The 54,132-nt window shown below is 73.3% G+C and carries 56 protein-coding genes and 2 pseudogenes (2 of these 58 only partly in view); 27 read left to right on the top strand and 31 right to left on the bottom strand.

Annotation, left to right across the window (positions count from 1 at the left end):
- From IF01_RS0116030 to IF01_RS41800, 4 genes are all read left to right on the top strand, one after another.
- On the top strand, nt 1-265 hold the end of the coding sequence (locus IF01_RS0116030; RefSeq protein ID WP_094745563.1) for an ABC transporter ATP-binding protein. 707 nt of this gene lie to the left of the window's left edge; 265 of the gene's 972 nt are visible here — the last part of the coding sequence; the start codon falls outside the window, past its left edge; the stop codon is at nt 263-265.
- Complete coding sequence (locus IF01_RS0116025; protein ID WP_051755419.1) at nt 258-1,085, top strand: ABC transporter ATP-binding protein; 828 nt, start codon at nt 258-260, stop codon at nt 1,083-1,085. Before IF01_RS0116030 ends, IF01_RS0116025 begins: the two co-directional genes overlap by 8 nt.
- A 181-nt stretch (nt 1,086-1,266) precedes the next feature.
- Nucleotides 1,267-2,478, top strand: a complete 1,212-nt coding sequence (locus IF01_RS0116020; protein WP_030394091.1) for an agmatine deiminase family protein — start codon at nt 1,267-1,269, stop codon at nt 2,476-2,478.
- Entirely contained in the window at nt 2,475-3,359 is an 885-nt protein-coding gene (locus tag IF01_RS41800; RefSeq protein WP_051740094.1) for a DUF4436 family protein, read from the top strand. The genes IF01_RS0116020 and IF01_RS41800 overlap by 4 nt, the downstream gene beginning before the upstream one ends.
- A gap of 34 nt (nt 3,360-3,393) precedes the next feature.
- Here the strand turns inward: IF01_RS41800 and IF01_RS0116010 are convergent, their stop codons facing one another.
- Nucleotides 3,394-4,098, bottom strand: a complete 705-nt coding sequence (locus IF01_RS0116010; RefSeq protein WP_030394089.1) for a TetR/AcrR family transcriptional regulator — start codon at nt 4,096-4,098, stop codon at nt 3,394-3,396.
- A 132-nt stretch (nt 4,099-4,230) separates the two neighbouring features.
- On the opposite strand from IF01_RS0116010, the gene IF01_RS0116005 reads away from it, so the two are divergent.
- The gene (locus IF01_RS0116005) at nt 4,231-5,439 is read left to right on the top strand and encodes an agmatine deiminase family protein (protein WP_078879998.1); all 1,209 of its coding nucleotides are present in this window, start codon (nt 4,231-4,233) and stop codon (nt 5,437-5,439) included.
- Between the two features lie 91 nt (nt 5,440-5,530).
- Here the strand turns inward: IF01_RS0116005 and IF01_RS0116000 are convergent, their stop codons facing one another.
- The 3 genes from IF01_RS0116000 to IF01_RS0115990 form a co-directional block, all read right to left on the bottom strand.
- Nucleotides 5,531-6,772, bottom strand: a complete 1,242-nt coding sequence (locus IF01_RS0116000) for an agmatine deiminase family protein (RefSeq protein ID WP_244215520.1) — start codon at nt 6,770-6,772, stop codon at nt 5,531-5,533.
- 124 nt (nt 6,773-6,896) lie between these two features.
- The gene (locus IF01_RS0115995; protein ID WP_051755417.1) at nt 6,897-7,946 is read right to left on the bottom strand and encodes an agmatine deiminase family protein; all 1,050 of its coding nucleotides are present in this window, start codon (nt 7,944-7,946) and stop codon (nt 6,897-6,899) included.
- Nucleotides 7,947-8,237: 291 nt separating this feature from the next.
- Entirely contained in the window at nt 8,238-8,816 is a 579-nt protein-coding gene (locus IF01_RS0115990) for a TetR/AcrR family transcriptional regulator (protein ID WP_030394085.1), read from the bottom strand.
- Nucleotides 8,817-9,055: 239 nt separating this feature from the next.
- Here IF01_RS0115990 and IF01_RS43925 point away from each other — a divergent pair, with 239 nt between their 5' ends.
- Nucleotides 9,056-9,766 (top strand): hypothetical protein, encoded by a 711-nt coding sequence (locus tag IF01_RS43925; RefSeq protein ID WP_199523221.1) that lies wholly within the window; start codon nt 9,056-9,058, stop codon nt 9,764-9,766.
- A 66-nt stretch (nt 9,767-9,832) separates the two neighbouring features.
- Here the strand turns inward: IF01_RS43925 and IF01_RS0115980 are convergent, their stop codons facing one another.
- The 3 genes from IF01_RS0115980 to IF01_RS0115970 all read right to left on the bottom strand — a co-directional run bounded on the left by IF01_RS0115980 (nt 9,833) and on the right by IF01_RS0115970 (nt 12,969).
- Nucleotides 9,833-11,431, bottom strand: a complete 1,599-nt coding sequence (locus IF01_RS0115980; protein WP_030394083.1) for a phytoene desaturase family protein — start codon at nt 11,429-11,431, stop codon at nt 9,833-9,835.
- A gap of 117 nt (nt 11,432-11,548) precedes the next feature.
- Entirely contained in the window at nt 11,549-12,124 is a 576-nt protein-coding gene (locus tag IF01_RS0115975) for a hypothetical protein (protein ID WP_051740097.1), read from the bottom strand.
- Nucleotides 12,125-12,207: 83 nt separating this feature from the next.
- On the bottom strand, nt 12,208-12,969 hold the full coding sequence (locus IF01_RS0115970; protein WP_208624319.1) for a helix-turn-helix domain-containing protein: 762 nt from the start codon (nt 12,967-12,969) through the stop codon (nt 12,208-12,210).
- 187 nt (nt 12,970-13,156) lie between these two features.
- Between IF01_RS0115970 and IF01_RS0115965 the strand changes: the two genes are divergently transcribed.
- Both IF01_RS0115965 and IF01_RS0115960 read left to right on the top strand, forming a co-directional pair.
- Complete coding sequence (locus IF01_RS0115965) at nt 13,157-14,638, top strand: amidase (protein ID WP_051740098.1); 1,482 nt, start codon at nt 13,157-13,159, stop codon at nt 14,636-14,638.
- A gap of 62 nt (nt 14,639-14,700) precedes the next feature.
- Entirely contained in the window at nt 14,701-15,039 is a 339-nt protein-coding gene (locus IF01_RS0115960; protein WP_030394079.1) for a hypothetical protein, read from the top strand.
- On the opposite strand, the gene IF01_RS0115955 is transcribed toward IF01_RS0115960, so the two are convergent.
- Nucleotides 15,023-16,231 (bottom strand): MFS transporter, encoded by a 1,209-nt coding sequence (locus IF01_RS0115955; RefSeq protein ID WP_208624318.1) that lies wholly within the window; start codon nt 16,229-16,231, stop codon nt 15,023-15,025. The genes IF01_RS0115960 and IF01_RS0115955 overlap by 17 nt on opposite strands.
- A gap of 221 nt (nt 16,232-16,452) precedes the next feature.
- On the opposite strand from IF01_RS0115955, the gene IF01_RS0115950 reads away from it, so the two are divergent.
- The 4 genes from IF01_RS0115950 (at nt 16,453) to IF01_RS0115935 (ending at nt 19,040) form a co-directional block, all read left to right on the top strand.
- Nucleotides 16,453-16,968, top strand: a complete 516-nt coding sequence (locus IF01_RS0115950; RefSeq protein WP_051755413.1) for a MarR family winged helix-turn-helix transcriptional regulator — start codon at nt 16,453-16,455, stop codon at nt 16,966-16,968.
- Nucleotides 16,965-17,825, top strand: coding sequence for an ABC transporter ATP-binding protein (locus tag IF01_RS0115945; protein ID WP_030394076.1), 861 nt, complete (start codon nt 16,965-16,967; stop codon nt 17,823-17,825). Before IF01_RS0115950 ends, IF01_RS0115945 begins: the two co-directional genes overlap by 4 nt.
- The gene (locus IF01_RS0115940) at nt 17,785-18,636 is read left to right on the top strand and encodes an ABC transporter permease (protein WP_030394075.1); all 852 of its coding nucleotides are present in this window, start codon (nt 17,785-17,787) and stop codon (nt 18,634-18,636) included. Before IF01_RS0115945 ends, IF01_RS0115940 begins: the two co-directional genes overlap by 41 nt.
- 110 nt (nt 18,637-18,746) lie before the next feature.
- The gene (locus IF01_RS0115935; protein WP_030394074.1) at nt 18,747-19,040 is read left to right on the top strand and encodes a UTRA domain-containing protein; all 294 of its coding nucleotides are present in this window, start codon (nt 18,747-18,749) and stop codon (nt 19,038-19,040) included.
- Nucleotides 19,041-19,224: 184 nt separating this feature from the next.
- Here IF01_RS0115935 and IF01_RS0115930 read toward each other — a convergent pair whose 3' ends face one another.
- From IF01_RS0115930 to IF01_RS0115920, 3 genes are all read right to left on the bottom strand, one after another.
- Nucleotides 19,225-19,656 (bottom strand): ML domain-containing protein, encoded by a 432-nt coding sequence (locus IF01_RS0115930; RefSeq protein WP_157855245.1) that lies wholly within the window; start codon nt 19,654-19,656, stop codon nt 19,225-19,227.
- A gap of 327 nt (nt 19,657-19,983) precedes the next feature.
- Nucleotides 19,984-20,496 (bottom strand): hypothetical protein, encoded by a 513-nt coding sequence (locus IF01_RS49275; RefSeq protein ID WP_037779917.1) that lies wholly within the window; start codon nt 20,494-20,496, stop codon nt 19,984-19,986.
- 529 nt (nt 20,497-21,025) lie between these two features.
- On the bottom strand, nt 21,026-21,262 hold the full coding sequence (locus IF01_RS0115920) for a hypothetical protein (protein ID WP_157855244.1): 237 nt from the start codon (nt 21,260-21,262) through the stop codon (nt 21,026-21,028).
- Nucleotides 21,263-21,686: 424 nt separating this feature from the next.
- Between IF01_RS0115920 and IF01_RS0115915 the strand changes: the two genes are divergently transcribed.
- Nucleotides 21,687-21,920 carry a GntR family transcriptional regulator gene (locus tag IF01_RS0115915; RefSeq protein WP_030394070.1) on the top strand — a complete coding sequence of 78 codons (234 nt, stop codon included), beginning with the start codon at nt 21,687-21,689 and terminating at the stop codon, nt 21,918-21,920.
- Between the two features lie 9 nt (nt 21,921-21,929).
- Here IF01_RS0115915 and IF01_RS0115910 read toward each other — a convergent pair whose 3' ends face one another.
- The 3 genes from IF01_RS0115910 to IF01_RS0115895 all read right to left on the bottom strand — a co-directional run bounded on the left by IF01_RS0115910 (nt 21,930) and on the right by IF01_RS0115895 (nt 24,276).
- The gene (locus IF01_RS0115910) at nt 21,930-22,718 is read right to left on the bottom strand and encodes a phosphotransferase family protein (RefSeq protein WP_030394069.1); all 789 of its coding nucleotides are present in this window, start codon (nt 22,716-22,718) and stop codon (nt 21,930-21,932) included.
- Between the two features lie 291 nt (nt 22,719-23,009).
- Nucleotides 23,010-23,357: a hypothetical protein gene (locus IF01_RS0115900; protein WP_157855243.1), complete on the bottom strand. Its 348-nt coding sequence runs from the start codon at nt 23,355-23,357 to the stop codon at nt 23,010-23,012.
- A 415-nt stretch (nt 23,358-23,772) separates the two neighbouring features.
- A complete protein-coding gene (locus IF01_RS0115895; RefSeq protein WP_063764219.1) occupies nt 23,773-24,276 on the bottom strand; it encodes an NUDIX domain-containing protein in 504 nt (167 codons plus the stop codon).
- A 723-nt stretch (nt 24,277-24,999) separates the two neighbouring features.
- On the opposite strand from IF01_RS0115895, the gene IF01_RS0115890 reads away from it, so the two are divergent.
- The 4 genes and pseudogenes from IF01_RS0115890 to IF01_RS0115880 all read left to right on the top strand — a co-directional run bounded on the left by IF01_RS0115890 (nt 25,000) and on the right by IF01_RS0115880 (nt 27,129).
- On the top strand, nt 25,000-25,833 hold the full coding sequence (locus IF01_RS0115890; protein ID WP_030394066.1) for a helix-turn-helix domain-containing protein: 834 nt from the start codon (nt 25,000-25,002) through the stop codon (nt 25,831-25,833).
- Nucleotides 25,805-26,029, top strand: a complete 225-nt coding sequence (locus IF01_RS45515) for a DUF397 domain-containing protein (protein ID WP_341845489.1) — start codon at nt 25,805-25,807, stop codon at nt 26,027-26,029. The genes IF01_RS0115890 and IF01_RS45515 overlap by 29 nt, the downstream gene beginning before the upstream one ends.
- A 190-nt stretch (nt 26,030-26,219) precedes the next feature.
- A pseudogene (locus IF01_RS46835) lies at nt 26,220-26,465 on the top strand (ABC transporter permease); the annotation flags it as partial.
- Nucleotides 26,466-26,628: 163 nt separating this feature from the next.
- Nucleotides 26,629-27,129, top strand: coding sequence for a hypothetical protein (locus IF01_RS0115880; RefSeq protein ID WP_030394064.1), 501 nt, complete (start codon nt 26,629-26,631; stop codon nt 27,127-27,129).
- Between the two features lie 50 nt (nt 27,130-27,179).
- On the opposite strand, the gene IF01_RS0115875 is transcribed toward IF01_RS0115880, so the two are convergent.
- Nucleotides 27,180-27,791 (bottom strand): TIGR03086 family metal-binding protein, encoded by a 612-nt coding sequence (locus tag IF01_RS0115875; RefSeq protein ID WP_051740103.1) that lies wholly within the window; start codon nt 27,789-27,791, stop codon nt 27,180-27,182.
- A 181-nt stretch (nt 27,792-27,972) separates the two neighbouring features.
- Here IF01_RS0115875 and IF01_RS0115870 point away from each other — a divergent pair, with 181 nt between their 5' ends.
- The 3 genes and pseudogenes from IF01_RS0115870 to IF01_RS0115860 all read left to right on the top strand — a co-directional run bounded on the left by IF01_RS0115870 (nt 27,973) and on the right by IF01_RS0115860 (nt 31,243).
- The gene (locus IF01_RS0115870; protein ID WP_051755405.1) at nt 27,973-29,241 is read left to right on the top strand and encodes a PA0049 C-terminal domain-containing protein; all 1,269 of its coding nucleotides are present in this window, start codon (nt 27,973-27,975) and stop codon (nt 29,239-29,241) included.
- A gap of 245 nt (nt 29,242-29,486) precedes the next feature.
- Nucleotides 29,487-29,672 (top strand): annotated as a pseudogene (locus IF01_RS0115865) (helix-turn-helix domain-containing protein); the annotation flags it as partial.
- Nucleotides 29,673-29,851: 179 nt separating this feature from the next.
- Nucleotides 29,852-31,243 (top strand): amino acid permease, encoded by a 1,392-nt coding sequence (locus IF01_RS0115860; protein ID WP_051755403.1) that lies wholly within the window; start codon nt 29,852-29,854, stop codon nt 31,241-31,243.
- Nucleotides 31,244-31,271: 28 nt separating this feature from the next.
- Here the strand turns inward: IF01_RS0115860 and IF01_RS0115855 are convergent, their stop codons facing one another.
- The 6 genes from IF01_RS0115855 to IF01_RS0115830 form a co-directional block, all read right to left on the bottom strand.
- Nucleotides 31,272-32,642: a HEAT repeat domain-containing protein gene (locus tag IF01_RS0115855; RefSeq protein WP_030394059.1), complete on the bottom strand. Its 1,371-nt coding sequence runs from the start codon at nt 32,640-32,642 to the stop codon at nt 31,272-31,274.
- Nucleotides 32,643-32,725: 83 nt separating this feature from the next.
- A complete protein-coding gene (locus IF01_RS0115850) occupies nt 32,726-33,376 on the bottom strand; it encodes a cysteine hydrolase family protein (protein ID WP_208624317.1) in 651 nt (216 codons plus the stop codon).
- A gap of 49 nt (nt 33,377-33,425) precedes the next feature.
- A complete protein-coding gene (locus tag IF01_RS0115845) occupies nt 33,426-34,418 on the bottom strand; it encodes a GlxA family transcriptional regulator (RefSeq protein ID WP_030394057.1) in 993 nt (330 codons plus the stop codon).
- An 81-nt stretch (nt 34,419-34,499) separates the two neighbouring features.
- The gene (locus IF01_RS0115840; RefSeq protein WP_030394056.1) at nt 34,500-35,195 is read right to left on the bottom strand and encodes a rhomboid-like protein; all 696 of its coding nucleotides are present in this window, start codon (nt 35,193-35,195) and stop codon (nt 34,500-34,502) included.
- An 8-nt stretch (nt 35,196-35,203) separates the two neighbouring features.
- Nucleotides 35,204-35,572, bottom strand: coding sequence for a hypothetical protein (locus tag IF01_RS45505; RefSeq protein ID WP_244215519.1), 369 nt, complete (start codon nt 35,570-35,572; stop codon nt 35,204-35,206).
- A gap of 59 nt (nt 35,573-35,631) precedes the next feature.
- Nucleotides 35,632-36,204: a DUF4291 domain-containing protein gene (locus tag IF01_RS0115830; protein WP_030394054.1), complete on the bottom strand. Its 573-nt coding sequence runs from the start codon at nt 36,202-36,204 to the stop codon at nt 35,632-35,634.
- Nucleotides 36,205-36,466: 262 nt separating this feature from the next.
- Here IF01_RS0115830 and IF01_RS0115825 point away from each other — a divergent pair, with 262 nt between their 5' ends.
- Entirely contained in the window at nt 36,467-36,997 is a 531-nt protein-coding gene (locus IF01_RS0115825) for a universal stress protein (RefSeq protein ID WP_030394053.1), read from the top strand.
- Between the two features lie 48 nt (nt 36,998-37,045).
- On the opposite strand, the gene IF01_RS0115820 is transcribed toward IF01_RS0115825, so the two are convergent.
- Complete coding sequence (locus tag IF01_RS0115820; RefSeq protein WP_030394052.1) at nt 37,046-37,666, bottom strand: L-threonylcarbamoyladenylate synthase; 621 nt, start codon at nt 37,664-37,666, stop codon at nt 37,046-37,048.
- 203 nt (nt 37,667-37,869) lie between these two features.
- Here IF01_RS0115820 and IF01_RS0115815 point away from each other — a divergent pair, with 203 nt between their 5' ends.
- Nucleotides 37,870-39,168 (top strand): cytochrome P450, encoded by a 1,299-nt coding sequence (locus IF01_RS0115815; protein WP_051755400.1) that lies wholly within the window; start codon nt 37,870-37,872, stop codon nt 39,166-39,168.
- A 197-nt stretch (nt 39,169-39,365) separates the two neighbouring features.
- Nucleotides 39,366-40,559 carry an agmatine deiminase family protein gene (locus IF01_RS0115810; RefSeq protein WP_030394050.1) on the top strand — a complete coding sequence of 398 codons (1,194 nt, stop codon included), beginning with the start codon at nt 39,366-39,368 and terminating at the stop codon, nt 40,557-40,559.
- A 37-nt stretch (nt 40,560-40,596) separates the two neighbouring features.
- Here IF01_RS0115810 and tatA read toward each other — a convergent pair whose 3' ends face one another.
- Entirely contained in the window at nt 40,597-40,908 is a 312-nt protein-coding gene (gene tatA, locus IF01_RS0115805) for a Sec-independent protein translocase subunit TatA (protein WP_030394049.1), read from the bottom strand.
- Between the two features lie 266 nt (nt 40,909-41,174).
- On the opposite strand from tatA, the gene IF01_RS0115800 reads away from it, so the two are divergent.
- Complete coding sequence (locus tag IF01_RS0115800) at nt 41,175-42,446, top strand: ATP-binding protein (RefSeq protein ID WP_030394048.1); 1,272 nt, start codon at nt 41,175-41,177, stop codon at nt 42,444-42,446.
- A gap of 36 nt (nt 42,447-42,482) precedes the next feature.
- On the opposite strand, the gene IF01_RS0115795 is transcribed toward IF01_RS0115800, so the two are convergent.
- From IF01_RS0115795 to IF01_RS0115775, 4 genes are all read right to left on the bottom strand, one after another.
- A complete protein-coding gene (locus IF01_RS0115795; RefSeq protein WP_051755397.1) occupies nt 42,483-43,124 on the bottom strand; it encodes a DUF6058 family natural product biosynthesis protein in 642 nt (213 codons plus the stop codon).
- Nucleotides 43,125-43,168: 44 nt separating this feature from the next.
- The gene (locus IF01_RS0115790) at nt 43,169-44,476 is read right to left on the bottom strand and encodes an MFS transporter (RefSeq protein WP_030394046.1); all 1,308 of its coding nucleotides are present in this window, start codon (nt 44,474-44,476) and stop codon (nt 43,169-43,171) included.
- Between the two features lie 161 nt (nt 44,477-44,637).
- The gene (locus tag IF01_RS0115785) at nt 44,638-45,798 is read right to left on the bottom strand and encodes a HesA/MoeB/ThiF family protein (RefSeq protein WP_051755396.1); all 1,161 of its coding nucleotides are present in this window, start codon (nt 45,796-45,798) and stop codon (nt 44,638-44,640) included.
- 271 nt (nt 45,799-46,069) lie between these two features.
- Nucleotides 46,070-48,220, bottom strand: coding sequence for a prolyl oligopeptidase family serine peptidase (locus IF01_RS0115775; protein WP_051755394.1), 2,151 nt, complete (start codon nt 48,218-48,220; stop codon nt 46,070-46,072).
- Between the two features lie 414 nt (nt 48,221-48,634).
- Here IF01_RS0115775 and IF01_RS0115770 point away from each other — a divergent pair, with 414 nt between their 5' ends.
- Nucleotides 48,635-49,351 (top strand): VC0807 family protein, encoded by a 717-nt coding sequence (locus IF01_RS0115770; protein ID WP_030394043.1) that lies wholly within the window; start codon nt 48,635-48,637, stop codon nt 49,349-49,351.
- Nucleotides 49,352-49,479: 128 nt separating this feature from the next.
- On the opposite strand, the gene IF01_RS0115765 is transcribed toward IF01_RS0115770, so the two are convergent.
- Together IF01_RS0115765 and IF01_RS0115760 are read right to left on the bottom strand one after the other, a co-directional pair.
- The gene (locus IF01_RS0115765) at nt 49,480-50,331 is read right to left on the bottom strand and encodes a CbtA family protein (RefSeq protein WP_030394042.1); all 852 of its coding nucleotides are present in this window, start codon (nt 50,329-50,331) and stop codon (nt 49,480-49,482) included.
- A 37-nt stretch (nt 50,332-50,368) separates the two neighbouring features.
- Nucleotides 50,369-50,593, bottom strand: a complete 225-nt coding sequence (locus IF01_RS0115760; protein WP_030394041.1) for a CbtB domain-containing protein — start codon at nt 50,591-50,593, stop codon at nt 50,369-50,371.
- 335 nt (nt 50,594-50,928) lie between these two features.
- Here IF01_RS0115760 and IF01_RS0115755 point away from each other — a divergent pair, with 335 nt between their 5' ends.
- A complete protein-coding gene (locus IF01_RS0115755) occupies nt 50,929-51,585 on the top strand; it encodes a histidine phosphatase family protein (RefSeq protein WP_030394040.1) in 657 nt (218 codons plus the stop codon).
- Between the two features lie 12 nt (nt 51,586-51,597).
- On the opposite strand, the gene IF01_RS0115750 is transcribed toward IF01_RS0115755, so the two are convergent.
- Together IF01_RS0115750 and IF01_RS0115745 are read right to left on the bottom strand one after the other, a co-directional pair.
- The gene (locus IF01_RS0115750; RefSeq protein WP_030394039.1) at nt 51,598-52,155 is read right to left on the bottom strand and encodes a GNAT family N-acetyltransferase; all 558 of its coding nucleotides are present in this window, start codon (nt 52,153-52,155) and stop codon (nt 51,598-51,600) included.
- A gap of 48 nt (nt 52,156-52,203) precedes the next feature.
- On the bottom strand, nt 52,204-53,463 hold the full coding sequence (locus IF01_RS0115745) for a cytochrome P450 family protein (protein WP_030394038.1): 1,260 nt from the start codon (nt 53,461-53,463) through the stop codon (nt 52,204-52,206).
- Nucleotides 53,464-53,816: 353 nt separating this feature from the next.
- Here IF01_RS0115745 and IF01_RS0115740 point away from each other — a divergent pair, with 353 nt between their 5' ends.
- Nucleotides 53,817-54,132, top strand: partial view of an APC family permease gene (locus tag IF01_RS0115740; RefSeq protein WP_233289974.1) — the 5' end (the start) only. Its footprint extends 1,121 nt past the window's final position; only the first 316 of its 1,437 coding nucleotides appear in the window; it begins with the start codon at nt 53,817-53,819; the stop codon falls past the right edge of the window.

Raw genomic sequence — 54,132 nt, 5'->3', positions numbered from 1 at the left:
GTTCGAAGGACCCCGCCACCCCTACACCGCGGCGCTGCTCTCCTCCACCCCGCGGCTGGACGGCCCGACCGGCCGCCTCGCCGCGATCGACGGCCAGCCGCCGGACCTGCGGCAGGAGCTGACCGGCTGCGCGTTCGCCGCCCGCTGCCGGTACGCGACCGACCTCTGCCGGGAGGAGGCCCCCGCGCTGCGCCCGGCCCCCGGGCGCCCCGGGCAGCCGGCCGCCTGCCACCACCCACTCGAAGGGAGCCCCGCCGATGTCTGAGGCAGCCCCGAGGACCGCCGTGCCGGACACCGCTGCTCTGGAGGTCACCGGCCTGTGCCGGACCTTCGGCGCCGTCCGGGCCGTGGACGAGGTCTCCTTCACCCTCCCCGCCGGCGGCTCGCTCGGCATCGTCGGCGAGTCCGGCTCCGGCAAGACCACCACCGCCCGGATCGTGGTCGGCCTCGAACGGGCCGACGCGGGCCGGGTCCTGGTGAAGGGCCGGGCCCGCGCCGGCGGCGCCCGGGGCAGGGCCGAACGCCTCGCCCGCGCCCGCGAGGTCCAGATGGTCTTCCAGGACCCGTACCTCTCGCTGGACCCGCGCACCAGCGTCGAGGCCGCCCTGCGGGAGACCCTGCGGCTGCACTTCCCCGGTGCCGACCACCAGGCCCGGATCAAGGAGCTCCTGGACCAGGTCGGCCTCGGCACCCGGGCGGCCGAGGCGCTGCCCCGGCAGCTCTCCGGCGGCCAGCGCCAGCGCGTCGCCATCGCCCGGGCGCTGGCCGTGCAGCCGGCCGTCCTGGTGCTGGACGAGGCGGTCGCCGCACTGGACGTCTCGGTCCAGGCCCAGGTGCTCAACCTGCTCGCGGACATCCGCGAACGGACCGGCATCGGCTACCTGTTCATCACCCACGACCTCGGCGTGGTCCGCTGCGTCACCGACGAGGTCGTGGTCATGCGGCACGGACGGATCGTCGAGGCCGGCCCCACCGCGACGGTCCTCGACGACCCGCAGCACGCCTACACCCGGCTGCTGCTGGAGTCCGTGCCCCGGCCCGGCTGGGATCCCGACCGGATCGCCGCCGCGCGCCGGGCCCTGTGAGCCCCCCGGCCCGGCAGCCGCTCGGGGTCTGCCGGGCCGGGGTCCCGTCCCGTTCCGGGGGCCGTCGGTGGCGGGTCCGGGATTCACCCCGATGGCGGGTACCTGCCGGGGCCGGTCCTGACCCGGCTTTCAGTAGCGTGCGGGACCGTACCCCCTCAGGCACCTACCGGAACGAGGCCCCATGGCTCACCCGGCCCGCCCGGCTCACCCCGGGCCGTCCCGCCGTTCGCTGCTGCGCTCCGGAACGGCGCTCGCCGCCCTGGCCCTGACCGCCGGCTGCTCCTCCGACGGCGGTGACGAGCAGCCGCCGAGCCCCGCCGGCACCGCCTCGGCCCCGACGCCGTCCGCCTCCGGCAGCCCGGCGGCCGCGGCCGCCCGCTCGATGCCGGCCGAGTCGACCCCGCACACCCGTACCTTCATGGCCTGGCCGGCCCTGGAGGAGGTGTGGGGCGACCAACTGGCCGGCGTCCGGGAGGACATCGCCGGGCTGGCCCGTGCCGTCGCCGGCTTCGAGCCGGTGGTGCTGCTGGCCCGCCCCGACCAGGCCGAGCAGGCCCGGCAGGCCTGCGGCTCCACGGTCGAGGTGCTGGAGTTGATGGTCGACGACCTGTGGGCCCGCGACACCGGCCCGACCTTCGTCACCGGCCCGCAGGGGCTCGCCGGGGTCGACCTGAACTTCAACGGCTGGGGCAACAAGCAGACCCACGCCAACGACAGCCAGGTCGCCCGCAACCTCCTCGACCACTACGGCATCCCGCGGATCCAGGCGCCGATCACCGGCGAGGGCGGCGGCATCGAGGTGGACGGCGAGGGCACCCTGATGGCCACCGAGAGCTCCTGGGTCAACCCCAACCGCAACCCCGGCAAGAGCCGGGACCAGATCGAGGCGGCCTTCAAGGACCTGTTCGGCGTCAGCACCGTGCTGTGGTTCCAGGGCGTCGCCGGTCAGGACATCACGGACTGCCACATCGACGCCCTGGCCCGCTTCGCCGAGCCCGGCACCGTCGTCATCCACCGCCCCGGCCCGGACACCCCGCCGGACATCTGGACCACCGCCTCCGACCAGGCCCTCCAGGTCCTCGGCTCGGCGAAGGACGCCCGGGGCCGCACCCTCAAGGTCGTCGACCTCCCCGAACCCGACATCGACCTGATCCCCGGTGCCGGCAAGGACTTCCTCGCCACCTACCTCAACTACTACGTCTGCAACGGCGGCGTCATCGTGCCGCGCTTCGGCGACCGGGCCGCCGACGACCGGGCCGCCGGCATCATCGGCGACCTCCACCCCGGCCGGAAGGTCTCCCAGGTGTCCATCAACCACATCGCCTCCGGCGGCGGGGGCATCCACTGCGCCACCCAGCAGCAGCCCGTCGCCCCCGGTACCAGCCCGACGTGAGCGGGCGCCGGCTGCGGGACCGCCGCTTCCTCCTCGTCCTGCTGATCCTCGCCGTGCTGTGCTCGGCCGGCATCGCCCTGTACTTCAACGAGCGCAACACCCGTCAGCAGACCCGGGAGCTCTCCCTCCCCACCACCGGCGACTGGGTCGAACTCGACGTCACCTCGCAGGACATCGACGCCGCCGGCGGCGAGATGACGCTCTACGTGGTGCCCGTCCCGCACGGCACCCTGGCCCAGGACCCGGAGTCCGGCACCTTCACCCGCCGGGTCGACATCACCGTCCGCGCCACGACCCGCACCGAGCTGCGGGCCGACCCGGGGGAGGCGGCGACGCCCAAGCCGGTGTCGGCCAACCTCTACAACGGCACCCCGACCGACTACCCCTTCGACCGCTACCGCTTCGAGGTGCTGTTCTCGGCCGCGGACGCCACCGGCGCCGTCCCGGTCGGGGTGGTGTTCGGCGACGCCGACCCGTTCTTCGTCGTCCGCCCGACCGGCACCCCGTACGGGGCGGAGGGCACCGTGTTCGAGGGGCGGGTGAGCAGGGCGCGGAGCACCTTCATCCTGGCCTGGTTCATGATCGCGGCGATGTGGGCGCTGGCGCTGGCGGTGCTGGCCGGGGCGGAGGTGCTCTACCGGGGCCGGCAGGGCATGGTGTGGCCCTCGCTGGGGTGGATGGCGGCGACCCTGTTCGCGCTGATCGGCATGCGCAACGCGGCGCCCGGCGCGCCGCCGATCGGCTCGCTGATCGACTATGTGGCCTTCTTCTGGGCGGAGGGCATCATCGCGGCGTGCCTGGTGGTCACGGTGGTCTCGGGCAGCCGGGTCGAGCACCGCAAACGGGTCGACGCCGTCGAGCCGGCCGGGGCGGGGCCGTGAAGGGTGGGGGCGGGGTCGTGAAGGGTGGTGAGGCTCAGCGGCGCGGGCCGACCGTCGAGGCCAGCGAGTCCAGCAGGGTGCGCAGCACCAGGGCGGCGTCCACCGTGCCGTCCAGCGAGCCGATGGCGGCGATGCCGTCCACGGCGGCGGCGAAGGCCTCGCCGAGCGGGGCCGGATCGGTGTCGCCGCCGCGCTCGTCCACGAGCGCCCGGAACAGCCGGACGAAGCAGGACCGCCACCGCCCGTACTCGGCCTCCAGGGCGACCCGGACCCGCTCGTCGTTGAGGGCGAGCCAGTGCAGGGCGGCGTGCAGGCGGGCGAGGTCGGGGCTCTCGGGGCGGGTGAGCAGGGTCAGCACCCGTTCGGCCCGCTCGGCGTAGCCGCCGGGGTCGGCCACGGCCTCCTCCAGCGGGGCGATCCACTCGGGCCTGATGTCCGCGACCACGGCCACGATCAGGTCGCTGCGGTCGGCGAAGTGGTAGTGGCACATCCCGTGCGAGACCCCGGACAGCGCGGCCACGTTGCGGGTGGTGAACCGGCCCGCCTCGCCGCCCGCGAGCAGGATCCGGGCCGCCGCGATGAGCCGGGCCCGGGTCTGCTCGCCCTTGGCGGACGTCCGGGCGCGGCCGGCGCCGGCCGTCCGGGGGGCGGTGGCCGCGGCCCTGGTGGCGGTCGTGCCCTTCGTGTCGGCCGCGTCCTGAGTGGTGGCCGGGTCCGCGCCCGTCGCCTGTGTCGCCATGGCGGTCACTGTAACGACTGCCGGGCCCGGGGGAGGGGCCAAAGCTGCGCAAAGTATTGACCGAGCGCTTGGTCAGTTCTACCTTTTCGGTCAACTGCTCGACGAGCAGGGCACCTTGACACGGAGGCAGTGATGAACGACCGCTCCAGATCCGACAGAGCGACCGGCGGACCGACCGACGCGAGCACCGCCGACAGCCTCGACCGCCGCCGGTTCCTGGCCGTCGCGGGCCTGGCCGCCGCCGGCACCGCGCTCACCGTGGCGACCGGAGGGCCGGCCGCGGCCGCAACCGCCGGCCGCCGCAGCACCGAGGCGGGCCGGGCCGCCGCGGCCGCCGGCTTCCGGGTGCCGATCGACACCCTGCGCCACACCCGCACCTGGATGGCCTGGCCGGACAGCACCGGCATCTGGCGCAGCAAGCTCGCCGGCGTCCAGTCGGACATCGCGCTGATCGCCAGGACCATCGCGAAGTACGAGCCGGTGACCATGTGCGCCAACCCGGCCAGCGTCGCCAAGGCCCGCTCGATGTGCGGCTCGGCGGTCACCGTGATCGGGGACATCCCGGTCGACGACTGCTGGATGCGGGACACCGGTCCGGTCTTCCGCACCGACGGCGCCGGCGGCCTCGACACCATCGGCCTCAACTTCAACGGCTGGGGCAACCACCAGACCCACGCCAACGACTCGCTGGTCGCCGGACGGGTCGCCGCCTACCTGGGCCTGCCGTTCACCGCCGCCGGGCTGGTCGCCGAGGGCGGCGCGGTGGAGGCCGACGGGGCCGGCACCCTGATGGCCACCCGGAGCAGCATCCTCAACTCCAACCGCAACCCCGGCAAGTCCCAGGCCCAGGTCGAGAGCGCGCTGTGCGCCGCGTTCGGCGCCTCCAAGGTGATCTGGTTCGCGGGCATCGCCGGCCAGGACATCACCGACGACCACGTGGACGCCACCTCCCGCTACCTCGGCGGCACCACGGGCGTGGTCCAGATGCCGCTGTCGGGCGACACCGACGCCTGGTCCCAGGACGCGCGCCAGCAGTACCAGATCCTCTCGGCCGCCACCAACGCCCAGGGGTCGCGGTACACGGTCAGCCAGATCCAGGGGCCCAACTACAACCTCATCCGCTCCACCGACCCGAACTTCGTCGGCTCCTACGCCAACTACTACCTGTGCAACAACGCGGTGATCTCCGCCCAGTTCGGTGACACCCGGGCCGACAGCGCGGCGAAGGCCACCCTGGCCCGCCTGTTCCCCGGCCGCACCGTCGAGCAGCTCAACATCGACCGCCTCGGGGCGGGCGGCGGCGGGATCCACTGCGTCACCCAGCAGCAGCCCGCCGTGTGAACCGGCGGGGCCGGGTCCGGTGGGGCGGACCCGGCCTCGGAGGTACCGCCGGCCCAGGAGCGGGTGTCGGCCCAGGAGCGGTGCCGGCCGGTCAGCCGATGGCGGGGATGTCGTGGGTGGCGCAGTGGATCCCGCCCCCGCCGCCGGCGATCCCGTCGATCTTCACGGGGACGATCTCGCGGGTGGGGAAGTACTTCTTCATCACCTGCTGGGCGTGCTCGTCGGCCTTCTGGTCCCCGAACCTGGGCAGGTAGACGCCCTTGGTGCCGATGTAGAAGTTCATGTAGGAGGAGACGAAGGCATCGCCGCGCCCGGTGATCCGGTCCGGGTCGGGCTGCTGCAGCTCCACCACCTCCAGCTTCCGTCCGCGCGCGTCGGTGGCGTTCTTGAGCACGGAGCGGGCCTGGTCGGCGGAGCGGGACCACACGTCCGCAGGGGTGCCGGGGAACGCCTTGTCGAGCACGACGACCCCCGGCGCGACGAAGCGGACCAGGCAGTCCACGTGGGCGTCGGTGATGTCCTTGCCCTTGACCCCGGCCAGCCAGATCACCTTGGTGACCCCGAGCGCCTTCTTGAGCTCGGCCTCGACCTGGTCGCGGCTCATCCCGGGATTGCGGTTGGCGTTGACGATCGAGCTCTCGGTGACCAGCAGCGTGCCCTCGCCGTCGGTCTCGAAGGAGCCGCCCTCGGCGACCAGCCGGGTCTCGATCCGCTCGACGCCGTACTTGGACAGGACGGCGCGGGCCACCTTGGCGTCGTTGGCGTGCTGCTGCTTGCGGCCCCAGCCGTTGAAGTTGAAGTCGACGCCCTTGACCTTGCCGCCCTCCTCGACGAACACCGGCACGGTGTCCCGGGCCCACAGGTCGTCGACGGTGACCGGGACGACCTCGACGGCCGCGCCGCAGGCCTTCTGCGCGGCGTCCTTCTGGTCGGGGCGGGCCATCAGGACGACCGGCTCGCGGGCCGCGATCGCCTGGGCCAGACCGGCGACGTCCCGGCGGACCTCCGCGAGCTGCTCGCCCCAGATGTTCTCCGAGGAGGGCCAGGACATCACCGTGCGCAGGTGGTTCTCCCATTCGGCGCCGAAGCGGCGGGCGGCGGGCGCACCGGTGGCGGTGGGGGCGGCGGTGGCGCTCGGAGTGCCGGGCGCCGCGGTGGGCGCGGCCGTGGGGGTGCCGACCGGCGGAGTGGTGGGCTGTCCGGACGGCGGGAGGGCGCCGGTGCCGTCGAGGTCGCTCGCGCCGGTGGGGTCGCAGGCGGTGAGGCCGAGGGCGCCGGCGCCGGCGCCGGCGCCGGCGCCGGCGAGCGAACGCATCACGGTACGGCGGGACATGGCGTTGGTCATACGGATCCTCCGGCTGGGACGGGGTCGGTGGGGGCGGGGCGCAGCTGGTCGGGGTGCTGCGGTCGGCGGCTGCTGCGGTCGGGCTGCTGTTCGCGGCTCGGGCGTGCGCGGACTACGGCAGGACCTGCGGCAGGGGCTCGTGCATGGTCGAGCAGTGGATGCCGCCGCCCCCGGCCATCAGGCGGTCGACGTCGATCTGCACCACCGTCCGGCCCGGGAAGGCCGCGGCGAGCGTCTCCTTCGCGGCGGCGTCCTTGTACGCGTCGCCGAACTGGGCGGTGATGACGCCGCCGTTGACGAGGTGGAAGTTGAGGTAGGAGTCGACGAACTTGGAGCTGCGGGAGCGGACGGTGTCCGGGCCGTGCACGGGGATCACCTGGAGCCGGCGGCCCCGGGCGTCGGTCGCGGCGGACAGGAGGGCGAACTGCTCGCGGGCGTCCTTGGCCCAGGCGTCGTTGCGGTCGGCGGGCGGCAGCTGGACCATCACCACCCCGGGGCGGACGAAGCGCGAGGTGACGTCCACGTGGTCGTCGGTGATGTCCTGGCCCTTGATGCCCGGCAGCCAGATCATGGTGTCCGCGCCGTAGGCCTCCAGGACGGCGTCCTCGATCTCGTCCCGGCTCATGCCCCGGTTGCGGTTCTTGTTGACCAGGCTGCTCTCGGTGGCCATCACCGTGCCGTCGCCGTCGGTCTCGATCGCGCCGCCCTCGCCGACGAAGTCCGCGTAGGTGTACCGCAGGCCGCGCCGGGTGGCGAGGCGCTCGGCGACCAGGGCGTCGTCGTAGTGGACCTGCTTGTCGCCCCAGCCGTTGAAGTTGAGGACCACGGCGTCCAGGCCGCCGCGGCCGTCCAGACGGAACACCGGCGCGGTGTCGCGCATCCACAGGTCGTCGGTCGGGATCGCGGTGATCACCTCCACCGCGGAGCCGCACCGGTCCTGGGCCTTGCCCGCCGTCCAGTCGTCGGGGGCGCACATCACCACCGGCTCGAACTCGGCGACGGTCCGGGCGATCAGGGCGATGTCCTCCTGGACCCCGCCCAGGCGCAGCCCCCACACACCGCGGCGGGAGGGCCAGGACATCCAGGTCCGCGCGTGCGGGACGTCGTCCGCCGGCACCCAGGGGAAGTCATCGGCGGAGCGGTCGTGCTGGAAGCGGGTCATGAGGGTCTTCTCCGATCGTGCGACGGTGCCGGGAGGGGTGCACGGGGCCATCGGATCCACTCTTCGCGCCACTACGCACCGGCGCACCACGGGAACGGCCGACGGCTGCACCCCGCCTGCGGTGTCAGCGTCGCACTGACTGAAAGTTCAGTCAAACTTATCGACACACTATGACCCATGACGCCGATCTGGTCACGGATCGTAATGATCGGGGGTGTTCTGTCGGCGGATGCCCGGTTCGGCGGCTGCGCTCAGCAGTCGGGTCGGGACTTCGGGGGCTCGCCCCGGGGCTCAGGAGCCGAGCCGGGCCACCTCGGTGTCGATCGCCTCGGTCAGCAGCGTCCGGGCGTGCGCCAGCGGAAGGCTCCCGCTGAGCCAGCGCACGCTGAGGCCCTCCAGCAGTGCCGTCAGCCGCTCGGCGGCTCCGGCCAGGGCGACCGCCGAGGACATCGGCTGCACCACACCGAGCAGCTCGGCGACCTCCTGCACCCAGATCCGGGTGGCCCGCGCCAGGTCCTCGCGCAGGGTCTCGTCGAACACCGCGCTCGCCCGCAGCTCGCCCCAGGCGGTGCTGTTCTCCCGCACCTCGACTGTGTCCTGGAGCTCCAGCAGCAGCGTCTGCTCCAGCTCCTCGCGTGCGGTCGGCGGCGGGGCGTCCGGGTCGCGCTCGGTCGTGTACCGCTCGGCCCGGTCGTTGATGAACTCCAGCGTCTGCCGGAGGATCCCGGTGCGGTCCTTGAAGTGGTAGTAGATCAGCGCGGTGGACACACCCGCCTCGGCCGCGAGCTCCTCCACCCGGAGTCCGCGCACCCCGCGCCGCGCGATCACCCGCGCGGCTGCTTCCATGATCGACGTTTTACGACTGGCCACGATCCACCACCTTACCCGGGTGCTGTATGCCGGTGCGCCCACCTGCTGAAAGTCCCGTCAGGTGGGGGATTCGGTGGTGCACGGACGGATTTCGGACAAAGTGGCTCCTGTGGCGGACTTTCTCGGGGTCTGCACCGATTCATCACCCCGCGATCACTCTAGGGTGGCCCCGTCCCCGCCGGAGACCCCGGCGTCCGGGACGCCCCTTCGTTCCCAGACCGGACCGGATTGGATCGAACATGAGTGCTCATCGGATGTGGAAGCGGGTGGCGACCGCCGTCGCCGCCCGGGGGACCGGCGCCGTCGCGGCGGCCTTCGCACTGGTCGTGGCCGTCCTCCTGGGCGGCACGGTGGCCGGCGCGACGGCGGCCGAGGCCAAGCCCGCCGGCTGGGGCTCGGGCCGGTGGGCCTGTGCCGGCGAGGCCGTCGACCCCGGCAACGTCAACACCGACCACGACCCCAAGGGCTGCGGCGGCCGCGGCTCCTGGTACCAGGAGCCGGCCAAGGACGGCATCTGGACCTGCTCCGGCTCCCCGGTGGTGGCCGGGTACGTGATCACCGATCACAGCAAGCCCGGCTGTCGCGGCATCGGCGCCTGGCGCCACAGCCTGGTCAAGGACGGCATATGGACGTGCTCCGGCTCGCCGGTCGTGCCCGGCTACGTCATCAGCAACCACCTGCGCGCCGGTTGCGGCGGCATCGGCTCCTGGCAGCACAACCTCCCGCACGACGGCATCTGGACCTGCTCGGGCTCCCCGGTCGTCACCGGCTACGTCATCACCGGGCACCAGCGGACCGGCTGTGACGGCGCCGGTGCGTGGCTCCACAACATCGCCCGGGTCGGCCTGCTGACCTGCCCCGGCTCGCCCGTCCCGGCCGGCTTCAGGTCCACCACCTACCAGGCCGGGGGCTGCAACGGCCTCGGCGCCTGGGTGCTCGCCCGCGCCTGACGCACCGGTGTCCGAAGGGGCGGGGCGCCGACCGGGGGTACTGGTCGGCGCCCCGCCCCCGCCGCGCTACCGGGCCGGGCTCGCCAGGTCCTCCAGCGCGGCCTGCGCCGCGTTGTGCCCCGGGATGCCGCTGACGCCGCCGCCCCGGACCGCCCCCGCCCCGCAGAGCAGCACGTCCGGACGGGCCGTCGCCACGCCCCAGCGCTCGGCGGCACTGCCTTCGTGCGCCCCGGGCTCCTCGGGGAGGAACGGGAAGGCCAGGTCGCGGTGGAAGATGTGGCCGCCCGGCAGGCCGAGCTCCCGTTCCAGCTCCGGCGGCGTCCGCGCCTCGACGCAGGGCCGGCCGTCGGCGTCCAGGGCCAGGCAGTCGGCGATCGGCTCGGCCAGCACCGCGTCCAGCTGCGCCAGGCTCGCGGCCAGCGCGCGTTCCTTCGCCGCCGGGTCGCCGAACAGCCGGGCCGGCATGTGCAGGCCGAACAGGGTCAGCGTCTGCAGCCCCTGCCGGACGGCCTCCGGTCCGAGGATCGAAGGATCGGTGAGGGTGTGGCAGTAGATCTCCGACGGCGGCGCCGAGGGCATCCGGCCGGCCGCCGCCTCCGCGTACGCCGTCTCCAACTGCCGGTAGCCCTCGGCGATGTGGAAGGTCCCGGCGAAGGCGTCGCGCGGGTCCGCGGCGGGGTCGCGCAGTCGCGGCAGCCGGCGCAGCACCATGTTGACCTTCAGCTGGGCGCCCTCCGGCGCGGGCCCCGGTGCGGTGCCGAGCAGCCGCGCCAGCGTCGCCGGCGCGGCGTTCACCAGCACCCGGCGCGCCGCCACCGTCGCCTCGCCGTCGGCGTGCCGGTACGACACCTCGGCCTCGCCGCGCCCGTCGCCCGCGATCGCGGTGACCTCGTGCCCGGTCCGGATCTCCGCGCCGGCCGCCAGCGCTGCCGCGGCCAGGGCGTCCGTCACCGCGCCCATCCCGCCGACCGGGACGTCCCAGTCGCCCGTGCCGTTGCCGATCACGTGGTAGAGGAAGCAGCGGTTCTGCCGGAGCGCGGGGTCGTGGGCATGGGTGAAGGTGCCGATCAGCGCGTCCGTCAGGACCACGCCGCGCACCAGGTCGTCGGTGAAGGTCCGCTCGACCGTCTCGCCCAGCGGCCGTTCGAACAGGTCCGTCCAGGCGGCCCCGTCCCCGATCCGCCGGCGCAGCTCGTCCCGTGACGGCAGCGGCTCGGTGAGCGTCGGGAACACCCGCTCGGCGACCCGCCCGGTCGTCCCGTAGAACTCCCGCCAGGCCCGCCACTCCCGGTCCGACCCGGTCAGCGCCCGGAACGACTCCCCGGTCCGGCCGGGGTCGCCCGCGTCCACCAGCAGGCCGGTGGGCTTCCCGTCCCGGACGGCCGGGGTGTAGGAGGAGATCCGGCGCCGTCGCAGCTCCAGCCGCAGGCCGAGCTCCCGCACCACCTTCGCCGGCAGCAGGCTGACCAGGTAGGAGTACCGCGACAGCCTGGCGTCGACCCCCGGGAACGCAGCCGCGGACACCGCCGCCCCGCCCGTCCGCGCCAGCCGTTCGAGCACCAGCACCCGGTACCCGCCGCGCGCGAGGTACGCGGCGGCGACCAGCCCGTTGTGCCCACCGCCGACAATCACGGCGTCGTACCGCGAGGACCCGTTGGTAGCCATGCGGTCACGGTACGCCACGGCCCCGCCGCTCCGGAACAGCCTTGCACGGCGGTCGCGGCGGCGGCGCCGGGTTGCCGTCGGGCCGCCACCGAACTGCCACCGGACTGCCGTCGGGCGTCACGGCGGCGAGGTGCCGGGGCCCGCCGCTCCGTCGGACTCGGCGTGCTGCCAGGCCCGGGGCCAGTTGCCGGACGGCGGCGGCGGACCGGCGATCCCCAGGTCCTTCCGGGCGCAGAGGTAGAACCTGTCGCGCGCGTGGCTCAGTCGCTCCTCCGCCCGCACCCAGCCGGCGGCGTCGGACCGCAGGCCGCGGGCGTAGAGCTCCAGGTTCCAGCACTCCTCGTGCCACGACCGCGCCGCTTCGACCGTCGCGGCGTCACCGACCAGCAGCATCGACTCCCACTCGGCGGCCCGCTCGGACTCCGCGCGGGCGAGGTCGGCCAGCCCTTCGTCAATCCCCAGCGGGTCCACCACGCCGTCGAAGTTGCGGGCGGCACCGAGTCTTTGGGCGATCCGGATCTGGGCCTTGAGCAGCTTCCCGTAGCTCGCGTAGATCTGGAAGCGCCGGTCGTCCCAGCGTTCGGCGCGGCCACGCCGCCAGCGGCTGCGTTCGGTGAGGCTCGCCGCCGCGTACGAGCCCACCGACCCGACGACGACGCCCGCCAGGGTGGGCAGTTGGTCCCAGAACGTCACGCTTCCTCCCCCAGGGCCCCGGTGACTGCCAGGAGCCCCAGGGTGGCACGGGGCCGGGAGGCGGGGAGCGGGAATCCCCCGGTTCAGGGGCGGTCGCCCTCGGGTCGGGTGGCGGGCCAGGCGGTGGGGTCGACGGTGAGCCAGGGGGCGGTGGCGAGGGTGGTGGGGGTGGTGCCGGTGAAGGTCCTGATGTCGCGGTGGAGATGGGACTGGTCGGTGTACCCGGTGTCGGCCGCCACCCGGGCGGCGCTGTGGCCCGCGGCGAGGCGGTGCGCGGCGTCGTCGAAGCGGACCAGCCGGGCCGCGTGCTTGGGGCCGAGGCCGGTCTGGGCGTGGAAGCGGGACCACAGCCGTTTGCGGCTCCAGCCGATCTCGGCGGCGATCCGCTCGATCCGCACCGCGCCCCGGTGGGTGACCAACTGGTCCCAGGCGAAGGCGATTTCGGGATCAACCGGCCGGCCGTCCGCGTACCGGCGGACGAGTGCGGCCTCGGCGATCGCGAAGCGCTCGTCCCAGGAGGCGGCGGCGCGCAGGCGCTCCTCGGTCCGCGCGGCCTCGCGGCCCCACAGCTGGTCGAGTCCGACCACCGTGCCGCCCAACTCCGAGGAGGCGCCCAGGATCCGGTGCGCGACCGGCGGGGCGAGCCGGAGCTGCAGGCAGGTGATGGCACTGCCGTGGCCGCGTACGCCGCCGGGCGCGAGTCCGACCACGACACTGCCGCGCGCCCGGCGGCCGGTCCCGTCGTCGACGGCGAGCGGCGGATCGCCGAGGTCGAGGGCGAGCGTCACGGCCGGGTACGGCACCACGTCCAGGTCGACCGGGGCGGAGGTGTGGAAGCCGGCCATGCCGACACCCCGGATACGGCAGGGGCGCGGGGGAGTTGCGATGTCCCACACGGGTGCGGGGGCGCGGGTCGGACCGACGGGGCGCATAGCGCCAGGCTACGCGACATTCGTCCAAGACGCGGGGCCGCGGGCGGCGCGACTCTGAGGTGGGCGGACCCACCGCCCCGTTCGGAGAGGACAGTTCGCGATGAACCCACCGGTCGAAGCAGCCAGTACCGGCACCACCCCCGCTACCACCCCCGCCACCGCCTACGGCTCCGCCGTCGAACTCGCCGCCGCCGTCCGTCGGAAGGAGGTGAGCCCGGTCGAGGTGGTCGAGGACTGCCTCGCCCGGATCGACGCCCTCGACCCGGCGCTGAACGCCTTCTGCTTCCGGGACGACGACGCCGTCCGCGCGGCCGCCTCCGCCGCCGCCGACGCGGTCGTCCGGGCCGGCTCCACCGACGGGCTCCCGCCGTTCCACGGCGTCCCGCTGCCGATCAAGGACCTGCTGGACGTGGCCGGCTGGCCCACCACGTACGGGTCCGCGGGCGCCGGCCGGGGCCCGGCCGAGCGCTCGGAGCCGCTGGTCCGCCGGTTCCTTGCCGCGGGGTTCGTCCTGCTCGGCAAGACCACCACCTCCGAGTTCGGCAGTCTGCCGTTCACCGAGAGCGAGGCGCTCGGCATCACCCGCAACCCGTGGGACCGGGAGCGGACGCCGGGCGGCTCGTCGAGCGGCGCGGGCGTCGCCGTCGCCGCCGGGATGGCGCCCCTCGCCCACGCCGAGGACGGCGGCGGGTCGATCCGCATCCCCGCCTCCTGCACCGGCCTGGTCGGCCTCAAGCCCACCCGGGGCCGGGTGACCAACGGGGCCGTCGTCGTGGAGGGGCTCGGCATCGGCGGCGTGGTCACCCGTACCGTGGCCGACACCGCGGCCGTGCTCGACGTGCTCGACCGCCACGATCCGGCCGCCTGGTGGTCGCCCCCGGCCCCGGACCGCTCCTTCGCCGACGCGATGTGGGCGGACCCGCCGGCCGGACTGCGGATCGGCGTCCTGGTGGACCCGCCGGTGGCCGGGATCACCGTCGACCCGGTCTGCGTGGCGGCCGTCGAGGCCGTGCTGCGCACGCTGGAGGCGGCGGGCCACCACATCGTCGACACCCCGCTGCCGCTGCCGCCGACCGAGGAACTGGTCACGGAGTTCACCGCGATGTGGAACATCGGCGCCGCCGGGGTTCCGCTGGCCGACCCGGAGCGGATCGAGCCGCACAACCGGGCGCTGCGCGACGCGGCGCACGCGATCGACTCCTGGGCCTACGCGGAGGGGGTGCGGCGGGCCCAGCGGATGTCGCGGCGCATCGTCGAGGGCTTCGTCGCCGGGTTCGACCTGCTGGTGACGCCCACCATGGCCTGCCTGCCGCCGCGCGTCGGCGCCTGGCGGGCCGGTACCGACAGGGATCCGCTGGCGGCGCTGCGGAACAGCTACCCGATGGGGGTGTTCACCTCCCTGTTCAACGTGACCGGCCAGCCGGCCGTCTCGCTGCCCGTCCACCACGACGACGCGACCGGCCTGCCGGTCGGGGTCCAGCTCGTCGCCGCACCCTGGCGCGAGGACCTGCTGCTCCAGGTGTCCCGCACGCTGGAGCTGGCCCACCCCTGGGCCGACCGCCGCCCGCCCGGCCTGGGCTGAGGCCGCTCGCCCGGGCCGCGCCCGCTCGCCCGGGCCGCCAAGGGCCCGTGGATACTGATCGGATGCGAACGTACCCGACCGCCGCCGTCGCGGTGAACCTGCTGCTCGGCCTGCCGGCGGTGGTGCCGATCTGGCTCCTCTGGTACTTCGCCGTCAACTGGCCGCTCGCGGGGCTCGGTTGGACCGATCGCAACCCCACGGAGAACGACGGGATGCTGCCGTGGTTCATGCTCGCCGTGCCGGTGCTGTCGGTGTTCTCGGGCCTCTGGTGGCTGGCCAACCACCTGCTGCGCAGCCGCCGTCGGCACCGGTACGCGGACCGGGGCCCCGCCGGGGCGTACTGGACGACCAGCGCCCTGCTGACCCTGGTGCCCACGGGAGTGCTCATCGCCGTGCTGTAGCGGGGGCCGGGGCGGTCAGCAGGGCGGTCCCGGCGGCGAGCAGCGCGGTGAGGCCGGCCAGGACGAGGACGGTGCCGGGGGAGGTCCGGTCCACGACCCCGCCCCCGGTCAGCGCGGCGATCCCGATGGTGGCCTGGAACGACGAGGTGAACAGCACCCCGGCGGCCTCCGGGGCGTGCGGCGCCGCGGTGAGGAACCAGCTGAGCGAGCAGACCGGCACGGCTCCGTAGGCCGCTCCCCAGAGCAGCAGCAGGGCGGTGGCGCCCGCCCGGCCGTCGCCGAGCACCGGCAGCAGCAGCGTGGCGGCCGCGAGCAGGACGGCGACCGAGGCGAAGGTGGGCCGCAGGGCGCGGGCCGCGCGGGGGCCGGCGAGGAGGTTGCCGAGCAGTCCGGCCGCCCCGTAGGCGAGCAGCAGGGCGCCGATCGTGCCGGGGCCGACCCGGGTGACCTCGGTGAGGAAGGGGGTGACGTAGGTGTAGGCGCCGAAGTGCGCCAGCACGATCAGGAAGGTCACCGCGAGACCGGCCAGGGTGCCCCGGCCGGTGAGCAGTCCGCGCAGCACGCCGAGGCCGGTGGCGGTGGCCGGTGGCGGCAGCGGGGGAAGCGTCGCCAGCAGGGCGGCCAGCCCGAGCAGCGTCAGGGCGGCCATCGCGGCGAAGGCCGCGCGCCAGCCGGCGACGGAGCCGAGCAGGACCCCGGCCGGGACCCCGAGGACGGAGCCGAGCGGGACGGCCGTGAAGACCACCGTGTTGGCCCGGGCCTGCCGTTCGGCCCGGACGAGGCGCGGGGCGAGCCCGGAACCGATGGACCAGAAGGCGCCGATCACCAGGCCGAGGGCGACCCGGGCCAGCAGCACGGCGCTGTAGGCGGGCGCCATCGCGTTCAGCAGGTCCGCGAGGGCCAGGAGCAGCAGCAGGGCGCAGAGCACGGTGCGCCGGTCGGCCCGCCGGGTCGCGACGGTGACGACGGGTGCGGCCACGGCGGCGACCAGGCCGGGCAGGGTCATCATCAGGCCCGCCGTGCCGTCGGAGATCCGGAAGGTCGCGCCGATCGGGCCGAGCAGCCCGACCGGGAGGATCTCGGTGGTGACGATCGCGAAGACGCCGGTCGTGACGGCGAGGACGGCCGGCAGGCCGCCGGTTCGGCGCCGGGGCCCGGCCACGGTCCCGGTCCCGGTCGCTGGCTCTGGCACGGTCTCCAGCTCTGGCACGGCGGATGCTCCTGTTCTCCGGGGGACGGGGCGGACACGGACGGTCCGGCGACGGGACGAGGGCCGCGTCGGGTCCGGGTCGGGTCCGCGTCGGGGCCGGGTCGAAGTCCACCAGGGCGGAGGGGAGTCGGTCCGGCGTGAATCGGACGTGAACCCTCCCGCCCCTCGACAAATAGCTCTCACTGAGAGCTAAAATCGGAGGTATGAGCGCAACCGCCCCGGACCCGCCCGACCCGGCGCTGGGCGAGGAGTTCTCCACCCTCCTCGTCGGCATCCAGCGCCTGGTGCGACGCCGGCTGCGCGAGGGCCTGACCGAGCCCCGGCTGCGCGGCGCGCAGGTCGAACTGCTGCGGCTGGTGACGGACTTCCCCGGTCTGCGGGTGTCCGACGCCGCCGCCGAGCTGTGCCTCGCCGCCAACTCGGTCTCCACCCTGGTCAACCAACTGGTCGCGCTCGGCCTGCTGCGCCGCGAGGTGGACCCGGCCGACCGCCGGGCCGCCCTGCTGTACGCCACCGGCGAGGCCGTGGAGCGGCTGGCGGCCTGGCGGGCCCGGCGGGAGGCGCTGGTCGGCGAGGTGGTGGCGGGGCTGCCCGCCGACCACCGGGCGGCGCTGGCCGCCGCGCTGCCCGCGCTGCGCGGAGTGGCGACGGGCCTGCGCGAGCGCGCGGGCGAACCGGGCACGGCGGCCCCGGCCGCCGGAGGGAGGACCGGACCATGACGATCGGGCCGAACGACGCGGTGGTCTGCCGCGGCCTCACCTACACCTTCCGGCGGGGCCGGCGGAAGGGCGGCGACACCAAGGCCGTCGACGGCGTCGATCTGACCGTGCGGGCCGGCGAGGTCTTCGGCCTGCTCGGCCCCAACGGCGCCGGCAAGACCACCACGATCCGGGCGATCACCACCCTGCTGCCGACCGCCTCCGGGATGGTCCGGGTGTTCGGCCACGACGCGGCCGGGCGCCGGTCGGAGGTCCGCCGACTGCTCGGCTACGTGCCGCAGCAGCTCTCCGCCGACGCCGGACTGACCGGCCGGGAGAACGTCGCCCTGTTCGCCCGGGTCTTCGACGTGCCGCGCGCCGAACGGTCCGCGCGGGTCGCCCAGGCGCTGGCCGCCGTGGACCTCACCGAGGCCGCCGACCGGTCGGCCGGCACCTACTCCGGCGGCATGGTGCGACGCCTGGAACTCGCCCAGGCGCTGGTCAGCGCCCCCCGGCTGCTGGTGCTGGACGAGCCGACCATCGGCCTGGACCCGATCGCCCGCGCGAGCGTCTGGGAGCGGGTCGACGCCGTTCGCCGCGCCACCGGGATGACGGTGCTGGTGACCACCCACTACATGGACGAGGCCGACCGCCACTGCGACCGGATCGCCCTGATGGACCGGGGCCGGATCCGCGCCCTCGGCACCCCCGAGGAACTCAAGGCCCGGGTCCGCGAGCAGGACGCCGCCCTGCCCGATCCCACGCTCGACGACGTGTTCCGCCACTTCTCGGGCCGCGGGCTGGCCCGCGGCGAGAGCGCGGAAGGAGACTTCAACGATGTCCGCCGGACCCGTCGCACAGCCAACCGCGTCGGCTGACGCACCAGACCTGGGCCTGCTGCTGGTACCCCCGCCGCTCCGCACCGGCTGGCGCCAGGTGCCCGCCCGGGTCGCCGCGATGTGCGTGGTCGAACTCCAGAAGCTGCGCCACGACCGGACCGAGGTCTACACCCGGGCGATCCAGCCCGCGCTCTGGCTGCTGATCTTCGGCGAGACCTTCACCCGGCTGAAGGCCATCCCCACCGACGGGATCCCGTACCTGGACTACCTGGCTCCCGGGATCATCGCGCAGTCCGCGATGTTCGTGGCGATCTTCTACGGCATCATGATCATCTGGGAGCGGGACTCCGGCGTGCTCACCAAACTCCTGGTGACACCGACCCCGAGAGCCGCACTCGTCACCGGCAAGGCCTTCGCCGCCGGCGTCAAGGCGGTCATCCAGGCCGTCGTGGTCGTCCTGCTCGCGGCGGTGCTCGGGGTGGCGATGACCTGGAACCCGCTGCGGCTGCTCGGAGTCGTCGCGGTGGTGGTCCTCGGCTCGGCCTTCTTCTCCTGCCTCTCGATGACCATCGCCGGGATCGTGCTCACCCGCGACCGCCTCATGGGCATTGGTCAAGCCATCACGATGCCGCTGTTCTTCGGTTCCAACGCCCTCTACCCGGTCGACCTGATGCCGGGCTGGCTCCAGGCGATCAGCCTGGCCAACCCGCTCAGCTACCAGGTCGACGCCCTGCGCGGCCTCCTGATCGGCACCCCCTCGCACCTGCTGCTGGACTTCGGCGTCCTCACCCTCGCCACCGCCCTCGGCATCACCTCCGCCTCCGCCCTCCTGGGCCGCCTCGCCCGCTGAGCAGGGCCCGTCGAGGGGGTCGGTGAGGCCGCCCGCGTTCGCCTCGTGTCCAGCGCCTCTGTACCCGCAAGGACAGCGGACTGCGAGTCTGCTGCACCGGCCTGTTGCCCATGGAGCAGATCACCAGCACCGTCCTGGCCAACCATCCCGAGCTGTTCAACACCGACGCCTACGCCGCACTTGACGCCCAGCACGGCCCCATCGAATGGCACGAAGGCGTCAGCGCACGCATGCCCAACCTCGACGAACGAGCGGTACTCAACGTCCCCGAGAACGTCCCCCTGCTCGTCTTCCAGCGCATCACCCGCACCCAGGCCGACGCCCGCCCCCTCATGCTCGAAACCCTCACCATGACCGCCGCTGCCACCCAACTGACGATCACCCACCGCCCCGTCGCGCGGTAGGCGTGTCGACGGCAACACGCCAGGCGGCGACTCCGACGCTCGCCGGTGTTCGCGGCGGTTGACTGCTCCACCTTCGGCAGCGGCGTACCGGTAGGCCCGGACTCCTTCCCTGGTCGCGAACGGCCTGACAGCAACGTGCCCCGGCTGCGAGGGGAGCCGCAGTCGGGGCGTGTGTTCGGCGTGCTCAGTTCTTGAAGTCGACCATGACTCTCAGGTTGCACAGATCATTGTCGTCGGCGGTGTACCCCGAGATCGCGATCGTGTACTGGGCGCGGGCGGTCTCGCGCGACAGGGGGTCCCAGCTTAGTGTCAGTCCCAGTTCGCCGGGCTCGATGGGATCGTCGCCACTGCCCGCATCACGAGTCAGGGTCCAGCCGTCGGATCGGTCGCCCTTCAGTAGCTCGAAAAGGTCGTACCGCTTCGACACCAGCCTGATCAGACCGAGCTTGACCACGACGTCCACGTAGGCGCCGTTGACGATCTTTTCCTTGGCGACCGCCGCGATCGATACCTTCAACGGCTGGCCCGGCACTGGCGGATCCGGAGTGGAAGTGACGCTCTCGATCTGCAGTGGGTCCAAATCCGTGCCGTTGTTGTCATAGCTCCATTTAGACATGCACGCAGTGTATCCATCAGAACACACTGCGTGCATCGATTGCCCAGGACTGACCGCGTCGCCGACTCCCCGACCCCGGCCAGGGGGTCGGCGCGACCCACAGGTGGCGTAACTCCGTACGGCCACGGCGGTGACTCGTGCCCGCACCCTGCTGCACAACGTCTGGCGGCGGGCTCTCGCACTCAGGTATCCCTGTTCTCGCTCCCGGTGACGTTGGCGAGGGTCAGTCAGCCAACTGCCTTCTATCGCAGGGTCGTCAGGTCGACAGCAGCAGCACCCCAGAGCGCGCTCCAGGACGACAGGCCACCTGTCGAAAACGTTCTTCACTCACTCAAGGGCGGCGCACAGCGCCGCCGGTTGCCCATGGCGCCCCGGCCGGGCATGCGGCCTGACGGCCGGTCCCGGCCGGGCGCCAGAACGACCGACGGCACCCCCGACCTGCGAAAACAGCCACCGCGGAAACGGCCCCGCGGCGCTGCGGAAAGCCGTCCCGCGGCACCCTCGCGAAGATCTACTCCCGGCAGGTTCCCTGGACTCCCCGTCGGCATCGGCGGCACCCCGTGCGGCCATCCCGTCGAGGATCACCCGCAGTCTTCGCGCCCCCGAAGGCATGCCCTTCAGGAAGACCACTCCCCGGCCGTCGTCCGACCACCCGGCCTGTGCCTTGATCAGATCCTCACCGGCCAGCCCCAGCGCGCCAAGGACCGTGTTCAGGTCGATCGCCACGGCCCTGGCCTCAAGCCACGCGGCCTCATAGTCCACGCCCGGGACCATGGGCCCGCCGCCGAGGAAGACCTCTCCGCTCTCGTCACCGTCGCCGTCATCGCCCCTGTCCGACATGCCCGCCGCTCCCCGTGCACTGTCCGCCCGCCCCGTGGCCGATAGGTCTCGGCTGTCTCAAAACCGATACCACACCCCGCTGACACCGACGTGACCGTGCGGAAGCACGAACGGCCCCGGGACGCCAAGTCCCGGAGCCGTCATCGACCCAGCGGGCCGTCCAAACTACTCTCGGTCGCCGAGCGCCGCCACCACCTCATGCACGACCAGCGCACGCCCCCAGCGTGAACCAGGCAGCCGAGCGCCCCGCCCGAACCTGCCGGACGGGGCGAAAGGGACTGCTGCTAGGGGCAGTTCGGCGAGCACGCCCACACGCTGACGCCGGGGCCCGCCGTCGCTCCGAAGTGACCGACCGCGACCGGGCTCACCGCTTCCTTCCCGCACCGGGCACAGTAGACCGGACCGACACGCGGCCAACCCTCCCCGGACTCGTCCACGTGGCCGCCCCGGTGGAACGGGTCGAGCGAACAGACGGACTTGCCGGGGCGCCGAGCGCCGCACACGGGCTTGCGCGTGGTCGCCGGGGTCATCACGCCACCGCCCCGGCGAAGACGTGCGCACCCTCGTACGAATAGCCGGGATCCGGCAGTCCCATGGACGCCGCCACCAGGGCGCGCCGCCGCTCCACCCGCCGCCGCTCTTCCTCCCGGTCCCACAGCGGCACCACGTTCACGGGGTCCGGCTCACCCCCGCAGAACGGCACGGTGGTGCGGTCCGGTTCGAGGGCTGCGGAGACGCGGACGGCGCGACGCTCCCGCTCGATCACAGCGGCTTCGACGTCCTGTCGCGTGGGGCCGACCGGCGGCACGACCACCGGCGCGGGCAGCGGCACAGCGGGCCGGGGTGTCGGTTCGGTTCGGCGTGGGGCCGTGACCGGACGGCGGTGATAGGCGGGCACCCGGAGCCCGTCCAGGTCGATCGTGATCGGATCCCCGGTCGCCCGGTGGCGACCCTTGGGGGCGAGGTCGGCGGTGAGCCACAGTGCAGCGGCCGTGGCTGCGACCAGACAGCTGGCGGCACCACCGCACCACGCCCAGAAGCTAAGATCGACATGTCGAGTGCTCCCTAAAGCAATCGGCGTCACCCCCGGTGCCGGTCCTAAGCGGCCCCGGGGGTTCTTCATTGACGACGGTACTGTCCATGGTCAACCACGGCTATGTGTGGCCGTCCCTCTTCGCTACGGTCGGGGAGTGTTCGAGTTCAGCCCTACCCGCGCGAAGTGGGAACAGATCGCCGAGGTCATCACCGCGCGGATCGCGGCCGGTGAACTCCGGCCCGACGACAAAATCTCCGAGGTCCAACTCACCGAGGAGTTCGGGGTGGACCGCAAGACGACGCGCAAGGCGATCGCCCACCTTCGGGCCGGCGGGCTGGTGGTGACGCGCACCGGCATGGGCAGCTTCGTGACCGGCCGGACCCCTTAGAGGCTGCCTTCAGCCGGTCGCCAGCAGGGCCAGGAAGCGGGCGTTCTCCTCGGCGGCGTACCGACCGAACCGGGCAGTGGCGTCGTCGGTGACGACGCGCACGAACGCCGCCCTGGCGGACCGGGCCGCTCCCTCCCATTCGGGGAAGGCGCGGAGCCACGCAAGCGCCTCCCTGGTCTCCCAGTCGAAGCCCATGAGCCGCACCGCTGTGTTGGCAGCGTCCACCCACGCGGGGCCGACCGCAGGCATCGCCCAGTCCACGAGCCGACCGCCGCGAGCGGTGATCAGGATGTTGTGCGGGTTGGTGTCGGTGTGCAGCAGCGCCGAGCCCGCGAGCAGCTCGGCGTCCCCCGGACCGAGGACGGCACCGTACCGTTCGACCAACGGCGGAACGCCTCTACCGGCTGGCACCTGACACTGCCGGGTACGCCCGAGAAGCTCGGCGACGACCCCGGCGTCCGCCGTGCCGGGTGCGAAGTCGGCATGGCGGCCGTCCACATGGTCGAAGGCGACGAGATGCCACCCGCCGGCCACCGCCTCCCAGACCACCGCCGGGCCAACAGCGCGAACAGCTCCGTTGACCCGTACCTCCGTGCGCTGTGCTGCCACGCCCTGCCGGTCGGAGACGGGCACACCCTTCAGGAAGACATTCTTCGTCGCCGTTGTGAGGACCAGTGCCGTACGGCAGGTGATCCCCTCCGGCACCGTCCGGGCGGACGACAGCACACCGAAGCGCTGCACGACCGCTCGCCGTGTCCGGGCCGGGAGTTCACCCCAGCCAACGCGCTGATCGACCACGTTCGTCTCCTCTCGGAGAGGGGAGGGGTCCCCAGTCGAACCCCTCCCCCCGGCTCAGATGATCAGCCCTGCGTCTGGCCGCACTTGACGCAGCGCATCTTGCCACTCCACATCTGGTACTGGTGGTCGCCGCCCGCCGGGCAGTTCCCCGTGGTGTGCCCCGTGATCCCGGTTCGCATGGTGCGTTTCCTCTCTCATAGGTGACGGATGGCCCGCCAGTAAACGGCGGGTTGGAACCCGTCCCGGCCGGCTGTTGCTGTCACGCGACGGGGCCGACCAGGGCGGGAGTCTTCAGATGAGCGGCGGGCCGGGCCCCGCGCACTTCAACGACCACTCGAAGCTGACCGCGTTGCCGTTGATGTGCTCGAACAGCACGGCGGTCCGGACGACACTCAGGCTTACCGGGTCGTGCTTGCGCACCCGCCGGACGAACGACCCGCGCCGCCCGTCCGGATGGATGTACAGACCCCCACGCGGTGGCAGGCCGAGATCATCCACGCACCCGCCGAACCTCCGATGGGGGCAGTGGCAGTCACTCGTGTAGTCCTCGAACTGCCGCGCGTAGACAGCTTCGTCCAGACTCTCGTATGCATCGGCGACCACCGGCCCAACGAACAGTCCCCGTTGCGGAAGAGGCATGATCACCCACCTTCCTGGTACAGCGGCGCATCGAGGCTCCGGGCCTCCGCGCTCTTCGCCGGGGGCGGTCCAACGGCATCGACCGGGCAGCCCCGAACACGCTCGAACGCACCGGGCTCCCGCAGCCACACAACTCCACTCGTGACCACGTGCACGAAGCCCACGCGGCCACCGAGTCGGGTGTCGAGAGCGACCGAGCCGATCGAAGGGCCGTCGAAGCCGAGTTGGCCCTTTCGCGGGTACGGCATGCGGCCGTCACGAGGCAGAGCAATGTGCGGGCGATTGCTCGGCCGTTCCTCTCGCTCCGTCATGCGCTCACCTCCATGGAAACGGGGCCCCGCCCGGCACGGACGGAGGTCTCGACAGCGAGCGGGACCCCTACCGTGTGCACCCCACATGCACACGGAGCCTTCAACTAGCGTCGGGCGGACTCGCCGTTGTACAGCAACGGAAGCCGAACACCGACCGTCGCCGCCGCGAGCGCGGCACGGATCCGGTACTCCATGTACGGCGCCACGTGCTCCGGCAGTCTTTTCGGCGCCACCCACGCCACCTCATCGATCGCACTGCGCGACCACTGGGGCAGCGACAGCGCGTCTGCCTCCGAACGGGTCATGAGCCCCCCGTCGCACACGACACTCAGCCCCTCGGGCTGCCAGGTGTCGGGGTTCGCCGGCGACTGGTCGACTGTCAGGGCATGCACGACCTTCCTGCGCAGCCCCAACTGCTCGTCCAGCTCGCGAGCAGCCGCACCGGCGATCGACTCGCCGGGGTGGGCACCCCCGCCCGGCAGGAACCAGTCCGGCCGGTACGACGGCCGCAGCAGCAGCACATCACCGCCCTCACGGCGGAACAGCACCATGGCGTTCACACGCCTTCGCGGCTGAACTCCGAAGACTTGCAGACCCGTTGTGCTCATCTGATCCTCCAGGGATCAACTCGGACTTGGGGGAAGACCCCTCCCGCGCCGCCGAACGGGAGGGGCCCGATGCGGTGGCCCCACCCCCGGGTGTGCGGCCCGGGGATGGAGCCCTTCGCCGTGCCGTTCGGGCGGCTCCTGAGCAGCCCCTGACAGGCACAGCGGATGTTGGCCCCGAGCGGGTTGGGGGGAGTGCTCGCCCGGGACCGGAGGTCCCACACGCCGTCATCCACAGCGTGTGGGGCCAGGGTGTCCACGCGTCCGACCCAGGACGTGAACACCCATCCGGGGAGCACGCAGGAGAGTGCCCCCCGGGACCCGCCCGGACAGCCCGGTGACGTTTCAAACACCGAACCGCCGGGGCGGGAGCTTGTTGTGCGACCTGTTGGTCAGGCCGCACCGGTAGCCGGCGGTGCCGGTGATCCGGCGGGCAGTTCGACCGGCTTGATCGAACCGGGGCGGGTCGTCCACTCGCACCCGCCCGACGGAGGACGCAGGTAGATCTGCCCACCCTCCGTCCCCATGTACGCCCCGACCCTTCCCTTGTGAGCCAAGTCCTCTACCAACTCACCGAGTTCGGGAGTGTGAAACTCCGCTCTCTTGGCACGCGGCATGATCGTTCCTTTCCGTAGTCACCTCGCTACCGGAACGCCTTCACTGTGGCGTACAGTCCAAGGACTGTTCAACCTGTCTCAAGCTGTTGGATTGGTAGGACGAACTGCCTTGAACAAGCGCGAACTTGACTCTCAGGCCAGCCCCGTTGCCGGGCTCGGAGTGCTACTTCGCACGTCACGCGAGCAGCGAGGCTGGACACAGGAGGAACTTGCAGCATTGATTGGTTGCACGTCGTCATACATCTCAGCCCTCGAAAATGGGCGAAGAAAACTAACTCAACGAATTGCAACAGCACTTGACAGTGTGTTTGGTTCAGGCGAGCAGTTTGTCAGGGAGTTGGGAACCTCTGGTCAGCGTGCCCTGTTCGAGGGCTTCGAGGAGTACCTACGTGATGAGTCAAGGGCAGCGACTCTGAGACTGTTTGAGATCAACATCGTGCCCAGCCTCCTTCAAACCGCTGCGTACGTCCGCGCCTACCAAGCAGCCCCGGTCCTTCGAGGGGTCGCGACGCAAGAGCAGGCTGACGAGCGAACCGAGTTGCTGTTCCGCAGGCAACAGGCACTCATGCAAGACCCCATGCCGCTTGTTCAGGCAGTCATAGACGAAGGGGCGCTACGGCGACCGATCGGCGGCCGCGAAGTCATGGTGGCGCAGCTTCAGCACCTTGAGTCCCTTGCGGTCCACCCCCGCTTCCTTGTCCAAGTAAGTCCGTTCGCGGCAGGCGAGAGCCGACCGTTTGCGCACCCAATTACGTTGCTGACCATGCCAAACAGGTCCATCGTTGGCTATGGCGAGACGGAGCGACGTGGCTTCCTTGAGCGCGATCCCAAGACGCTGGCTGAGTGGACCAGTGAGTACGATCACCTTCAGGCCGAGGCGTTGCCCCGAGCGGCCAGCCGAGATTTCATTCGCGATGTACGGAAGGGCTTCGAACATGAGTGATCTACACGGTGTCACTTGGCGCAAGAGCTCCTATAGCGCTCAGGCGGGACAGTGCATCGAGGTGTCAGGCAGTCTGCCTGGCCTCACCCCGGTTCGCGACTCCAAGGATCCCTCTGGCCCGACGCTTGTTTTTCACGCGTCGGAGTTCGCGGCGTTCATCGATGCGGTGCGCGCCGGGGAGTTTGGCACCGTCTGATGTCGTGCCGTGGGCGCTCACCAACTGGGCCCCGTCGCAGCAGTGCGGCGGGGCCCTTCTATGCCTTGGCAAAGCCTGCGCCGGCTGGCTGCCGCGCCTCGGCAGGGGGCGGTGGGCAGGCGCGCCGGCCGGGTGGTTGATCGCGCAGGTGCCAACCAAGCCTGCTACGGCAAAAATAGGCTGTGAAAAAGGCTTGACCCAAGCCATCACGATGCCGCTGTTCTTCGGCTCCAACGCCCTCTACCCGGTCGACCTGATGCCGGGCTGGCTCCAGGCGATCAGCCTCGCCAACCCGCTCAGCTACCAGGTCGACGCCCTGCGCGGCCTCCTGATCGGCACCCCCTCGCACCTGCTGCTCGACTTCGGCGTCCTCACCCTCGCCACCGCCCTCGGCATCACCTCCGCCTCCGCCCTCCTGGGCCGCCTCGCCCGCTGAGCGGGGGCGCCGGTGCGGTCGTCGGCAATCGGGGGAGTGGGGGTCGCCCGTTGGAGTGGAGCTGGGTGTCCGTCCGCGCGGGGCATGCCATGCGCTCACGAACGGTGCGCTCGGATACGGATCGGCCATTGGGCCCTCACCCCTCACGATCCTGGAGCAATCTGTGCGACGTCCCTCCTTCTTCAAGCGGCCCCTCCCCGTGGCTGTCGCCGCACTGGTGGTCGGGGCGGCGGCCGCGACCGGCGTGCCGGCGCTGGCGGACGGTCAGAACCCGGGCGGAGCCCACCGTGGGGGTGCGTCGATCCCGTGGGTCACGATCAGCAGCAGCGGGTACACCACCGCCCAGGGCGGAGTGCCGCAGGAGCTGGGCAACTCCTTCGGCACCCGGACCACACTCCTCGACCAGTACGGCGAGAACACCATCGGCACGATCTACTCCACCTGCAGCAAGGTCGAGGCGGGCCCCGACCAGCTGTACTGCACCAGTCTGCTCAAGTACGGCCCGGAGAAGCAGGTCACGCTCTCCGTGGTCGTGCCCCTCGGCGACGGGGCCGCCAAGGAGTTCGACGGCACGATCACCGGTGGCAACTACGCCTTCGAGGGTGCCTCCGGTGTCGCCCACTTCACGCTCAAGAACGGCAACTACGAGGTGACCTTCCCCTGAGTCGCCCCCGCGTCCGCCCGGGGCCGTCGGCGCGCAGCGCGGCGGCGGCCTCAGATCCGGTCGGCCGACCACGCCGGGTCGCGGCCGGTGAGGGCCAGCAACTGGTCCTCGGCGTCCGCGCCCGGCGGCGCGGCGAACGGTGGGTCGAAGCGGCCGCTGTCGGCCAGGTCGCGGTAGCCGTGGAACTCGGTGAGCGCGTAGCGGGCGGAGCCCGGGGGCATCCGGCCGTGCTCGCCGAGGGCCCGGGAGAGGTCCCAGCTGTGGACGACGGTCTCGGCGATCAGCTCGCGGGCGTAGCCGCCGGCGTCCCGTACGCCGTAGTCGAGGTGGACCAGCAGGTCGGGGGCGCCGGGCCGGTCGAGTGCGCGTTGTGCGCTGCGCACGGCCATGGTCCAGACGCCCAGCGGGTTGCGGCCGAGGACGTCGCCCTCGAAGCGGCGGCCGATCTGGGCCGGGGTGTAGCCGGCGATCGCCTGGCACACCCAGAGGTGCTGGGCGGCGAGGTGGTTCACCAGCGCGCGCACGTCCCAGTCGCGGCACGGGGTGGGTGCGGTCCAGCGGTCCTCGGGTGCCGAGCGCAGCAGCCGGGCCACTTCGGCGCCGGTGGCCGCGTAGTGCTCGCGGACCTCGGTGTGGAATCCGGGTGGGTGGGGACACTCCATCGCCGGGCCTCCGTTTCTGCCCTGCTCACTCCCAGTAAACCGCTACGGGGCGTGACTCGCCAGAGGGGTGGAGGCCGCTTCTGCTGGGGGTCTCCGGAGGAGGGTGCGGTCCGCGCTCACTGTGCGTGGTGGCGGTGAGGCGCTCTGGTGGAGCCGGTAGGGGCTCTGTAATGTCCACGCCATGACGACCGTTCGGCGCCGGGCCGCGCTCACCGCGACCCTCATCGGCGCTCTCGCCGCCTCGATCCTCCCCACCGCCGCCACCGCCCACGCGGTCGGTCCCGGCTGCCGGACCGTCGAGTCCGCGCCGCTCGACCGGGAACAGGCCCGCACCGCGGACCCGCGGACCGCCGCGCTGACCGAACGCGGGGGCTTCGGCGACTTCGTCTCCCGGTTCCCCGCCGCGCTGTGCAGTGCCCGGAACGCCGACGAGGCCGGTCGGCTCCTCGATGCCTGGGGCGGGGCGCTCTGGCGGGCCGGCGTGGACCGCGCCCAGGGCCGCCGCCCCGGCGGCGACCTGCCGACCACCGACGACCGGCCGCTCTACTGGACCAGGGTCGCCATGACCGTCCGGCTCGCGCGCTGGCAGCCGGGCTTCACCGTCGACCCGGCAGCCCTGCGGGAGCGCTTCGAGGACGCCTCGCGCGGACTGGCCGACAGCGGGTTCAGCGGCCGCCCGGGCGTGCGGCGGATCTTCATCAGCGGTTTCGACCCCTTCGGGCTGGACGCCGAGCCGCGCCGCGCCAACCCTTCCGGCTCGGCGGCCCTGCAGCTCGACGGCCGCCGGATCACCCTCGCCGACGGCACCCCGGCCGAGGTCCGCTCGGTGCTCTTCCCGGTCCGCTACGGCGACTTCGACCGCGGCATCGTCGAGCGTGCCTACGCCCCTCGGCTCGCCCGCGGCCCCCGCGCCGCGGACCTCATCACCACCATCAGCCAGGGCTACCCCGGGCTGTTCACCCTGGAGGCCTGGGCCGGTCGCTCCCGCTCCGCCGATCCCTACCCCGACAACATCGGCGCGCTCTCCGGCGGCACCCGGGACCACCCCGTCACCGCCCCGGGGCTCGGCCCGGGCGCCGAGTTCATCGCCACCAGCCTGCCCACCGGCCCGATGACCGCCGTGCAGCAGCCCTACCCGGTGCTGCTGAACACCACCGTCACCGAGATCCCGGCCGGCGGCACCGGCCCGGTCGACCGGGAGGACGGGCCGACCCCCGGCTCGCGGGCGGTCGCGGGCGGCGGCGGGGGCTACCTCTCCAACGAGGTCGCCTACCGCACCAACCGGCTGCGCCTGGAACTCGCCCCGCAGTTGCCCGGCGGCCACCTGCACACCCCGGTGCTCACCGGCCTCCCGGACCAGCCGGAGCTGCTGACCGGGCCGGCCTTCGAGCAGAACGAGGCCGCGATCACCGGCGAGGTCCTCGACATCCTGCGCCACACCTCGGGCTGACGCGGGGTCGGCGGGCACGGCCGGAGGCGGACGCGGTAGGTGGGCGGGAACGGGCGGCGGCCGGCGGCCGGGGTGCCGCCGCCCGCGCGACCGGTGGATCCGGCTGCCGCGCACATGGCAGAATCGTGCGGTCACGCATGTTCATCGGGGGATGACAGCTCATGTGGTCGGTGGAGAAGGAGCGGGAAGTCGGCGTGCCCGACACCCGCGGCGAACGCAGCTCGGGCGCGCTGACGCCCGTCGTACTGAGCCGGGCCGAGCTCCGGGTGGCCGAGCTGGCGGCGCGAGGACGCACCAACCGTCAGATCGCCCACGAGCTCTTCCTCACCGTCAGTACCGTCGAACAACATCTGACCAGCTCCTACCGCAAGCTCGGGGTCAAGCGCCGGGCGGACCTCCCGGTGCACCTCCTCCCTGACGCGGCCGGTTGATCCCGCCCGCCGCGGCGGCGCCGGACGAGTGACCGTCCGGGTGCTTCGCGACCGGAGGTTTTCCGGCGGGCGGGCCCGTCCGGAGAACAAATCCCACCGATTTGGTACAAGGTGCCGCCTGCACCAGCATGGGCGTCCGCTCCACCGAGCGCGCAGGACAGGAAAGGCCCGACGCCCCCATGCAGACCAGCCCGGCCGCGACCCGGCAGGCACCCCGACCCGCGCGGACGGACGTCGACCCGACGCCCCCGCCTCCCGCCCCGGCCGCGCCGCCGACCGGCCGCCGCTTCGGCCTGCCGACCGCGACCGCGCTGGTGATGGGCAACATCATCGGCGGCGGCATCTTCATGATCCCCGCCGCCGTGGCGCCCTACGGGACGGTCAGCCTGCTCGCCTTCGCCGTGCTGACGGTCGGCGCGATCACCCTGGCCCTGGTCTTCGGCCGCCTCGCGCGCCGCGACCCGCGCACCGGCGGCCCGTACGTCTACGCGCGCGAGGCGTTCGGCGACTTCGCGGGCTTCCTGGCCGCCTGGTCGTACTGGGTCACCACCTGGGTCAGCAACGCCGCCCTCGCCGTCGCCGCCGTCGGCTACCTCGACGTGCTGTGGCCCCTCGGCCGGTCCACCGGCCTCACCCTCGCCTGCGCGCTCGCCGTCCAATGGCTGCCCGCGCTCGCCAACCTGGCCGGCACCCGGTACGTCGGCACCGTTCAACTCGTCTCCACCGTACTAAAGTTCGTCGCCCTGATGGTGGTCTCGGTGGCCGGTCTCACCGCCTTCGACCCGGCGAACCTCGGCCCCTTCGACGCGACCGGCGACGGCTGGCTCGGCGGGACGACGGCCGCCGCGGCGATCCTGCTCTTCAGCTACCTCGGCGTGGAGTCGGCCGCCATGAGCGCGGGCCAGGTCCGCGACCCCGAACGCAACGTCGGCCGCGCCAGCGTGCTCGGCACCGCCGGCGCAGCGGTGGTCTACCTGCTGGGCACGCTCGCCGTGTTCGGCACCGTGGCCCACGAGCGGCTGATCCACTCCACCGCGCCCTTCTCCGACGCCGTGAACACCGTCTTCGGCGGCTCCTGGGGCGGAACGGCCGTCGCCGTCGCCGCCCTCGTCTCGATGACCGGCGCGCTCAACGGCTGGACCCTGCTCTCCGCCCAGGCCCCCTACGCCGCCGCCAAGGACGGCCTGTTCCCCGCCGTCTTCACCGTCGAACGCCGCGGCGTCCCCGTCGTCGGCGTCCTGGTCGGCGTCACCCTCGCCTCGCTGCTCACCGTCCTCAACTTCGCCTCCGGCGCGAAGTCCGCCTTCGACACCCTGGTGCTGGTCACCACCTTCACCGCGACCGTCCCCTACCTCCTCTCCACCGCCGCCCAACTCCGCTGGCTGCTGCGCGGCGACCGCACCCGCGTCGCCCCCGCCCGCCTCGCCCGCGACCTCGTCCTCGCCCTCGGCGCCTTCGCCTTCTCCGCCTGGCTCGCCGTCGGCTCCGGCTGGGCCGCCATCTGCCAGGGCGCCCTCTTCCTCCTCGCCGGCGTCCTCGTCCACGCCGTCCGAACCGCCCGCCGCTGCTGACGGTCCCCCCGCGGGCGGGTCACTCCGTTCAGCCCTGGTCGCTCCGATGGCTCGCCCGGTAGTTCCAGAGGCCGGAGGTCCGGTGGTCGTGCTGCGAGAACACGTCGAGGGGTCCTACCCGCGCGTACGCGGCCTCGGTGCGGGGGTCGTCGCGGAGGGCGAGTGCCCAGGCGGCCTCCAGGCGCAGATTCGCGTCGTCCTCGTCGAGGAGGACAAGGAAGGCCTCCAGGACGGGGGCGCTTCGGTCGTCGTAGCCGGAGAGGGACTCCGTGGCGCGGTGCCGAACGTCGCGGCTCTCGTCGCGGACCAGTCGGAGCAGGGCGTCCAGGGCCAACGGCTCCAGCCGGCGGTCGGGAGTGAACTGCGGGCCGAGGGCCTGGGCGACGGAAGCCCGGACCTCGGGCTCGGGATCGTGGACGAGGCCGAGCAGCGCCGATGCGGCCGCGTCGCTGCGGGCGGTCCGCTCCTGGCTCAGGCACCACACGACCTCGCCGCGCACGCGGGGGTCGGGGTGGCCGACATACCGCAGTCCGATGGTCTCCTGCTCCGGATGGTCGTGGCCGGCGTAGACGCCCAGGACGGCGGCGAGGACCCGCTCGTCGGGCTCCTCCAGTGCCCAGGAGGCCAGGAAGTCGCTGTCCTGGGCGAGGTCCGGCGCGCGGTCCACCGTTCCGAAGAGGTTCCGGTGCCACATCACCTGGGCGATGAAGTAGCGGCGCAGGGGATCGGGGTGCCGCCGTAGTTCGGTGAGCGCGGCCCGGATGCGTGGGCCGCGGCGGAGGCTCGGGTAGTAGGTGGCGGCGAACCAGTTGCTGTCGTCGTCCGGCGTGTGCGGGACGACGCGTGCCATCACTTCGTCGAGGGGCGGGAACAGACCGAAGGCCCATTCGAGGTGGGTGAGGATCGCCCCGTGCCCGTCCCGCACGGTGCGGCCGCCCAGGGACACCTCCTCGATCGTGTCGCCCGCCGGTTCGTCGACCCGGCGGACCGCGGCCGGTTCGGCGGATCCCGTCCGGTGGCGCAGTTCCTCGACCACGCCCGTCTCGAACCAGTGCCGCGCGAGGTCGAGCAGTTGTTGCCGGGAGGTCTCCGACAGACGGAGCCGAGGGGCCGTCCCGAGCACCATGGACACCAACGTGGGTGAGCCCGTATCGACCGCCCGCAGCAAGGGGGTGCTGCCGTCCGGAAGCTCACGGTCCTGGTCGGCGCCCCCGTCGACCAGGACCTCCGCGGTGGAGTGGTCGAGCCTCGCCACCGCCGTGCAGAGCAGGGGCAGGCCGTCGGGACCCGGGGTGTCCGCTGGTGCGCCCCGTTCCAGACAGGCTCGCACCGCCTCGGTGTCCCCGGTGGTGACGGCACCGGCCAACCGGTCGGCCAGGTCCGACGGCGAATCCGTCATTGCTCCCCCTGATGGTGTTTCGAGGAGAGCAACCTAGTCGAGCGGCGGGCCGGTGCCCGGCCCGGGGTACGCCCCGGGGCCGGTCAGGCGGGGAGGGCGGACGGGGTGGGGGCGACGAGGCCGAAGAGGTCGGTGACGGTGGTGAGGGCGGCGGCCTGCAGGGCGGCGGCGGGGACGAGGGTGCCGTCGGGGGCGGTGAGGGGGCGGGTGGCGGTGGTGGAGGCGACGACGGTGGGGCGGTAGCCGAGGCGGAAGGCGCCCTGGGCGGTGAAGGTGACGCACATGTGGGTCATGAAGCCGGCCAGGACGAGGTCCTTGCCGCTCTCCGGGGCGAAGCCGAGGGCGGAGAGGGTCGCGGTGAGCTCGGTGGCGTGGAAGGCGTCGGGGAAGGTCTTGACGACGACGGGTTCGCCGGCGACCGGCGCGACCTCGGGGCTGATGGCGCCGATGTCGGCGCGGATGTCGTACGGGGTGCCCGGGCCGCCGTCGTTGACGATGTGGACCACCGGGGTGCCCGCCGCGCGGGCGCGCCGCAGGAGGTCGGCGGCGGAGGCGAGGGCCTCCTCGGCGCCGTCCAGGGCCATCACTCCGGTGCGGTAGGTGTTCTGGAAGTCGATCATCAGGAGGACGGAGTCGGCCAGCCGGGGCAGCCGGTCGTCCAGGCCGATGACGGTGCGCAGGGGAGCGGACGGGGTGGTGGTGTGCGTGGTCACAAGGGTGCCTTTCCATGACATTTCGGGTGTTCGAGGGCATGCGGCAGTGCCGCGAGAAGGGGGACGGCTGTCAGGCGTCCGGGGTGCGGAAGCGGCGGCGGTAGGCGGCCGGGGTGGTGGCGAGACGGCGGCGGAAGGCCCGGTGGAGGGTCTCCGCCGAGCCGAGTCCGGCCGCTGCCGCGACCTGGTCGAGCGGCCGGTCGGTGGTCTCCAGAAGGCGCCGGGCCGCCTCGACCCGGGCCGCCTCGACGTAGCCGGCCGGGCCGGTGCCGGTCTCCTGGGTGAAGACGCGGGCGAAATGCCGCTCGCTGAGGCACATCCGGGCGGCGAGGGCCGGGGTGGAGAGGTCGCCGTCGAGGTGCTCGGCGATCCACCGCAGCAGCTCGTCGATGTCGCGCCGCTCGGTGGCCGGGTGGCTCAGCGGGACGGAGAACTGGCTCTGCCCGCCCTGCCGCTTGAGGTACATCACCAGCTGCCGGGCCACCGCCAGAGCCGTCCGTTCGCCCTGGTCCTCCGCCACCAGGGCGAGGGCCAGGTCCAGGCAGGCGCTGATGCCGGCCCTGGTCCACAGTCGGCCCCGGTCGGTGCGGACGAAGATCGGGTCGGGGTCGACCGTCACCTCGGGATGGTCGGCGGCGAGCTGCGCGGCGGTCGACCAGTGGGTGGTCGCCGTCCGCCCGTCCAGCAGGCCGGCGGCCGCGAGGACGTGGGCGCCCACGCACACCGAGGCCACCCGGCGGGCGTGCGGCGCGGTCTCGCGCACCCAGTCGACGACGGTGCCGTCGACCTTGGCCACCGGTCCGTGCTCGGTCAGCTCGACCGCGCCCGGCACCAGCAGGGTGTCCACGTCCGCGCCGACCTCGGCGAAGGAGAGGTCGGCGAGCAGCCGCACCCCCGCCGAGGTCCGGACGGCGCCGCCGACCGGACCGGCGAGCCGGACGTCGTAACCGGCACGGCCACCGGTCTCCCGGTTGGCCAGCGCGAACACCTCGGCCGGGCCGGTGACGTCGAGGAGGTCGACATCGGGGAAGACCGCGATGACGACCCGGTGCGGAGTGGGCATGGCTCCATCCTCGGCCCGGCGGTCGGACGGCGGCAATGACGATTCCCTGTCACATCCGGACACGGGAGCGGGGTGCGGTTCCTAGCGGGACGGGGCCTGCGCGGGGCGGGGTGCGGCGGGGGTGCGGCGGCGCAGGGGCGGGAGGCCGAAGCGGTGGGCGGCGGCGAGGGCGAGGCCCGCGAGCAGCGAGGCCAGGTGGCCGACTGCGGCAGTCTCGCCGTCCGGGAGGCCGGCCAGCAGCGCGGGGGCCGCGACCGCCAGCATCAGCAGCCAGACCGCCCGCGACCACGCCGGGCGGGCCCGGGTGGCGGCCAGCGTCAGGGCGGTGACCACGACGTAGGACGGGCCGGTGTCCATCGCGTGCGCGGCCTCGGCCGGCAGCGAGCCGTGCTCGATCCGCCACCACACCAGGCCCTCGGTGAGGGCGGTCGCCGCGACGTGGACGAGGGCCACGGAGGCCACCGCCCGGCGGGCGCCGAGCGCCCCGACCACCGCGAACAGGGACAGGGCGAAGACCGGCCAGACCCAGATGGTGTCCTGGGGCACGAACACCGAGACGGTCAGCGACTCGATCGGATGGCCGTCCGGCCACAGGTGCAGATTGCCGAGGTCGGTGGACGCCCAGGTGCGCAGCGCGTGCACCCGTTCGGGCGGCAGCAGGTGCAGCACCGGCCACATCGCGGTCAGCGCGGCCACGTACCAGAACGCCGGATTGCGCGGCAGGCGCCGTATCCAGGGGCCGAGCGAGGGGCCGAGCGAGGGGAGCTTCGTCGCCATGCCGGGCTCTACCGGCGGCGACGGGGGGACGTCGAGCCGCCCGCGAGCGCCGCCCCCGCAGCGACCGCGACCACGCCCGCCACCATCAGGCCCCGCCGGGAGCGGTAGGACATGACCGACCACCGCGAGTTCGCGGAGAGCAGCGAGCCGACACTCAGCCACGAGCCGATGGACAGCGCGGAGGCCGCCGAACCGGCCGAGCCGATCGACAGGAAGCTGCCGACGGAGCCGACCGACAGCACCGAGCCGACCGAGCCGATGGACAGCGCCGACCCCACCGAGGCGACGGACAGGACGGAGTCCCCGGACGGCAGCCTCCACCCGTGCGAGAGCACCGTCGCCGGGGAGGATGACGAGGAATCACTTCGCTTGCTCATCCGCTGATCGTATGCCGCCCCGGTGACGCCCGGACGCCGCCCCGCCTCCTTCGGGCGTCTCAGCCGACCAGGTGGGGCGGCAGGCCGCCGGCCACCGGGTAGGGCCGCTCGTCGGGCAGCAGCCGGCGGGCCGCCTCCGGCTCGCCGTCGCGCAGATGCCCGTGGATCCGCCGCGCGAGCGGGGTGAGGTCGGTGATCGACACCGTCCATTCGTCGGCGTAGCGCCGCGCGGCCTCGCCGCTCAGGCCCAGTTGCAGCGAGCGGTACGGCAGCGGCCGCAGGGCCAGGTCGCGCTCCGGGTCCCACTGGACCCGGGCGGGGGAGCGCTTCAGCAGCCGCTGCCAGGTCGCCCGGTCCGGGTGGAGGCCGCGCTCGTAGTGGGCGAGGCAGGCGTGCTGCAACGCCCATTCGAAGCCGGCCCGGTCGATCTCGACGGCGAGCACGGTCTCCTGCCCCTCCTTGGTGGCCCAGCCGCAGCGGTACATCATCCAGAGGAAGGAGGGCTTGATCCAGGTCATCCGGTCGCGCTTCCAGTGCGCCGGGAACCGGCCGTCCTGGGCGGCCGGCAGGCCGATCCCGGGGGAGTACGCCTGGTACACGGTCACGGTGGCGGCGGTGTGGACGGCGCGGATGCGGTGCTTCGGTTCGGGGGCGGCGTGTTCGGGGGCGGTGTGTGGGAGGGCGGGCGCTTCGGGGGTGTTGGACAGGGGCACGCCGATCAGGGTCGCGAGGGCGGTGGGCCGGCCGCCAGCGAATTAGCGCGGGCGAAGGTGTTGTGCGTCTGCATGATGCAAGGCCGCATACAGTTTAAGCCTTCGATTTGCAGGCTGCGATCCCCTGTGGAACCATAATCGCCAAGCATAGGGACGATCGAACACCGGAAAGTGAAGGATCATGTCGAGCGGCGCACGCGTCATCGTCGGAGTCAGTGGCTCGCTGGGGAGCCTGACCGCTCTGCACCGGGCGGTGGGCGAGGCGCGTGACCGGGGTGCGGTGCTGGTGCCGGTGCTGGCGTGGACGCCGGCGGGCGGGGAGCACAACTACCGGCTGCGGCCCTGCCCGCCGCTGCTGCGGGCCTGGGAGGACATGGCCGCCGCCCGGCTGGAGGGGGCGCTGGACGAGGCGTTCGGCGGGCTCCAGGACGGGGTCCGGGTCGAGCCGCAGGCGGTCCGCGGTCCGGCCGGACCGGTGCTGACCGGGCTGGCCGACCGGCCGGGGGACCTGCTGGTGGTGGGCGCGGGCCGGCACGGTGCCGTCCGCGGTGCGGTGCGGCGGATGCTCGGGGGCGGCTCGGTGGGCCACTACTGCCTGGCCCACGCCCGCTGCACCGTGCTCGCGGTGCCGCCGTCGGACCTCCAGGACGACCTGCGCGCGCTGCGCCGGGGCGTCGACCTGCGCGAACTCGCGGCCCTCGCCGCCGCCTGATCCAACGCGGAAGAGGGCCCGAGGCTCAAGGCCTCGGGCCCCGAAGGGTCACTCGAAGCGGCTGGGGTCGCCGGCCCCCCGTCGCACGATCTCCGGCTCGCCCTCGGAGAAGTCGACCACCGTGGTGGGCACGGTGCCGCAGTCGCCGGAGTCCAGCACGGCGTCCAGGACGTGGTCGAGCCGCTCCTTGATCTCCCACCCCTGGGTCAGCGGCTCCTCCTCGCCGGGGAGGAGCAGGGTACTGGAGACCAACGGCTCGCCGAGCTCGGCGAGCAGCGCCCGGGTGACGGGGTGGTCGGGGATCCTGACGCCCACCGTCTTCTTCTTCGGGTGCATCAGGCGGCGCGGGACCTCCTTGGTGGCGGGCAGGATGAAGGTGTAGCTGCCCGGCGTCGCGGCCTTGACCGCGCGGAAGACGTTGTTGTCGAGCTGGACGAACTGCCCGAGCTGCGCGAAGTCCTCGCACATCAGGGTGAAGTGGTGGCGCTCGTCGAGCCGCCGGATGGACCGGATCCGGTCGAGGCCGTCACGGTTGTCCAGCTGGCAGCCCAGCGCGAAACAGGAGTCGGTCGGGTACGCGATCAGGGCCCCGGACCGGAGACTGGCCGCCACTGTGCTGATGGTGCGCGGCTGGGGGGACTCTGGATGCACGTCGAAGTACTTCGCCATTGGCCGACCCTACGGGATCCCGGCGACCGACGGACGCAGCCGCGACGGCCGACGACCCGGTGGCACGGCATCCCGTCGGAGCAGGTGGGCCCGGTCGGGCACGTCGGGCACATCGGGGACGTCTGGCACGTCGGGCTGGTTGGGCAGGCGGGGCCGGTCGGCACGCTGGTCCTCGGCCGGGGTGCGGCGTACGGTCCCTCGGTATGGCCATCGATCAGGCGCGGGCGAACCGGATCTTCCTCCCCGGGACCTATGCCGAGGGCGTGCCGTACGAGCTGTTCCGCGAACTGCGCGCCGAGGCGCCGGTCTGCTGGGTGGAGGAGCCCGCGGTGGGGCCGTGGCCCGCCGGTCCCGGCTACTGGGCGGTGCTGCGGCACGCCGACGTCAAGCGGGTGCTGCGCACGCCCGAGCTGTTCTCCTCGCACCTCGGCGCGACCCAGATCCGGGACCCCGACTCGGCGGCCGACCTGGACTTCGCCCGCGCCATGATGCTCAATCAGGACCCGCCCGACCACTCCCGGCTGCGCCGCGCCGTCGCCGCCGCCTTCACCCCGCGGGCGCTGCGCGAGCTGACGGCGGCCGTCGAGGCGCGCGCGGAGGAGCTCGTCACGGGTATCGCCCCGTCCGGCGAGGTCGACGTGGTGCCGATCGCCGCCGACCTGCCGGTGTGGACGCTGGCGCGCATCCTCGGTGTGCCGGAGCAGGACCGCGCGCTGCTGGTCGACTGGTCGAACCGGGTGATCGGCTACCAGGACCCGGACCACGCCCGCTCCAGCACGGCGGACCCGTCCCGGCTCAGCGCCATGGGCCGGGACGCGCTCGGGTGCCGCCCCACGGACCTCACCGCCCCCGACGGCCGCCCGCTGAACCCGCGCTCCCGCGCGGCCCTCGCCGACATGTTCGCCTACGCCCACGCGCTCGCCGAACAGCCGCCGCCGGGCAGCATGGTGGCCCGGATGCGGGAGGCCGGGCTGGGCGCCGCCGAGTTCGAGACGATGTTCTTCCTGTTCGCGGTCGCGGGCAACGAGACGCTGCGCAACGGCCTGCCCGGTGCCCTGTACTCGCTGCTGACCAACCCCGACCAGTACCGACTGCTGCGCCGGCGGCCGGAGTTGACCGGGTCGGCGGTGGACGAGCTGCTCCGCTTCTGGCCGCCGGTGGTCGAGTTCCGGCGCACCGCCACCCGGGACGTCGTCCTGGCCGGGCGGCGGATCTCCGGCGGGGACAAGGTGGTCGTCTACCACGCCTCCGCCAACCGCGACGAGACGGTCTTCCCCGACCCGGACCGCCTCGACCTCACCCGCACGCCGAACGACCATGTGAGCTTCGGTTACGGCCCGCACTTCTGCGTCGGCGCGCAGCTCGCCCGGATCCAGATGGCGGCGCTGCTGCGCCGGCTCGTCGCCGCTTGGCCGGAGCCGGAGTTGGCGCCGGGTCCGCCTCCGCCGCGGCTGGTCTCGAACTTCCAGAACGGGTTGAAGGAGCTGCGCGTCCGCCGGTGACGGGGCCCGTGGCGGGTCGCGTGATGGGTCGCGTGATGGGCGGTCACGTCCCCGGAGGGTGAATATTGACTGAATTTTCAGTTCAAGGCAGGATGTGGGCGCCCCCACCGGCCTGCCCCGGGTGCGCCGACGGTACGCCCCATTCGTCCCGTTCTCCGGTGCCCGGGGCGGTCCACCCCCACGCACCGGAGGTACCGATGGACAAGCCCGAAATCTCCCGACGCAGACTCCTCCGCCTCGGCGCCGCGGCCGTACCCCTCGCGGCCCTCGGCCCCGCCCTCGCCGGTCCCGCGCTCACCGGCAGCGCCTTCGCCGACACCGTCGGCGCGGCCGGCCCCGCGCCGACGCTGCGGATGCCCGCCGAGACCGACCAGCACGTCCGCACCTTCATGGCCTGGCCCGGTCCGAGCGCCGCCTGGGGTTCCCAACTCCCGGCTGTGCAGCGGGACATCGCCAACCTCGCCAAGGAGGTCGCCCGCTTCGAGCCGGTCGTGATGGTGATCGCCCCCGAGCTGGTGGCCGCCGCCACCCCGCTCTGCGACACGAGTGCGCTCCCCGGCTCCCGGGGCATCACCTTCCTGCCGGTCTCCAACGACGACCTGTGGATCCGGGACTTCGGCCCGACCTTCCTGGTCGGCCCGGGAGCGGTCGCCGGCCTCGACACCAACTTCAACGGGTGGGGCAAGACCGGGACCAGCTACGAGCAGAACTTCGCCAAGGACGCCAGGGCCGCCGCCGCGCTGCTCGCCCAGTACGGGATCACGCGCGTCCAGGCCCCGTTCGTCGGGGAGGGCGGCTCGCTGGAGACCGACGGGCAGGGCACGCTGCTCGCCACCGTCAGCTCCCTGGTGAACCCCAACCGCAACCCCGGGCTGAGTCAGGACGAGGTCGAGCAGCGGCTCAAGGCCTCGCTCGGCATGGAGAAGGTGATCTGGCTGCCCGGTCTGGCGGGGCAGGACATCACGGACGGCCACATCGACTGCGTGGCCCGGTTCAGCGCGCCCGGGCGGGTGATCCTGGACCGGCCCGCGCCGAACACCACCTCGATGTGGCTGCGCGTCCACACCGAGGCCAAGCGGGTCCTGCAGACCGCCACCGACGCCAGGGGCCGTGCGCTGACGATCGTGGAACTCCCGGGCCCGGACCACACGAAGATCCGGGGGATGGGGTCCTCCTTCCTGTCCAGCTACACCAACCACTACACCGTGAACGGGGCCGTCCTGGTACCGCAGTTCGGGCACCAGGAGGCCGACGAGGCGGCCCGGACGATCCTCGCGGCCGAGTACCCGGGGCGCACCGTCGTGCCGGTCGTCATCGACGCCATCGCCAACGGCGGTGGTGGCATCCACTGCGCGACCCAGTCGCAGCCGGTAGTGCCCGCCGCAGTCTGACCTACGGGCTGGCCGGTGGGCCGGTCGGCCGGTCGGCTCAGGCCGGTCGGTCGGCCCGCGCGGGGCCCTCGGCCTTGGCGGCCGCCGCCGTCGCGGGAGCGACGGGCGTGACCGGTGCGACCGGTGCGACCGGGGTCGCAGGTGTCCCCGGAGCGGCGTCGCCCGTCGGCGCGGGCGCCTGCTCGGACGCCGGGCCGTCCTCGCGCATCGCCGCCGTCTCGGCCTTCAGGATGCGCATCGACTTGCCCAGCCCGCGCGCCATCTCGGGCAGCTTCTTCGAGCCGAACAGCAGGATGACGACCGCCAGCACCACCAGGAGGTGCCAGGGCTCCAGACCGTTGCGCAGCATGTCACTCACCGGGCCTTTCCGTATCGTCGTCGAACCGGACTTCTTGCCAGCGTAAGTGTGACTGATTTTTCAGTCAATGTGACGGTATCCGGCCGTACCCGCACCTGTGGGCGTGCCCGTGCGGGATGCGGCGGGTCCGGGGAAGTCGCATCCGCGTACGGTTCGTCCACGTCGCCTTGGCCCGAGTGGTGCGCGACGGCCCCACCGCGCCGGACCTAGGTTCACCGGAACCCGCAGGCAACCGGCGCACCCGAGGAGCGACGCACGTGAACTGGCTGATCCACGACTACCGCGAGGACGACCTCGCCGCCGTCGTCCATCTGATCGACAGCACCGCCGGGCTCGGGCAGGAGTCGGTGTTCTCGCTCGCCGAGTGCATCGGCGCGCTCACCGCCCGCCAGCCCGCCGTGGTCGCGGTGCACGACGGCCTGCCGATCGGGGCCGCCCTCGCCCAGGTCGCGGGCACGGGCGAACGGGCCTGGGTGATGCGGGTGGCCATCGCCCCGGCCTGGCGCGGGCGCGGCCTGGCCAGCGCGCTGCTGCGGGAGCTCGAACGGCGACTGGTCGAGGCCCGGGTGCGACGGATCGCCTATGTGCTGCCGGCGGAGGAGCTGCTCGGCGAGGGGCTGCGCAACGCCGGTTACGAACGGCGGCCCGCCGCCGCGTACTTCGAGAAGACCGAGCCCGCCGCGGGCCCCGCCGCCGGGACCCTGGACGAACTCGGCGGGCGGGTGCTGAGCGGGGACCTGTGGGACCAGGTGGCCGGGATGACGGCCGAGAAGGAGCTGATCGAGCGGCGGGTCGTGCTGCCGCTCGCCGAACCCGAGCGCGCCGCCCGGCACGGCGTGCGGCCGCCGCGGGCGATCACCCTGTTCGGGCCGCCCGGCACCGGGAAGACGACCTTCGCCCGGGCCATCGCCTCCCGCCTGGGCTGGCCGTTCGTCGAACTGCTGCCCTCCCGCCTCGCTGACGAGGGTAACCTGGCCGCCGCGCTGCGCGGCGCGTTCACCCGAATCGGCGAGCTGGAGCGGGTGCTGGTCTTCATCGACGAGGTGGAGGAGATCGCGCCCGTGCGGGGCGAGCCCGGCCCGGCGGGGGCGACGCACGGGGTGACCAACGAACTGCTGAAGCTGATCCCCGGGTTCCGGGAACGGGACGGCCGGCTGCTGGTCTGCGCCACCAACTCGGTCCGCTCGCTCGACCCGGCGTTCCTGCGCACCGGCCGGTTCGACTACGTCATTCCGATCGGCACCCCCGACCCGGACGCCAGGGCCGCGATCTGGGCCCGCTACGCGCTCGGCACCGACCGGGTGGACGTGGACGTCCCCGCGCTGGTGGCCGCGAGCGAGCACTTCTCGCCCGCCGACATCGAGCACGCCGCGCGCCTCGCCGCCCAGACGGCCTTCGAGCGCGACGACGCCGTGCCGGGCGCGACCACCGCGGACCACCTGGCCGCGATCGGCGCGTGCCGCCCGACGGTGACGGCCGCCATGGTGGCGGCGTTCCGGGCCGACATCGGGGCGCACGCCCGGTTGTGACCGCTCTGCCCGACGGCCACCGCCGGAGGGCGGCGGTCAGTCGAGCGGGTGGTCGCGGCGGACGGCGTCGATGCAGGTGTCCCGGGAGACCGGGCCGCCGAAGCGGAGGCGGTCGTAGGCGGTGAACGGCGGTTCCAGGGCGTCGAGTTCGTCGACCATGGCATGGAGGGCGGGCAGCTCGGGCAGCCGGCCGGAGGGCCCGTCGGCGGGGCGGCCGAGAGCCTCGGTGATGCCCCGGACGAGTTCCGCCTTGCGGCGCATGGTGACCGGGTGGAGACGGTGCAGACAGACGTTCTGGCCGCTGAGGTACGACTCGTACTCCTCCTCGCCCTCCTCCCGGTCCGCCCAGTGGCCCCGGAACCAGTCCGGCAGCTTCGCCAACCCGCCCGCCTCGTCGACCAGTTCGAGCAGGTCGGGGGCGACCATCTCGGTGCCGTCGGAGCGCAGGTAGCCGGGCAGCGGGAGGCGGCCGTCGAGCATGTGGCCGCGGACCTCGTCCGGCTCCCGGCCGTGGCGGGCGCAGAGCGGCTCCAGCGGGGCGAAGTGCCGGTCGACGTAGGCGTCGTCGGCGTCGGTCATCGGGTGCTCGCCGTTGACCTCGAGGTAGCGCCGGGCGAGCCGCGCCTTCGCCGTACCGGCTTCCGTGCTGCCGCTCCGCGTTGTTCCGGTCTCCGTCATGCCGGGTCCTCCCTCGGACGCCGTGGTGTCCCCGCCGCGCCGGGTCAGCCGGCCTCGACCGTGTCGGCCTGGGCGGTTCCGTCGCCGGTACCGGTATCGGCACCGGCTGTGGTGCTGCCCCCGGGGCCGGGGTCGATGCGCACCACCGGGGAGAACGCGGTGCCGAGGAACACTACCGCCTGCACCACGGCCGCGCACACGAAGAGCGTGCGGGTGGGGGAGGCGCCGGAGACCAGCCGGCCGCCGAGCACCGCGCCGAGCGGGATGGTCGCGTAGGCGGCGGCCCGGCTGACCGACACCACCCGGCCGATCACCTCGGAGGGCACCACCTTCTGCCGGGCGGTGAACCAGCTGACGATCACCAGCGAGGTGGCGACGCCCTCCACGCCCCAGGCGATCAGCACCGCCCACCAGGTGGGCACCAGGGCCGGCAGGACCATGGTCGCCCCGGACAGGCCCATGCCGAACGCCAGCAGCGGGCCCAGGCGGTAGCGGTCCGTCAGGCGCGGTGCGAGCACCCCGCCCACCACGGCGCCGAGGCCCTGGGCGCCGAGCACGAGGCCGAGCACGACCTTCGGCTTCTCCTCGACCTCCAGGACGAGGTAGAAGAGGCTGCCCTCGACCGTCCACGCGGCGAGGTTGGACAGGGCCATCAGTACGGTGCCCCAGAGCACCGCCCGCATGGTCCGCAGGGCCCGCAGGCCGTCGGCGAAGTCCTTGGCGATCCGGGCGGCCGTGGTCGGCCCCGCGGCCGGGGCGGGGGTGCCGGAGATGGCGGCGATCAGCAGCGCGGAGGCCCCGAAGGAGAGCGCGTTGACCAGCGCGGAGACCGGGACGCCGAGCGCCGCGACGGCGGTGATGCCGGCCACCGGGCCGATGAAGCCGAGCGCGCTGTCGACCGTCTGGGTCCAGGAGTTGACCCGGGCGAGCCGCCGCTCGGGCACCACGTCGACCAGGAAGCCCTGGAACGCCGGGAAGTAGAACGGTCGGACGCAGGCGAGCAGGAACGCGCAGAGGTAGATCGCGGCCAGCGGCGGGCGGTCGAGGGTGGCCAGCGCGGTGACGGCGAGCGCCAGCACGGCGGAGGAGAGGTCGCAGAGGATCATCACCCGGCGGCGGTCGAACCGGTCCGCGATGACGCCGGCGAAGAGTCCGATCACGATGTACGGAATGAACTCGATCGCGTAGGCGAGGGCGGTCGAGGTGGCCGATCCGGTGATTTTCAGGACGAGGACCGGAATGGCCAGCCGGTAGATCCAGTCGCCGATTCCGGAGACCAGGAATGCGGCGCGCAGGCGGATGTCCGCCGGGCCCGGGGTCGGACGTTCCTCGATCGGCTTCGCGGTGGGCACCGGCGTTCTCCTATGCACTTTTATCGACGGTGGATCGGTGGAAAGAAAGAGATGTTCCGTTGTCGTTCCGGGAACGGCCGGAATCCCGGCGGGCGCCGCCGGTACGGCGTTCCCGCCGGGTTCCCGGCCGTTCGCGGGCCGTGGCTCCGCGGATCGCTCGGTCAGAAGGGGAGCTCCTCCCGGTCGACCCGGGTCAGCCACTCGGCACCGGCGGCGGGCCGGGCGTCGCGGCAGACGGCGCAGTCCGGGTCGCGGGTCCAGGTCTCGGCCTGGTGCACCCGGGGGTTGTGGAAGGTCTGCTCCAGCAGCCGGCCCACCGCGAGCGGCGGGCAGACCCGCGAGGCCAGCCGGACCATCTCGGAGACCATGTGGGCGGCCGCGACCACCACCAGCCCGTTGAAGGCGGCGGTGTCCTCGCCGTAGGCGCTGCCCTCGCGGTCGATGTCGTCGAGGACGTCCAGCACCATCCGCGAGGTCGGGTCGTCCCGGCGGACCTGCCCGTACCAGCACTCCACGCAGCCGCTGACGCCGGGCACCATCGTGTAGTGGATGGCCCGCTGGGTGTCGACGCCGCCGCCGATCAGGGTGGCTCCGGCCCGGACGCAGCCCTCGTTGAGCCAGTGCGCGACGTGCACCTTGGGGCGGTCGACCACGGCGATCACGATGTCCCGGTCGTGCACCACCGCGTAGACGTCGTCGGCGGACATCAGCTTGGCCTCGACCGCGTCGACCCGCACCCGGCTGTTGAGCCGGCGGGCCCGTTCGGCGGCGACGTGGACCTTGGTGCGGCCGACGTCCGGCTCGCCGTAGATGATCTGGCGGTTGAAGTTGGAGACCTCGATCTTGTCGAAGTCGACGATCCGGATGTCCGTGAAGCCGATCGCGACCAGGTCGATCAGGGTGTGCGAGCCGATGCCGCCGACGCCGAGCACGGCCACCCGGGCGTCGCGGATGCGGCGCTGGAACTCGTACTTGGAGGTCCCCAGGGAGGCGTAGGTCTCGAAGAAGCCCAGGTTGTTGGACCAGCGCTCGCGGGCGGCGGCGTCGAAGTCCTCGCCCCGGTCGGCGGTGTCCTGCACCAGGCCGATCGCGTCCAGTTCGTCGACGGCCTCGCGCACGTCCTCGGCGGTGAGGTCGGGGTAGTCGGCGCTGAGGTCGCGGTGGACGGCGTCCAGCTCGCGGCTGCCGTCCAGGAGCCGGAGCAGCCCCAGCACGCGGCCGTCGGTGTCCTCCAGCGAGGTCAGCTCGCCGCCGAGGCGGAAGTGGACCGAGCCGTCGGAAACGAAGTAGGGGATGCTCGTCTTGAGCGCGGGACGTGCCACGAATACCCCTCCGGGGACTGGGCGACGGAAATCATGGATATACCGGTCCGGTAATGTGCGGAGGAGTTCCGGACGGGTGCGGCGGGGCGTCGTTGCGAAGGAGGCCCCGCCGCATTTCAGGCTCAGCCCTTGGCGGTGCTGGCGGCGCTGCTGTAGCGCTTGGTGGACTTCTTGATCATTGGAATCACCTCCCCCCTCCGATCGGACTCCATGCTATTCATCGCAGAACTTCCCGGACAAGATGTCAGAACAGCTTTTCGCGGGGGGATCTTCAGAATCGGTCGGAGCGGACGGAAAGTCCCAGGTATTCGGCCTGGAAAGCCAGCACATCGGCGAAATAGGCGAGCCGCCCGGTGCGGGCGCGGGCCCCGTGCCCGACGCCGGCCTCCTGGCGGAGCAGCACCGGGCGCGCCGAGGAGGTGGCGCGCTGCAGGGCGGCGCACATCTTCCGGGCGTGCAGCGGGTCGACCCTGGCGTCGTCCTCGAACGCGGTCAGCAGCACGGCCGGGTAGGCGGTGCCCGCCGTCACCCGGTGGTACGGCGAGTAGCCGAGCAGCCGACCGAGCTCCTCCGGGTCCTCCCGGGTGCCGAACTCGTCGGTCCAGTAGGGCCCGTAGCCGCTCAGCTCGTAGCGAGCCATGTCCAGCGGGGCGGCGGTGGCCGCCACGGCGGCGAACAGCCCGGGGTGCTGGGTCGCCGCCGCGGCGACCAGGAGGCCGCCGGCGCTCTGGCCGAACGCGCCGAGCCCGTCGGGCGGACACAGGCCCCGGTCGTGCAGGGCGCGGGCGGCGGCCAGGAAGTCGTCGATGCCGTTCTGCTTGTGCTCGCGCATCCCGGCGCGGTGCCAGCCCTCGCCGTGCTCGCCGCCGCCGCGCACCCGGGCCACCGCGAACTGGCCGCCCAGGCCGGCCCAGGCGAGCGCCGCCGCGTAGTAGTCGGCGACCTGGGGTTCGCCGAAGGCGCCGTAGCCCTGGAGGACGGTCGGCAGCGGGCCGGTCGGGCGGTCGGCGGGCCGGGTGAGCAGCACCGTCAGCTCGGTGCCGTCCGGGGAGGCGCAGCGCAGTTCGGAGACCAGTACGGCGGGGACGTCCGGGGTGCCCGGTGCCCGCCACACCTCGGTCGTGCCGCGGTGGGCGTCGTAGTGGTGGACGGTCTCCGGGGTGGTGGGGTCGGAGTAGCCGAACCAGGCCTCGTGGCCGCCCTGACGGAAGGTCAGATCGGTGACGACGCCGGTGCCGGGCAGGGGGAGCGCGCCGAGCGGTTCGCCGGTGCGCAGGTCGTGCCGGGTGATCCGGCCGTACCCGCCGGCCGAGCGGAGCACCAGCAGCAGCGGGACGGGCAGCGCGGGGTCGTCGAGGACGGCGAAGGACTCCAGCACCTCGTGCTCGTGCTCGGGGACGAGGGTGCGCGGCCGCTCCGGTGCCGCCGGGTCCAGGACCAGGATCCGGCCCCGGTCCGCGTCGAGGTCGGTGAGCACGTAGAGCAGGCCGTCGGTGGCGGGCCAGGGGGAGCTCCAGCCGCCGTCCAGGGCGGTCAGCGGGCGCCAGTCGGGCTTCTCCGGGGTGCCGAGGGCCAGGTCGGCGATCCGGACGCGGTTGCCGCTGGAGAGTCCGTCGGCGGTGGCGGCCACCAGCAGGCGGCCGTCCGCGCCGAGCAGGACGTCCAGTTCGGGGCCCGGGCCGTCGTCGTCGGTGTCGCCGGCTGTGTCGTGGCCGGTGTCGTGGTCGGGGCCGTCGGCGGGCGCTGCGGCACCGGGGACTTCGGCGTCGGCGGCCGGGTGCTCACCGATCCGGTGCAGGTACAGCCGGGCGCCACCGGTGCCGCCCGGGCCGCCGCGTACGTGGTAGAAGGCGTCCGGCCCGCCCGACCAGGCGACGTTGCCGTACGGGCAGCCGGTGATCGGCCCGTCCACCGTGCGGCCGGTGGCGACGTCCAGCACCCGCAGGGTGTACTCCTCGGCGCCGCCCTCGGTGGTCTGCACGGCCACCAGGGTGCCGGTCGGGTCGGGTGTCCAACCGCCCAGCGAGGTAGAGCCGGTGGGGTCGTGGCGGTGCGGGTCGAACAGGATCCGGCGGGCGCCGGAGGGGTCGGCGACCGCCAGCGCGGGGTGCTCGTCCGCAGGGCCGCGGACCGTGAAGAAGGCCAGGTCGCCCGCGAGTTGGGGCGAGGTCAGATGTTCGAAGGCGGTCAGCCGGGTCATCGCGGTCCGGAACGCGTCCAGCGTCGGCCAGCCGTCGCGCAGCCGGTCGAACAGCCGCCGCTGGCCGGCCGACCACTCCCGGGTCGCGGGGGCGTCGGCGTCCTCCAGGGCGCGGTACGGGTCCGGGACGTCGCGCCCGCCCAGCCGGTCGACGGTGTCGCCGGGTGCGACGGGCGGGTATTCCGGCCGCCCGGCCGGGTCGAGCGGGTCGATCGGCATCATGGCCCCCTCCAACCGGCGTGCGGACGGAACGGAGATCGCCACTCGGGGGGCGGCCGCGGAGCGGGTCGCCGTCGAGAGCGCCGACATCCTAGCGACGGTTTCCGCGTACTCGTCAATGGCCTTGTCGGGAAAGGTGTTTCGGCCGGCGGGCGGGCTTGGGCGGGCTCCGTCGGCCGGTGCACACGCACCAACGGTGCGGGCCTGGGGTGTTCGGCGGCCGGGCGGCGGTGGGGCCCGGGCGGCCGGGCGCCGGATGAGAATTCGCGGCGAACGTGTGTCCGTGCTCCCGCTGTTGCCGGGCGCCGGTGACAGGTCGTCGACGACCTGTCGGGGGAGGGCGCGCGCGCCGTAGCGGGTCTGACGGGGGATCCGCTAGAGTCCCTCCGCCCATCATCAAGATCATCGGGGGAAACCTTGCCGTCCGAGGCAACCAAGGGGCGCGGCGGTGCGAACGCACTCGGCTGGGCGCTCACCATCGGCCTGAACGTCGTCGCGCCGATCATCACCTACAACCAGCTCACCGGCCACGGTTACGGTGAGTTCACCGCGCTGGTGATCTCGGCCGTCTGGCCCGCCGTCGATCTGGGGATCTACCTGGCGTGGCAGCGGCGGGTGGACGAGTTCGCGGCGGTGTCGCTGCTGTTCCTGGGGCTGACCGTCGCGGTCACCCTGGCCGGGCCGGCCGACGCGCACTTCCTGCTGGTCAAGGACTCGGTGATCACGGGGCTGTTCGGAGTGATCTGCCTGGCCAGTCTGGCCGCGCCCCGGCCGCTGATGTTCTACTTCGGCCGCAAGTTCGCCACCGACGGCTCGGCCTCGTCGCTGGAGCGCTGGGAGGGGCTCTGGGCGCTGCCCGGGTTCCGCCGGGTCCAGCGCAATCTGACCGTCGGCTGGGGGGTGGCCTATCTGCTGGAGGCCGGGCTGCGGGTCGGGCTCTCGTACGTGCTCGACACCGACGCGATGCAGGCGCTGAACACGGTGCTGTCTCTGGGGGTGACGGCGCTGCTGGTCACCTGGACGATCGCCTACGCCAAGCGGGCCCGGGCCCGGGGCGCGGCCGCCGGGGCGGAGCGGGAGGCGGCACAGGCAGCACAGGCCGGGGCGGCGAGCGCCGAGGCGGCGACGGTCTGATCCGGCGGCCGGACGCCGCCGCAGCACCACTCGACCCCGCCGGCGCGCCTTCGGCGGGGTCGAGTGGTGGTGCGGAGCGGTCCGGTGCGGTCCGGTGACGGCAGGTGAGAGCCGGTGAGGGCCGGTGGTCAGACCGCCGGGGCGGCGACCGGCGCGCGCTCGGCGGCCGGAGCCGCCGGGGCGAGGGCCCGGTCGGCCAGGGTGCCGAAGAGCAGGGCGAACCCCGTCCACAGCACCACCTGGAGGCCGATCGAGGCGAGCCGGAAGTCCCACAGCAGCGCGGCCGGGAAACCGTCCGGGATCGCGTCGTCGTTGGGCGGCAGGACGAAGGCCAGCACGGCCATCACCACGGCGTAGCCGAGGCCGGCCGCGACGGTGGCGTTCCAGGTGCCCAGGCGCGGGGCCAGGCGCTTGCCGAGGATCACCGCGGCGACGCCGATCAGCACGCTGAGCGCGATCATCAGGAAGAACAGCGCGGTGCGCTTCCCGATGGTGTCCGGATTGCCGACCGCCGGCGGGTTCGCCGGGTACTTGAGGAACGGCACGAAGTAGACGGTGACGAAGGCCGCGCCCGCGACCAGCGCGGCGGTGGCCCGGGGGCCGAACCGGCCGACCCGGCCGAGGGCGAAGCAGAACGCCAGCGCGGCGATCCCGCCGACCGCGACGCCGTACACCAGCACGCCGGTGGCGAGACCGGCGGTGGACTGGAGGTCCCGGCTGACCAGTTCCTCCTCCTCGCCCCCGGCGTCGGAGGCCGCGTGCTCGTGCGCGGACGCGTCCTCGGCACCGCCGGCCGCGGCCGCGGAGCCGCCGCCGTGGTCGTGGTGCCCGGCCGGGGCGGAGTGCGCCTGCTCCTGCGCGATGGAGTCCGAGACGGGGCCCTCGCCGACGGTGTAGGCGAAGACGAAGGCCACCAGCCCGGCTATCAGGCCGGCCAGCAGACCGCGCAGCAGGAGTCTGCCCACGGTGCCGGACGGCATGGTTGCGGAGTTGTTCATCGGTGCGTGTTCTCCGGGATCAGTGGCAGGGGAAGCCGAGCAGGTGCCGACCGTCGTGCACCCATTCGTGCACCGTCGCACCGGAGAAGACCGAGGTGGCGCCCTGCTCGGCGCCGACGAAGTAGAGCAGGACCAGCATCAGGGTGCCGAGGAACAGCGCCCAGGGCAGGATCGCGCGGATCGGCAGCGATGCGGGGGCGGAGCCGGCCGAGGGCAGGCTGGGGGACAAGACGGACTGGGCCATGGCAGGACCTCCTGGGGGAAACACGCGTCCCGTTCGGTGGAGCTCGGACGACGGCCATCGGGTCTGACTTGCCGGGCCCCGCCGTTGCGTGAGGTGACCTGGTCCGGCATACAGTGGCGCGACCGTGCCGGATTCGCACCGGACTTCCGTCTCGCCGTCGTCTTCAGTTGTCGGGGGAGACCGTAGCGCCCGGTGACGACGGCGCCAAGGGCGCTCACGGAATCGTTGTCGTGGCGCGACCTGCGGATTCGCGCGCGGGGCGGGCGCGGGGAGGGCACGGAGCGCGGCGCTCCGAGGGCCCCCAAGGGTGACAGGTGTACGAAGGGGGAAAACACGTGACGGTACGGGTGATCTTCGTCTCCCCGGCGATCGGACCCGAACTGCGGCAGGCACGGTTCGCCGACGAAGCCTCCGCGTACGGGATCAGTGCGGCGAACGGCGGTGCGGCGGACGGCGGTGCGGCGGACGGCGGCGCGGCCGACGGCGGCGCGGCCGACGGCGGGGACGCGCTGGACGAGGCCGGGGTGCGCGCGGCCCGCGCCCTCCGGCCGGACCTCCCGGTGGCGTCCCACCGCTTCGTCTCGCCCTCGGCCCGCTGCCGCCGCACGGCCGAGGAGCTCGGCCTGGCCGACGCGGTCGCCGAGCCCGAGCTGCGCGGCTGCGCGGCCGGGCGCTGGCGCGGGCGGACCCTCGACGAGGTGGCCGCCGAGGAGCCGGAGGCCCTGATGGCCTGGCTCGCCGACCCGGCCGCCGCCCCGCACGGGGGCGAGTCGGTGCGGCAGCTGTGCGCCCGGGTCGCCGGGTGGCTGGACGGGACGGCGGCCGGGCTCACCGGCCGGGTCCTCGTGGTCGCCGAGCCGGACGCCGTCCGGGCCGCGGCCGTGCACGCGCTCGGCGTCCCGGACCAGGCCTTCCGGCGTCTGGACGTGCCCCCGCTGGCGGTGGTCGAACTGACCGGCCGGGCCGGTCGCTGGAACCTCCGGCTCGGCTGAGACGCGCTGCGGTCAGTAGCGCTCCAGGTCGAGCCTCCAGTCGTTGCAGCGGATCGGGTGGCCCGGCGGGTACTCGAAGTCCTGCGGCCCCAGGAGTTCGAAGCCCGCCGCCCGGCAGACCGCGTTCGAGGCCGGATGGTCCACCGAGGGGAAGGCGTGCAGGTGGCGGCGCCGGCCCTCGGCCCGGGCCCGCTCCGCCACCGCGCGGGCCGCGGCCGTGGCCACGCCCCGGCGCTGGAAGGCCGGCAGCACGGCCCAGCCCGTCTCGTACACCTGCTCACCGGCCCACTCGCGGGCCCAGAAGCCGATGCTCCCGGCCGTCGCCGCCGCCGCCTCCGTCGCCTCGTCCGCCGCCCCCGTCGGCAGCAGCACGATCCGGAACATCCGCCCCGCGCCGGTGCGGTCGGCGCTCAGGTCGACGTACCGGCGGTGGCGGCGGGCGAGCGCCTCCTCGGACTCCGGGCCGCCGAGGTGGGTCGTCAGCTCCGGCGCGTTGAGGGCGCGCAGCAGCTCGGCGTCGCCCTCCGACCAGGGCTCCAGGCGTACGGCGGGGGCGCGGTTGTCGTCCATGGCCGTACGGTAGCGGCGGCCTCCGACAAACGGCCCGGGCCGGTTCCGCTACCGGTGGTGGCCGCCGGGTCGGGCGGCGGGGGAGAGGCGCACCGGCAGGGCGCTCAGGGCGTTGACGATGAAGGACTCCTGGTGCCGCAGCTCCTCCGGCGGCACCGCGAGCTCGACCTCGGGGTAGGTCCGGAACAGCGCGGTCAGGGCCTCCTCCGCCTCCAGCACGCCGAGCGCGGCGCCCAGGCAGTAGTGGCGTCCGTGGCCGAACGCCAGGTTGGACTTGTCGGGCCGGGTGAGGTCGAAGACGTCCGGCCGGTCGGGGTGCAGCTCCGGGTCCCGGCCGCTCGCCCCGTACGCGATCAGGACCGGTTCGCCGGTGCGGATCAGCACGCCCCCGCCGAGGTCGATGTCCTCGGCGGCGAAGTGCAGCGGCAGGTGCATCACCGGCGCTTCGAGGCGCAGCGCCTCCTCGATGGCGTCCCGCCAGGTCGCCGAGCCGTTCCGGACCAGCGCGAGCTGCTCGGGGTGGCTGAGCAGCAGGGCCGCGGTGTGGTCGATCAGGTTGACGGCGGTCTCGGAGCCGGCGCCGATCATCAGGATCAGGGTGGACACCAGCTCCTGCTCGCTCAGCCGGCTGCCGGCGGCGTCCCGGGTCGCGATCAGCTCGCTGGTCATGTCGTCGCCGGGCGTCTCCCGCTTGGTGGCCACCAGGTGCGCCATCGCGGCGAACAGGTCGTCGAGGACGGCCTTGGCCCGTTCGGGGGTGGCGCCGGTCTCCAGGACGCCGTCGACCACCCGCCGCACCTCGGGGCGCTGTTCCTCGGGCACGCCGAAGAGGTCGCAGATCAGCGTGGTCGGCAGCGGGTAGGAGAGCCGGGTGTGCAGGTCCACCGGCTCGCCGGGCGCGGTGGCGCGCAGTTCGTCGAGCAGCGCGGCGACGATCGCGCGCACCCGGGGCCGCAGCGACTCCACCCGGCGGGGACCGAAGGCGGGGGCGGTCAGGGTGCGCAGCCGGTGGTGGTCCGCGCCGTCGCTGGTGAACATGGTCTCCACCGCGACCCAGCTGGCCAGCGGCCAGTCCGGGCCGACCCGGCCGTCGATCCACTCGGGCCAGTGGCGGCGGGCGTTCTTGGCGAGCCGGTGGTCGGCGAGGAGCTTCCGGGCGACCTCGGCGCGGGTCACCGACCAGGCGAGGACCTTGCCGGGGAGTTCGACCCGGACGGCCGGGCCGTGGGTGCGCAGGTGGGCGGCTTCGGCGTGCAGGTCGGCGGCGTGCGGGTCGAGGACGTGGGTGAACGGGCAGCGGGGTTCCACGGGCCCTCCTTGGCGGGGGAGCGGCGGGCCGGACGATCGGCCGGTTGCGACCGTACGGCGGGTGCGGTGGCGGGGAAAGGGCGTCCGGTGGGCGTTCCGGGCGCCCCCGGCGGCGCGCCCGCGCACGGTGCGGCGCGTTCGGTGCGGAGCGTTCGGCGCGGCGTCAGCGGTGCCGGGCCCGCCCACCTCCTTATGACAACAGCATTGACGTGTCTCGAAGCCGCCGGTTTCATGGCTCGCACTTCACCCCCACCCCCACACCCCCCCACCAGCAAGGCGGTGATCCCTTGGCATCGACGGCGAAGGTCATGGGCAGCGGTCCGAGAGCGGACAGCGGCGGCCCCCAGGACTCCATGCCCCGCTCCCTGGGCCTGATCGACGGGGCGGCGATCGCCGCCTCCAGTACCGCCGCGACCAGCAGTATCGGCATCGGCCTCGGCCTGATGGCCGGCGTCGTCGGGCTCCACCTCCCCGCGATCATGCTGCTGGCGTTCCTCCCCGTGCTGGCCATCGCCGGCGGCTACGGGCGGCTGAACCGCTCGGAGCCGGACGCCGGCAGCAGCTACAGCTGGGTGGGCCGCACGCTCAACCCCTGGCTCGGCTTCCTCACCGGCTGGGTGAACACCGTCGGCACCGTGGTGTTCATGGCCTACACCACCACCGTGACCG

Source organism: Kitasatospora purpeofusca, from assembly GCF_000718025.1.
GTDB lineage: Bacteria > Actinomycetota > Actinomycetes > Streptomycetales > Streptomycetaceae > Kitasatospora > Kitasatospora purpeofusca.
The sequence above is the reverse complement of the archived record's forward strand: the minus strand, read 5'-3'. Positions and strand labels throughout refer to the sequence as shown.

Excerpts from the sequence above, each read along its gene's own strand:
- IF01_RS0115845 (WP_030394057.1), bottom strand. The coding sequence starts at position 34,418 with ATGCCCACTCCGCACCGGGTCGTCATCGCGGTCTTCCCCGATGTCGAC.
- IF01_RS0116005 (WP_078879998.1), top strand. The coding sequence starts at position 4,231 with ATGAACGACCGCTCCAGATCCGACAGAGCGACCGGCGGACCGACCGAC.
- IF01_RS0115875 (WP_051740103.1), bottom strand. The coding sequence starts at position 27,791 with ATGGAGTGTCCCCACCCACCCGGATTCCACACCGAGGTCCGCGAGCAC.
- IF01_RS0115870 (WP_051755405.1), top strand. The coding sequence starts at position 27,973 with ATGACGACCGTTCGGCGCCGGGCCGCGCTCACCGCGACCCTCATCGGC.
- IF01_RS0115795 (WP_051755397.1), bottom strand. The coding sequence starts at position 43,124 with ATGACGGAGACCGGAACAACGCGGAGCGGCAGCACGGAAGCCGGTACG.
- tatA (WP_030394049.1), bottom strand. The coding sequence starts at position 40,908 with ATGCTGCGCAACGGTCTGGAGCCCTGGCACCTCCTGGTGGTGCTGGCG.
- IF01_RS0115965 (WP_051740098.1), top strand. The coding sequence starts at position 13,157 with ATGAACCCACCGGTCGAAGCAGCCAGTACCGGCACCACCCCCGCTACC.
- IF01_RS0115840 (WP_030394056.1), bottom strand. The coding sequence starts at position 35,195 with ATGGCGACGAAGCTCCCCTCGCTCGGCCCCTCGCTCGGCCCCTGGATA.
- IF01_RS0115895 (WP_063764219.1), bottom strand. The coding sequence starts at position 24,276 with ATGAGCACAACGGGTCTGCAAGTCTTCGGAGTTCAGCCGCGAAGGCGT.
- IF01_RS0115995 (WP_051755417.1), bottom strand. The coding sequence starts at position 7,946 with ATGACCCGCTTCCAGCACGACCGCTCCGCCGATGACTTCCCCTGGGTG.
- IF01_RS0115930 (WP_157855245.1), bottom strand. The coding sequence starts at position 19,656 with ATGTCTAAATGGAGCTATGACAACAACGGCACGGATTTGGACCCACTG.
- IF01_RS0115820 (WP_030394052.1), bottom strand. The coding sequence starts at position 37,666 with ATGGCGAAGTACTTCGACGTGCATCCAGAGTCCCCCCAGCCGCGCACC.
- IF01_RS0115940 (WP_030394075.1), top strand. The coding sequence starts at position 17,785 with ATGTCCGCCGGACCCGTCGCACAGCCAACCGCGTCGGCTGACGCACCA.
- IF01_RS0115815 (WP_051755400.1), top strand. The coding sequence starts at position 37,870 with ATGGCCATCGATCAGGCGCGGGCGAACCGGATCTTCCTCCCCGGGACC.
- IF01_RS45505 (WP_244215519.1), bottom strand. The coding sequence starts at position 35,572 with ATGAGCAAGCGAAGTGATTCCTCGTCATCCTCCCCGGCGACGGTGCTC.
- IF01_RS0116020 (WP_030394091.1), top strand. The coding sequence starts at position 1,267 with ATGGCTCACCCGGCCCGCCCGGCTCACCCCGGGCCGTCCCGCCGTTCG.
- IF01_RS0115850 (WP_208624317.1), bottom strand. The coding sequence starts at position 33,376 with ATGTCATGGAAAGGCACCCTTGTGACCACGCACACCACCACCCCGTCC.
- IF01_RS0115945 (WP_030394076.1), top strand. The coding sequence starts at position 16,965 with ATGACGATCGGGCCGAACGACGCGGTGGTCTGCCGCGGCCTCACCTAC.
- IF01_RS0115960 (WP_030394079.1), top strand. The coding sequence starts at position 14,701 with ATGCGAACGTACCCGACCGCCGCCGTCGCGGTGAACCTGCTGCTCGGC.
- IF01_RS0115775 (WP_051755394.1), bottom strand. The coding sequence starts at position 48,220 with ATGATGCCGATCGACCCGCTCGACCCGGCCGGGCGGCCGGAATACCCG.
- IF01_RS0115900 (WP_157855243.1), bottom strand. The coding sequence starts at position 23,357 with ATGCCTCTTCCGCAACGGGGACTGTTCGTTGGGCCGGTGGTCGCCGAT.
- IF01_RS0115810 (WP_030394050.1), top strand. The coding sequence starts at position 39,366 with ATGGACAAGCCCGAAATCTCCCGACGCAGACTCCTCCGCCTCGGCGCC.
- IF01_RS0115970 (WP_208624319.1), bottom strand. The coding sequence starts at position 12,969 with ATGGCCGGCTTCCACACCTCCGCCCCGGTCGACCTGGACGTGGTGCCG.
- IF01_RS43925 (WP_199523221.1), top strand. The coding sequence starts at position 9,056 with ATGAGTGCTCATCGGATGTGGAAGCGGGTGGCGACCGCCGTCGCCGCC.
- IF01_RS0115765 (WP_030394042.1), bottom strand. The coding sequence starts at position 50,331 with ATGCCGTCCGGCACCGTGGGCAGACTCCTGCTGCGCGGTCTGCTGGCC.
- IF01_RS0116010 (WP_030394089.1), bottom strand. The coding sequence starts at position 4,098 with ATGGCGACACAGGCGACGGGCGCGGACCCGGCCACCACTCAGGACGCG.
- IF01_RS0115860 (WP_051755403.1), top strand. The coding sequence starts at position 29,852 with ATGCAGACCAGCCCGGCCGCGACCCGGCAGGCACCCCGACCCGCGCGG.
- IF01_RS0115760 (WP_030394041.1), bottom strand. The coding sequence starts at position 50,593 with ATGGCCCAGTCCGTCTTGTCCCCCAGCCTGCCCTCGGCCGGCTCCGCC.
- IF01_RS0116000 (WP_244215520.1), bottom strand. The coding sequence starts at position 6,772 with ATGTCCCGCCGTACCGTGATGCGTTCGCTCGCCGGCGCCGGCGCCGGC.
- IF01_RS0115950 (WP_051755413.1), top strand. The coding sequence starts at position 16,453 with ATGAGCGCAACCGCCCCGGACCCGCCCGACCCGGCGCTGGGCGAGGAG.
- IF01_RS0115855 (WP_030394059.1), bottom strand. The coding sequence starts at position 32,642 with ATGACGGATTCGCCGTCGGACCTGGCCGACCGGTTGGCCGGTGCCGTC.
- IF01_RS0115750 (WP_030394039.1), bottom strand. The coding sequence starts at position 52,155 with ATGGACGACAACCGCGCCCCCGCCGTACGCCTGGAGCCCTGGTCGGAG.
- IF01_RS0115825 (WP_030394053.1), top strand. The coding sequence starts at position 36,467 with ATGTCGAGCGGCGCACGCGTCATCGTCGGAGTCAGTGGCTCGCTGGGG.
- IF01_RS0115935 (WP_030394074.1), top strand. The coding sequence starts at position 18,747 with ATGGAGCAGATCACCAGCACCGTCCTGGCCAACCATCCCGAGCTGTTC.
- IF01_RS0116025 (WP_051755419.1), top strand. The coding sequence starts at position 258 with ATGTCTGAGGCAGCCCCGAGGACCGCCGTGCCGGACACCGCTGCTCTG.
- IF01_RS0115980 (WP_030394083.1), bottom strand. The coding sequence starts at position 11,431 with ATGGCTACCAACGGGTCCTCGCGGTACGACGCCGTGATTGTCGGCGGT.
- IF01_RS49275 (WP_037779917.1), bottom strand. The coding sequence starts at position 20,496 with ATGTCGGACAGGGGCGATGACGGCGACGGTGACGAGAGCGGAGAGGTC.
- IF01_RS45515 (WP_341845489.1), top strand. The coding sequence starts at position 25,805 with ATGTACGGAAGGGCTTCGAACATGAGTGATCTACACGGTGTCACTTGG.